We start from the raw sequence: 57671 nt of genomic DNA, 5'->3' as shown, positions 1-57671 counted from the left end.
TGTTTTAGAATAACACGTTGATCTGTAACAGCCCAAACTGTAGTTTCTACTACTTTTTTGGATTGGTTGTCTTCAAAATAAATTCTGATTTTAGAATGTTCCAGATTACCTAAAGCTAAAGCTCTGTGCAAATCTAAATGCCGTTGTTGAATTTCTTCTCGGGTTTCAAGTACGTCGGATTGAGGAAAGGAAAGAAGCTGGATAGTTTCCTTCTCGATGGATTCAAAATTGGGTTTCATACTACTAAGATTAAGTTTGTAAATAGATTAATGGGCAGAATAAAATTAATAAAATATATTTGTGAACCAAACATTTAGCAAAAAAACAGCAACTCCATTTTGATTACAAAGCTCTCAAATTCAATCCTATCGGCAACAATTAACCACAAAGGTGCTGAACTTATTTCATTACAATTACTCGATACAAAAAGAGAATACATTTGGGAAGGAAACCCTGAGTTTTGGGGCAAACACTCGCCTATCCTATTTCCTATTGTTGGCACATTAAAAAACAATTCTTATCAATATAAAAATGAAATTTATTCTTTATCTCGACACGGATTTGCCAGAGAATTTGATTTCCAATTAGTTGCAAAAGAAAAAAATAAAGTAGTTTTTTCTTTACAAGATAATGAATCTACTCTTAACATTTATCCGTTCCGTTTTGAGTTACAACTCATTTATATCTTAAGGAAAAGCGAGTTGACTATAACTTATAAAGTAATTAACAAGAGTCTTAATGCGATGCCTTTTTGTATTGGAGGTCATCCGGCTTTTGCTTTAAAAGAACAATTTGAAAACTATAGTTTAAAGTTTGAATCTGACGAAAAGCTACTTAGTTACCAATTAGAAAATGATTTACTTTCGGATAAAACAAAAAAAATTGAACTGAAGAACAATCAATTACCACTTACCTATTCTTTATTCGAAAACGATGCTTTAGTGCTTAAATCATTGCAATCGAATCAAATTCAGATACTTGAAAAAAATATACCTATCTTAAATTTCAAGTTCAATAACTTTCCTAATTTTGGAATCTGGACCAAAATGAATGCTCCTTTTATCTGTTTGGAACCTTGGTCAGGTTACGCTGATACTACAAAGGCAAACGGAAACCTTTTAGACAAAGAAGGAATACAATTATTGAAAAGTAATACTTCTAAAGAATATAGTTTTAATATAGAAATTATATAAATTTACAAAAATGATTTTATGCTTACCATTAATTTCCATCCCTTTCAAAATATTGAAACTGAACGTTTGCTCTTGCGCCGAATTGACGAAAATGACGCTGATGAAGTCTTAGCGCTTCGCGGTAATTCAGAAATCATGAAATATATTCCAAGACCTTTGGCTAAAACCAAAGAAGATGCTTTGGGACACATTGCCATGATTGAAGAAAAAATTGAAAATAATACCGGTATCAATTGGGGAATCACCATCAAAGGCAGTAACAAAATAATTGGCATTATTGGTCACTACAGAATCCAACCTGAAAACCATCGTGCTGAAATCGGTTATATGTCATTACCTGAATATAATGGCAAAGGTTATATCAGTGAGGCTATTAAAGCAGTTGTTGCATATGGTTTTGAGCAAATGAATTTACACTCCATTGAAGCAGTAATTGATCCTGATAACACAGCATCAGAAAGGGTTCTACAAAAAAACGGCTTTGTGAAAGAAGCTCATATTCTAGAAAATGAATTGTGGGAAGGTAAATTTTGGGACACCGTTATCTATTCCTTATTGAAAAGAAATTTCAAAAAATAACCCTATTTATCTAACTTTGGAAGTGTTCTTACGTACAACTCCTCAACTTGTTTTCTGGCCCAATCTGTTTTTCGTAAAAAGGTCAAACTCGATTTTATACTCGGATTGTTATTAAAACATTTGATTTTAATTAATTCGCCCAAAGTATCAAAACCGTAATAGTCAACCAATTGTTCTACTATTTTTTGAAGTGTAACACCGTGAAGCGGATCTTTGGAAGTTGAGTTTTGCATGGGATAAAAATAATAAAAAAACCGCTATTCTCTATTGAATAACGGTTTTTCAAACCCAAATCATTCAGGGCAAACTTAAAATCATTAACTTATAAATTAAAAAACAAATTTAAATCCGAAAGACAAAGGTGTAGTTAAACTTGGCATGCTACCTCCTAATGCATTGACATAAACCGGATCAACAGAAGCCACATGAGCTACAGAAAAATTATTAATAGTTGTTTTATCACCACTATCCGGTTTGATTGTTGTTGAAGTAAAACTAGCTAAGTTATATGAGAACTCAACGGAGAAGTTTTTAGTAACAAAAAAGTCAAAACCACCTGACATGGCTACTCCGTACTGAGAAATTTTAGTATCACTCTCTTTTTCTTTTCCTGATATAATTGGAGTGGCTAGCTGACCAAAGAAGTAAAAATTCCCAGCTACATTCCAATATTTTCTCACTAATGGTTCTACAACAACTAAACTAGTATTGGCATTGGTCACAGATCCGGTTTCTGATTTAATGTTTATCATCCCAACACCGGCACCAACAGTTACTGATGGCGAAACAAAATAACCTACCAATGGTAAAACGGTTAAATTAGTTCCTTTTGTATCACCTTCTTTTGTTTGTTGGTAACCAAATTGTGAAGTAGCCCACCAAGCGCCTTCTAATCCTTTATTTTGTTCTTGTGCTTGAGCAGTTAAACCAAAAAATGCTAAACCTGCTGCTAATAATAATTTTTTCATTTTGATTGTTAGTTTAAAATTATACCCCAAAATTAACGGGAAGATTTAGCCGAAAAACTGATATAAATCATTGTTTAAACATTTTTTTTATTGATAATTTCCTGAAAATTTTACCTATTTGTTATTACATTTGCCATCCCATGTTGAAAACGATAAACATACTTAACAAACGTGCTAGGTTCGATTACGAGATAATTGAAACCTACACGGCCGGTATTGTCCTAACCGGAACTGAAATCAAATCAATTCGACTAGGAAAAGCCAATATTACAGAAGGATTTTGTGAGTTTCACAACCACGAATTATTCGCCATCAATACCCAAATTGATGAATACTTATATGGCAATCAATTCAACCACAAAGCCAAAAGCGAACGCAAGTTGTTGTTGAATAAGCGTGAGTTGAAAAAACTCGAAAGGGCTATGGATACTAAAGGTTTGACGATTATTCCGTTAAAGTTGTTTACCAATGAAAAAGGAATAGCCAAACTAGACATTGGGCTTTGTAGAGGAAAGAAAACGTATGACAAACGTGAAAGTTTGAAAGAACAAGATACTAAGCGTGATTTGGATAGAATCAAAAAATCGTTTTAATTTTTATTCTCTAATAAAGGTACAAACTTAAAATCTCCGAATTCGTGTTTCTCAAACTGTGTTTCATTTTTACGGATTAACATCGTCATGACTTGTTCGCCTTCGCCTAGCGGAATTACTAATCTTCCTCCTATTTTTAATTGTGCCATCAAAGGTTTAGGAATAATCGGTGCGCCGGCTGTTACGATGATGCTGTCAAACGGAGCATAATTCGGTAATCCTTTATAACCATCGCCAAACGATAAATGCTTTGGGCGAATGCCTAACTTTGGCAACAAAACTGAAGTAATTTTAAACAATTCATTTTGTCTTTCTACCGAATATACTTTGGCACCCAAAGCCACTAAAACAGCTGTTTGATATCCTGAACCGGTTCCGATTTCAAGAATTTTATCATCTTTTTTTACCTTTAGCAATTGGGTTTGGAAAGCTACAGTATAAGGTTGGGAAATGGTTTGTCCGGCCGCAATAGGGAACGCTTTGTCTTGGTAAGCAAAGTCTTCGAAACTTGAATTCAAAAACAAATGTCTCGGAATTTTACGAATAGCCTCTAAAACGTGTTTATCCGTAATTCCTTTTTCTTCCAACAGTTTAGCCAGTTGATTTCGAAGTCCTTGATGTTTGTTGGTATCTTTCAATGTAGGTAGAGATTTATTTTGGTAAAAATAGAAAACAAATTATCAATTATCAATTACCAATTATCAATTAATTTCTATTTTTGTTTAAAATACATTTCTATGCTCAAAGTTGGCGTTTTAGGTGCCGGTCACCTCGGAAAAATACACTTACGATTACTACAACAATCTGAAAAATATGAACTCGTTGGATTCTACGATGAAAACCACGAAAACGGTGCGAAAATCGAAGCCGAATTTGGATACAAACAATTCGACACGATAGCCAAGCTAATACACGCTGTAGATGTGATTGACATTGTTACGCCTACACTTTCACATTACAAATGTGCCAAAGTTTCGATTAAATCGGGCAAACATGTTTTTATCGAAAAACCAATTGCTACCACAGTTGCTGAAGCCGAAGAAATCATCGCTTTAGCCAAAGAATACAATGTCAAAGGTCAAGTTGGTCATGTGGAAAGATTCAATCCGGCTTTTATAGCAGTCAAAGATCAAATCGAAAACCCAATGTTTATTGAAACACATCGTTTGGCCGAATTCAATCCGCGCGGGACTGATGTTCCGGTGGTTTTAGACTTAATGATTCACGATATCGATGCCATTTTGAGTGTTGTCAAGTCAAAAGTAAAAGCCGTTCACGCGAGTGGTGTTTCAGTTTTAAGTCAATCACCGGATATTGCGAATGCTCGTATCGAATTTGAAAATGGTTGTGTGGCCAATATTACTTCCAGCCGTATTTCGATGAAAAATATGCGCAAGTCGAGATTCTTCCAGAAAGATGCTTACATCTCGGTAGATTATTTAGACAAAGTTTGTGAGGTCGTAAGAATGAAAGAAGCTCCGGAAGTCCCGGGTGATTTCGATATGATTTTACAAAATGCTGAAGGTGAAAAAAAACAAATCTATTTCAACAATCCGGAAGTCGCACCAAACAATGCTATTTTAGATGAACTAGAAACCTTTGCCGATGCCATCAATAGCAACGGAACTCCTGTAGTAACTTTAGAAGACGGAACCGAAGCGTTGCGAGTTGCTTACATGATTATTGATTCGATGAATGAAAAATAAAGTTCTACCGCAAATTCAAAAATCATATATTTTTTAATTTGCGAATCTGCGGTTTTATATTAAAACAAACACTAAACTAACATAATGAATACAATTGCTGTAATAGGCGCAGGAACCATGGGCAACGGAATTGCTCACACTTTTGCACAAAGCGGTTTTACCGTAAAACTAATTGATGTTTCCGAAAAGTCTTTGGAAAAAGGAATGGCAACGATTGCTTCAAACCTTGACCGAATGGTAACAAAAGGTACCATCACCGAAGAAGACAAACACAAAACTATTGGTAATATCATCACTTACACTGATATTACAGATGGTGTGGTTGGCTGTGATTTAGTGATTGAAGCTGCGACTGAAAACGTAACATTGAAACTTAACATCTTCAAACAACTGAGTGACATCTGTGACCATAACGTAATTTTAGCAACCAATACTTCCTCGATTTCAATTACCCAAATCGCCGCGCAAGTCGTTCATCCGGAAAGAGTCATCGGAATGCACTTCATGAATCCGGTGCCGATTATGAAATTGGTGGAAATCATTCGAGGTTACAATACTTCTGATGAAGTGACCAAAATCATCATGGATTTATCAGTAAAACTAGGTAAAACACCAACAGAAGTCAACGATTATCCTGGCTTTGTGGCCAATAGAATTTTGATGCCGATGATTAACGAATCGATTGAAACCTTATACAATGGTGTTGCCGGCGTAAACGAAATTGATACCGTAATGAAACTCGGAATGGCGCATCCAATGGGACCATTACAATTAGCCGATTTTATCGGATTAGACGTTTGTCTTTCGATTTTAAACGTAATGTACGATGGATTCAAAAACCCAAAATACGCACCATGTCCGTTATTAGTGAATATGGTTATGGCCGGAAAACTCGGTGTAAAATCTGGCGAAGGTTTTTATGACTATTCGGAATCGAAAAAAGCGGAGAAAGTTTCGAAACAATTTAAATAAAATCTAACCGCAAAGTTCGCAATGGAAGCACAAAGCACGCTAAACCTTTCCGACCTTTGCGAAAACTTAGCGACCTTTGCGGTTAAACTATGAGCAAAATAATCCCTTTCAAAGCTGTTCGCCCAACGCCCGACAAAGTAGCGTTGGTTACCTGCAGAAACTACGATGATTACAGTTCGGCTGAATTGGCTGCTTGGTTGAGCTTTAATCCATATTCGTTTTTGCATGTGATTCATCCTGCTTATATGTATTCGCAGAAAATTACATTAGACAAACGTTTTAAAGGTGTCTCACACAAATACCAAGATTTCAAAGACGACGGTATTTTTCTGGAAGAGGACAAAGCTGCTTTTTTTCTGTATGAAATTAAAACTAAAGCACAGTCTTTTACCGGAATAGTGGCCGGAACTTCTATTGAAGATTACAAGAATAATGTCATCAAAAAACATGAAGACACTTTGCAATATCGCGTAGAATATTTTAAGGATTATCTTCACCAAACAGGTTTCAACACTGAACCGGTTTTAATTACTTATCCCGATAATGAAATCTTAAATACTTGGATAACCGAAAAGAAAAAAAGCACACCAATTTACAATTATTCCACCACCAATAAAGAGCAGCACCAACTTTGGAAAATTGAGTCTGAAGAAGAAATCAGTTGGCTTACCAAACAATTTGAAAACATTCCGGAACTATATATTGCTGATGGACATCACCGTTCGGCTTCGGCGGAATTGTTACATGATGAGGACAAACATTTAGGCAACGTAAACCTAAATTTTTTCATGAGCTTTCTGATTGCCGAAAGCAATGTTAAAATCTATGAATTTAACCGAATCATTCGCGATTTGAATGGTTATTCAAAAGAAGATTTTATCGAAAAGCTAGCGGAAAATTTCATCATCAAAGACAAAGAACAAGAACTCTGGAAACCGCAAAGTAAGTTTGAATTTGGGATGTATCTCGATGGTAATTTCTATGCTCTATTTTACAAACAAGGAAACAATGACAAAAATTCAATTTTGGATAATTTGGATGCTCAGATTTTATATGATAAAGTCTTGCAACCGTTATTAGGTATAGAAGATTTGCGTAACGACGAACGCATCGAATATATTCCCGGTAAGCAATCTATTTTAACCATAAAAGAATTGGTAGACGAAGGCGAATTTGAAGTCGGCTTTATGCTCTACCCTTCGGATATTTCTGAAATCAAAGCTTTGGCGGATAACAATTTAATCATGCCTCCAAAAAGTACGTATATTGAACCTAAATTCAGAAGTGGATTGATGGTTTATGAACTTTAATTTTAATGAAGAATCACTTTGCCTTAATCTTATTCATTTCAATCAGCTTTGCTTTTTCACAAAACAAAGTTTTGACTATAAAAGAAATTGACAGTATTTGTGAATCTAATGGAAGGTACGGAGTTGCTAATGGTGTAATTAAAATTGAAAACAAAAAGAAAGAAAAAAATGGATCAGGTAGTTCTTCCTTGACGACGTATTTAAATTATTACAATCAGGAACAGTACAATAGCTTAAGTCGAGAGGAAAAGAGAAGATACAATCGTGAAAAAGATTCCGAATTAATAAAGGGAATTTATTTTCAATCCATAGCCTATAGTTCCTATACTGAAAATGTTTTCAGTGAATTTTATTATTTCAATAATGAATTCTTTTTTGTAAAAATAAAAGTGGAACAAATTGAAAAAAACGGAAAAACACAAGTTGAAATTTTCCATTTAACCTATAAAGAATACATAGAATCAAAATCTATAAAAAATATACTTTCATTTGAGGTTCAATCCTGGATAAGAGAGAAGAACCTTGAAATATTAAAATTTCACAATAAAAAATAAAATGTCAATAGCACAAAATCTTCTCGAAATAAAATCTTCTCTTCCTGAAAATGTAACGCTTGTTGCCGTTTCAAAAACCAAACCTGTCGCAGATTTGATGGAAGCGTACAATGCCGGCCAACGTATTTTCGGCGAAAACAAAATCCAGGAAATGACCGAAAAATGGCAACAAATGCCCAAGGACATTGAATGGCACATGATTGGTCACGTTCAATCCAACAAAGTGAAATATATGGTTCCGTATGTGAAACTAATTCACGGAGTTGATAGCTTGAAACTTTTAAAAGAAATCAATCGTCACGCTGTTCGTTGGAGAAAAAATATCAATTGCTTACTCCAAATACACATTGCAGAAGAAGAAACCAAGTTCGGTTTAGACGAAAAAGAATTGAAAGAATTATTAAATTCAGATGAATTCAAAAGCTTTACAAACATTAAAGTTATAGGTTTAATGGGAATGGCAACATTTACTGATAATCAAGAACAAATCAAACGCGAATTTGACCATCTGAAAGCGATTTTTGATGAAACCAAAAAACTTGAAACTTCAAACCTGAAACTTGAAACGCTTTCCATGGGCATGAGCGGCGACTATCAATTAGCCATCGACTGCGGTAGTACAATGGTTCGGATTGGAAGTAGTATCTTTGGAAATCGATAAAAAACTAATTACCATTCACTAATTACTAATCACTGACTTGTACGCCATACTTGACATAGAAACCACCGGAGGCCAATTCAACGAAGAAGGCATTACTGAAATCGCCATCTACAAATTTGACGGACACGAAATCGTAGACCAATTCATCAGTTTGGTCAATCCCGAAAAACCGATTCAACCCTTTGTGGTGAAATTGACTGGGATTAACAACGCTATGTTGCGTTCTGCACCTAAGTTTCATGAAGTCGCCAAACGCATTGTTGAGATTACCGAAGATTGTATTGTGGTTGCTCACAACGCTTCGTTTGATTACAGAATTTTACGAACAGAATTCAGTCGATTAGGCTATGATTACATCAAACCAACGCTTTGCACAGTTGAATTAGCTCAGAAACTCATTCCCGGACAAGCTTCTTATAGTTTGGGGAAATTGGTTCGTTCGTTAGGGATTCCGGTCACAGACAGACATCGTGCTAGCGGAGATGCGTTAGCAACGGTAAAACTGTTCAAAATGATTTTAGACAAAGATGTCGAAAAAGAAATCCTAATCAGTTTAATCAAAGCCGAAATCAAAAAAGGATTATCGCCTAAATTACTTGACATTGCTGAAAGTATGCCAACACGAACCGGTATTTACTACGTTCATAATGAGAAAGGTGATTTGATTTACATTGGCAAAAGCAAAAATATTAAGAAGCGAATCAATCAGCATTTTACCGGAACTTCCAGCAAAAGCAAGAAGATTCAGCGCGAAGTTTTTGCAGTAACTTACGAAGAAACCGGTAACGAATTGATTGCCTTGTTGAAAGAAAGTGAAGAAATCAAAATCAACAAACCGATTTATAATCGTGCGCAACGCAAGACCATTTTTCAATATGCGTTGTATGTTGAAAAAGATGAAAACGGTTATTTGGCCTTAAAAGTGCAAAAAGCGGATGGTCGTAAAAAAGAAATTACTTCGTTTACATCGATTCAAGAAGGTAAAAATATTTTACATAAAATCACGGCCGAACATCAGTTATGCCAAAAAATTAACGGTCTGTACGAAACTAAAAACGGCTGTTTTCAACTAAAGATAAAAGAATGCAAAGGTGCATGTTTGAATCAAGAACCAACGGAGGAATATAACGAACGCGTTGAAGAATTCATCCGTGAAATGAAATTTGATAACAACAATATGGTCATTATCGATCGTGGTAGAAACATTAACGAGCGTAGTGCGGTGCTAATCGAAAACGGCGTTTACAAAGGCTATTGTTTTTTCGATTTAAACTACCAAGTCAACAATATAGAGATTTTGAAAAACATCATTATCCCAATGCAAAATAACCGTGACACGAGAACTATTATTCAAGGTTATTTGCGACGTCATAAAGTGATTCGAATTGTAAAATTCTAACCAATGAAACAAATTAAGAGCAAAAACGACATTTTCAGACAAAAGATTTATATCATCATTTATGGTTCAAATACTTTTGCCGGTCGTTTATTTGATTTGATTTTATTGGGCGTAATTCTTTTGAGCGTACTTTTAGTAATGCTCGAATCTGTTGAAAAACTCGATTCCAAATACCATGATTTTATCCTTATATCAGAATGGATAATTACCATTTTCTTTACCATAGAGTATTTTCTGCGCATCTTTTGCAATCGAAAACCGCTTTCCTATATCTTTAGTTTTTATGGCATCGTCGATTTGATTTCTATCATGCCAATGTACTTGTCCTTTATATTTCCGGGCTCGAGAATGTTGTCGGTCATCAGGGCTTTAAGGTTGTTGCGCTTATTTGGTATTTTAAATTTGGTTCACTTCACCGGACAAGAATCTCAATTGAAGTTGGCCATCAAAGCGAGCCGAACCAAAATCATTGTATTTGTATATTTTGTGTTGATAGTTTCGATATTATTAGGCGCGGTTATGTATGTTGTTGAAGGAAAAGAAAGTGGTTTTACCAGTATTCCTACCAGTATTTATTGGTGTATTGTAACACTAACCACCGTTGGTTATGGCGATATCGCACCGATCACCACATTAGGTCAAATCATTGCTTCTTTCATTATGATTATGGGTTATGGAATCATTGCGGTTCCAACCGGAATTGTAACCGCTGAATTTACAGGTCTGAAAAACAAAAAGAAAGCAAATGAAGCAGGGAAATGTCTTTCTTGCACAACCATTTTAACTGAAGAAGCCAAATTTTGCCATCATTGTGGCGAAAAAATTAATAATGACTAATTACCTTATCACCATAATTGGCCCGACGGCTATTGGAAAAACTTCCTTGAGCATTACTTTGGCACAACATTTTGGTTGTGACATTCTTTCTTGTGACAGCCGACAATTTTTTAAGGAAATGACAATTGGCACTGCAGTTCCAAACGAAGAAGAATTGAATTCGGCTACACATCATTTTATACAAAATAAATCCATTTTTGAGTCGTATTCTGTGGGAGATTTTGAACAAGAAGCAATTGCCAAATTGGAGGAATTATTCCAAAAGAGTAATGTCCAAATTATGGTTGGTGGTTCCGGATTGTATGTTGACGCTGTATTGAAAGGATTTGATGATTTTCCGGATATTGATGAATCAGTACGAATAAAAATTAATACTGATTTTGAAGAACTTGGAATTGATTATTTGCAGCAAAAGTTAAAAGAATTAGATTTAGATTATTACCAGAAACTAACGACTGAAAATCCTCAAACACTTCAAAATCCACAACGGATGAAACGCTTTGTAGAGGTTTGTTTAGGAACCGGAAAGCCTTATTCGAGTTTTATTGGTCAAAAGAAAAATTCACGTCACTTCACTCCTATTGTCATCGGTTTGGAAGCTGATAGAGAAATCATGTACGACCGAATCAACCAACGTGTTGATATGATGATTAGCGAAGGTCTTTTGGCGGAAGCCAAAGAATTATATCCAAACAAACAGCTTAATGCATTGCAAACCGTTGGCTATCGTGAACTATTCGATTATTTTGACGGAAAGATTAATTTGGAAATCGCCATAGAAGAAATCAAGAAAAATACGCGTCGTTTTGCCAAACGCCAATTGACTTGGTTTAAACGGACTGAAAATACAACTTGGTTTGATTATCAAATTGACAAGAAGAAGATTATTGAACATATAGAAAATCGACTCCTAACTTCAAACTCTTAACTATAAACGACATGCCTGTAGCAACAAACTTTACGTCAATACTAGAGCAAGATTGGGAAATCAGTTTTCTGCAATGTTATCCGAATGGCTATTTGAAATATACCGATTTGTGTAATATATTGCAGTTAACCGCTGGTTTACATGCGGAACTAGGCGGTATTAGTTTTAGCGATATGCAAGTACATCATCAGGCTTGGGTTTTAAGTAGAATGCGGGTTGAAATTAGTCGTTTACCTAAATGGAAAGAAATCATTACGGTCAAAACCTGGATTAATTCGTTGGAGAATTCACGTTCTATTCGTTGTTTGGAAATGTATATTGGTGAGGAAAAGATTATAGGTTGCGAGACTTTTTGGGCCGTTTTCAATACCAAAACTCGCAGACCGGAAAATTTGGCTTTGCCACACGAACATTTTGAAAAATTCACTGATAGAGCAACAATACAAGCTTTCAGCAAAATTGATTTTCAACACGAAATGCAAAATGTCGGAATGCATAAAGTCAAGCTTTCTGACTTGGATATAGTCAATCATGCTAACAGTGTAAAGTATTTAGAATGGTGTTTGGATTGTGTTGATTTGGCTATCATTCAAAATCAAAAAATAGCTAGTTTTGAGATGAATTATTTGAAAGAAGTTGCTTTAAACGATTCGGTTGAAATTATGCAAAAAGCTTCGGAAGACAATCTTATTTTAGCGGTTAATCGTGAAGAAAAAACATGTTTCGCTTTGCAGTTGCATTGTCATTAGTCTATTGCCCTAGCCCGGATTGCAGTGAAAATCCTTTTTAAATTGTGTCAGCAATTTAAAAAGATTGTAACGGAAAGCCGGATTAGCTCCTAAAAAAAATCCCCGTCAAAATGACGAGGATTAGTATTATTTTTTAACCACCAATCGGAAACCTTCTCCGTGAATGTTAAGGATTTCCACGTTTGGATCTTCTTTGAGATATTTACGCAATTTGGCGATGTAAACGTCCATACTTCTTGAGGTAAAGTAATTGTCTTCTCTCCAAATTTTGGTAAGTGCCAATTCTCTTGGCATCAAATCGTTTTCGTAAATGGCCATCATTTTTAATAAATCAGACTCTTTTGGAGACAATTTGATGGGTTCATCATTACCAAATTTCAAATAACGCAACTTCGAATTCAAAAGGAATTGACCTATTTGGAACTCAAATTTGGCTGGTTCATTTTTAGTTTCGGCTGATTTTCTTTGGATAATGGCTTTGATTTTCATTAGCAATACATCAGAGTCGAAAGGTTTGTTGAGGTAATCATCGGCGCCAACTTTGTAGCCTTTCATCACATCTTCTTTCATAGACTTAGCGGTTAAAAAGATTAACGGCACGTCTTTGTTCTTTTCTCTGATTTCTTTGGCCAAAGTATAACCATCTTTATAGGGCATCATGACATCCAAAATACACAAATCATAGTTGTCTTTTTTGAATTTTTCGAAACCTTCCATCCCGTTTTTGGCTAGGGTAACGTCGAAATCGTTTAATGACAAGTATTCTCGCAGTACGATTCCGAAGTTTTGGTCATCTTCGACTAAAAGTATTTTTTTATTAGCTTCCATAGTATTTTTTTTTTAATTTATGAGTGGGACTTTAATTATAAATGTACTTCCTTTTCCTTTTTCACTTTCTACGAATATCTGACAATTGTGGTCGTCAAGAATCCTTTTAACATAGGCTAATCCTAATCCATGGCCTTTAACATTATGCAAATCACCGGTGTGTTCACGGTAGAATTTTTCAAAAATTCTTTTTTGAGCGGCTTTAGTCATTCCGGCGCCTTGGTCTTTAATTTTTACAATAACATACTCCTTTACATTCTCCGTGTATATATCTATAACGGGATTTTCGGGAGAATATTTTATGGCATTGTCCAAAATATTTACAAATACATTGGTAAAATGGACATCATTCAGCAAAACAGTTGTTCTGGTGGCATCAAAATGCGTTGTTATTGTTCCGCCTCGATCATCGATAATTAGATTGACATGGTCAATGGCATCTTCTATTATGCCGTGAATATCATTAGATTCTTTATTGATTTCTAACTCTCTTTTCTCTAATTTAGAAATGCGTAACACGTTTTCGACTTGGGCATGCATTCGTTTGTTTTCGTCTCTTATCATTTGAAGATAGCGGTATATCTTTTCTTTATCTTCAATCACTTTCGGGTTTTTAATTGCATCTAAAGCCAAATTAATAGTGGCGATTGGCGTTTTGAATTCGTGTGTCATGTTGTTAATGAAATCGGTTTTGATTTCAGAAATCTGACGTTGTTTGATCAATTGATTCAGCGCACTTGAATAAGCTATAATGATTATCAGAGTAAACACAATTGACAAAATGGAAATTCCAATCAACTCAGAGAACAAGAATTTCTTCTTTTGAGGGAAAGTGATCAACAATTGGTATTTATTATTACCATCATTATCAATAAAAATCGGAATAGAATAGGTTGAAGTCTTGTCATACCTGAATCGTTCAGACTTTATTTTTGTGGCTAACCCATTACTGTAAACATTGTATTCAAATGGTGTTTTAACGCCATATTGATTAAGTTCTTCAGATAATAATTTTTGCATCATTTCATTAGAAACCCTTTCTTGAATTGGTCTCAATGCTGCAATATCCTTATAAAACAATTCAAATTGTGCATTGTCAAGTAAATCGGTTCTACCCTCTTTTCGAATTTTAATATCTGGGGATTGCGATTGTTTCATTGATGGATTATCAATATCATCGCTGTAAATCTCAGTTGTTCTTTTGGATGTAAAGTTTTTGATTTCTCTTAAGCTATCCATTTTTTTATCAAAGAACGATGATGTGATTCCGTAATCTTCAGATATGATACTATTGGAATAAACGATAGTTTCATTGGTTCTGGAATCTCTTTGGTAATAACCAAACTCTAAAAAGTCACTTTTATCAGGAGCTTTACCAGTACTATCAATTACGTTATTGTATTTTTCAAAATAGGTGTATTGCTCTTTCTTTTGCAATTTATCGGCAACATTTCCAAGAACTTGTTTGACATGAAACTTAAATTGCTCTTCATTATTTTCGAATGACTTATCAAACCAGTACACTTGGACAAGAATTATACCGATTAACGATAAACTCATCAGAATGACTAGTAAGCGAAAAAACAATTTATTCATTGAACAAATTTAACATTTTAACATTTATACAATAAATACATTAACCAAACATTAACATCTCGAAATAATTTTATTGATTTTTTAATATTTTAAGAATATTATCCACTTGATTTTTAGTGTGTTCCATTGAAATATTATGAATAACATAATCGCTATTTGCGATTTTTTCATCTTCTGGCCATTGATTTTTCATCCTGTCTAAAACACTTTGTCTACTGGTTTTATCTCTATCCATAACACGTTGTAATCTAGTCTCTAATGGAGCTGTAACTGTAATAATACTATCACAGTATTTATAACTGCCACTTTCAAATAAAATGGCTGCTTCTTTAACTACAAAAGGGTGATTAATTTGTTTTTTTACCCAATTTTCAAAATTTTGTTTAACAATTGGGTGGACAATATCATTTAACTTTTGAAGTTGCTCAGGATGGTTAAAAACCAATTGGGCTAATTTTTCTCTATCGATTTGGCTATTTTTTATAACGGTTTCACCAAAAGTATTTTGAACAGACTCGATAACAGTTTTAGTTTTCATTATTTTTTTTGCTTCTTCGTCAGCTATGTAGACAGGAATTCCTAACGACTTTATATAATTGGCTACTGTTGTTTTACCACTACCTATTCCTCCTGTTAATCCGATTATTTTTGTCATGACTTTACTTTAAAAAATAATTCAGGAAATGCTTTTTCTGGATTTTGTTTTAGGATTTTAACTTTGATAAAAGATTCTAAGAAACCTTTACCATAGCCAAAAAACTGCTTTGAAACGGCAATTAATGCTAAAAAACCAATTTCTAAACTTTTACTTTGTATGCCTGCAGAAATGAAAATCAATAAATAATAAAATAGATAACATAGTATGGGAAATGTTATTCCGAAAAAAAAGAGAACAACAGACATTGCTAAACCAAAGATAAATAAGGTTGGAAAGAAAAAAGTAAGCTTACTATATTTAGGATACCAACTGTCTAATATTGGTCTGGCTTTACCGAATTTATTGACTTGAACATAAAATTTATTCCAATCGATTCTTCTTTTATGATAAACAAATGCATTTGGAAATAATCTTGTATTATAACCCAATTTCCACAATCTGATTGACAAATCTGGGTCTTCTCCTGGATGGATATTTCCGAATCCTTTGGAGGTTTGAAATGCTTTTTTAGAAATTCCCATATTAAAACTTCTGGGTTGGAACTTGCTCAATTTTTCTGAACCACCGCGAATGCCTCCGGTTGTTAAAAAAGAAGTCATGGCAAAGTTAATGGCTTTTTGAATCGAAGAAAATGAATCCAATGCCGCATCGGATCCTCCAAAACAATCAACGTATTTATTGGCCAATTCCTTTTCAACTTCCGATAAGTAATGCTTTGGTATTATACAATCAGAATCAAAAATGATGAAATAGTCACCTTTAGCTATTTTCATCCCGAAGTTTCTTGAATCGCCAGGACCGCTGTTTTCTTTAAAGTAATAGGAAATATTCAAGTTCTTTTTAAAGATTTCAATTTCCTCATTACAAGGAACTGAAGAGCCATCTTCAACAATTACAATTTCATAAGGTTTATCAAAATCAGAAATTAGTAAACTCTCCAATAACTCTTTGATTTCGTCTGGTCTATTATAAACTGGAATTATAATTGAAAAATACATGTTCTAAATTTTAACAAAGATAAGTTTTATACAAAAGAAAAACCACCTAAAAATTTAGGTGGTTTTAATTATAAATTTAAAAAACTAAAAAGCTACTCTTTAATTACTCTGATAGTTTTTGATTGGTTGTCAGCAGTAGAAATTTTAACTAAGTAAGCTCCACTTGCAAAATTTGACATGTCTACTTGTCCTAAATTAGCACCGATTGTATTAGCACTCATTTTTTGACCCAATAAATTATAAACTTCTACAGTAGAAATTTCTTGGCTGTATGATAAATTTAAAATGTTTTTAACCGGGTTAGGATAGTAAGTAAAATTATTAGAATCAAAAGATGCAGACGCTAACGAAGCATCATAAACTGAAATTCCGAATCCACCAACGTTATCATTATTATATTCATAAACTCTTATATATAATGTTGACCCCGGTGTAAGACCTGTTAAACTTTTAAACGAATAAGCACCTGTTGCAGCACCGTCATCGTCACAATCAACTTGCACTAATGCACTACAATCACCTGAATAAATAGTCACTACAGTGTCTAACCCAGTAGCACCCGTTGATGAATTTCCTGTTTCGATAGTTAAATTTCCACTAGCTGGCACTACTACTGAATACCAAATATCTCCACCAGCATAGCCAAAACATGTTACTGGAGCAGTTTGTGCTGATGTAGTAGCACCAAGATTGGTGCCATCAGTAAGATACTCACCATAAACACCACCTGCGGTCAAAGCAATAGCGGCTATACACTCGTCATTAGCAGGCGCAGGCGGAGGCGTTACTGTCAACACACCACTTCCAAATGTTGCTCCATCCCAGAAGTTACCATTGTTTGGAGCATCAGCATTGATTCCTCCATAAACATAAGCACCATTATCTAAATTAAATCTTGTAGCATAGTAATAAGTTCCTGGTGCTAAAGTTGCACCAATAGTAGCCTGATATTCATCATTGTTTCCAATACTACCGGCATTGTGAGTAGCAACAACCCAATTTGTCCAAGTATTTGGATTTGTATTTGTCGTACTGTATCCAACCCAAGCATTGATTCCAGGAGCTTGGCCGTTAATATTTGGGGCAACATCGGTTAAACCACCTTCATATACTTGTCCATAAACAGTTACACTACCACCTTGAGGAATTGTCGCAGTTGGAGGCCATTGTAAACTCACGTAATCAGGTAAAGCAGGCGATGGAATTCCACAAATTACTGAACGAGTTCTGTTTTCTGCATTGGATACGCAGTTATTATCAACATGTGAATAAAATCTAATTTGACCAGTAACAGTTGAAACCCAAGTTAACGGTGAAGTACCATAAGCAGCAGCAGTTGCACCGGCATCAGTACTAATTGTAATCAAATCATTCGCACTGGTAGCATTCAACACACTTTTGAAAGTATAGGTTTGACCTGAAGTTACGGAAACTACTGAATACTCACCAGCATAACCATTAGCTGTAACTAAATTTTCTGTAAGTCCATCACAGGTAAAAGTACCACCAACTGTACCACCTGGCCATTGACCATTTGGTGAATTCAAACAATATCCAGGTGCAGGGATTGTAGTAAAACTCCACTCAGTACATCCTATGGCTGAACCTCCAACATTTTTTGGAACAATTTTCCAATAGAACGTAGCATTAAATCCGGTAATGTTAATTGGTGTAGTTAGTGTTGTATAATTACCTACAAAAATAGTAGCATTTCCGGCAGTTAAACCATAAAACAAATCATAAGAGGCTGGTGCGTCTCCAGTGGTTGGAGCTGTCCAAGTAAAAGTTACTGTTCCCGGAACAACATCTGTGGCACCATCAACAGGAGCAACATTACCGGAACAACTAGGAGCTAGAGTTGTATTAAAAGTAAATGGTCCGGCCCAAGTACTGAAACTTGAACCAAGAACACACTCATCTCTTACATAAAATTCATAAGCTGTTTGCGGTGTTAATGAAGTAGCTGAGTAAGTATTTCCGGTTACATTTATTCCAGTATCGTCTGCAGAACCCGGAACTCCTGTTCCTGGAGCTTGGATAACAACTTCAGCATTTGCTGCGCCGCCAGAAGTCCACGTTAAATCGACTGTTGAAGAAGAAGTAACAGTGGCAATACCAGCTGTTGGACTTAAACAAGCAGGAAGTGCTACTGCTAAAGTATAGTCTTCTGCTTGACCGTAACCGGTGTTAACAGTGTTACAAGAGTCTGAATAGGCATTCCATTTTTTTACCACTCTCATCCTCGTATTTCCGGCTAAAGCATCACCAGGTACCGTTATACTTCCAACTAATTCAATGGCATCTACACCTGTTGAACCGGTTATAGTTCCTATGTCATAAGATTCACCGGCATCTGTAAAGTCACCATCTTGATTCCAATCGGCATAAACTCTTAAGTAGGTTACAAAAAACGCACCATCTGTATTACCTTTTAAAGTAATTGGGTAAGTGCTTCCTGAAAACACATTTCCAGTGATAGCTGTGTAATCTTCATGTGCAATGACAGTCGTGCCATTATTCAGACCAACTAAAGCAGAACTTGTATTGTTGATGCCTGCGAAATTCACCAATGTTATTGGTTCGACATTGGTTGTAAAAGCTATTGGTCCGCAATAAGGTGCGGGAAATTGGGCAAATCCCGTGTAGCTTACCAATAAAATTAGTAGAAATGTAATTTTCTTCATAATTAATTTGAGTTTTATTTGTTAAAGTTATAAAAATAAGCAAAAAAACAAAAACCACCTATATTTTAGGTGGTTTTAATAAAATTTTGTTAAAAAGTTAAAAATTCTAACTTCTTATACTAGAAATAAGTGTCATTTCATTGGCTTCTGCAGCATAATCAACGCCTTCAAAACCAAAACCAAATAAGTTCAAAAAGTCTTGCTTATAACCTGCTAAGTCTCCTATCTCACTTAGATTTTCTGTAGTAGCCGTTTCCCATAACGTTTTAATTTTTGCTTGAATATCCTCTCGCATTTCCCAATCATCAATTCTGATTCGGCCTTGCTCGTCAGTTGGAACAGTTGAACCGGCATAAAGCCTTTCTGAAAACAAACGTTGAATCTGTTCGATACAACCTTCGTGAACACCTTCTGCTTTCATTATCTTATATAACAAAGAAATGTACAATGGAATTACTGGAATAGCAGAACTAGCTTGGGTTACTAATGCTTTGTTAACTGAAACATAAGCCTTTCCTTCTAAAGACTTCAAACTATCAGTGATTTCAAAAGCGGTAGCTTCTAAATGATCTTTGGCTCTTCCAATGGTTCCTTTTCTATAAACCGCTTCAGTTACCTCAGGTCCGATATAAGAATAAGCAATCGTAGTTACCCCTTTGGCTAAAACTCCGGCATTGTTTAATGCTTCTATCCACATTGACCAATCTTCTCCGCCCATTACTACAACAGTATTATCAATATCATCTTGATTAGCAGGTTCTATTGATACTTGTGTCACATTTCCGGTGTGAAAATCTACCGTTTTATTGCTAAATGTATTTCCTATTGGCTTCAAAGTGGAACGGTGTAGAACTCCGGTTACCGGATGCAAACGAACCGGTGAAGCCAAACTATAAATAATCATGTCAACCTGACCTAAATCAGCTTTAATTAAATCGATTGTTTGTTGTTTTATTTCGTTTGAAAAAGCATCACCATTAATACTTTTTGCATACAAACCAGCTTTTTGTGCTTCTTGTTCAAAAGCAGCAGTATTGTACCAACCCGGTGTTGCTGTTTTGCCTTCTGAAGGTTCTTTTTCAAAGAAAACACCAATGGTAGCAGCATTGGAACCAAAAGCACTGGTAATTCTCGAAGCCAATCCGAAACCGGTGGAAGCACCAATTACTAAAACTTTTTTAGCGCCATCAATGGTTCCTTTAGATTTTACATAATTGATTTGGTTTTTAACACTTTGTGCACATCCATCAGGGTGAGCTGTTAAACAAATAAACCCACGCATTCTTGGTTCTATAATCATAATCTTTGAAATTAAGTTGTCTGTATATTAAAATTAAAGTGGTACAAAAATAATAAATTAAAACGGTTAGTTCAGTAATGCCTTGGCATGATTGAGTGCCGAATCTGAAATATCTTTCCCCGAGAGCATTTCGGCAATTTCAATAATCCGCTCTTCATTGGTTAACAATTTCAATTCAGACACGGTATTTTCACCCGAAACCGTTTTGAAAACTTTATAATGTGTGTTGCCTTTGGCGGCAATTTGTGGTAAATGTGTAATGGCAAAAACTTGCATGGTTTGGCTCATCTCGCGCATGATTTCTCCCATTTTATTAGCAATTTCTCCAGAAACACCGGTATCTATTTCATCAAAAATAATCGTTGGCAATTTAGAATATTGAGACAAAATCGATTTAACAGCCAGCATAATTCGGGACATTTCACCACCGGAAGCAACCTTCTTCAGCAAACCAAAATCTGTTCCTTTATTGGCAGAAAACAAAAATTGCAAACTGTCTTTTCCGTTGTTATAATAGGTATCAGAAACAATTATTTCAATTTTAAATCGAACATTCGGCATACCCAACAAGTTTAAAATCTCAATTAATTTGTTACTGAGATTTGGTATGGCTTCACTCCTACTGTTACTTATTTTAGCCGCAATGGAATCCAACTTTAACTCAAAATCCGAAAGACTTTGTTCAAGTTTCGTAATTTCTTCTTCTAATGTAACGACAGAAACTACTTTGCCTTCCAACTCATTTTGAATGTCTAATAATTCTTCCACAGTTAAAACCTGATGCTTCTTTTGTAAACTGTAAATTAGTTGTAGTTTTTGATTGATGAGTTCCAATTTTTCCGGATCGTTAAAGACCAATTCTGATTCACGATTTAACTCTTTGACAATATCATCAAATTCTATTAAAATCGAGTTAGTGCGTTCGAAAAGCGATTCGTATTCGGTAGAAAAATTAGTGTTTTTTTGAAGAATCGACTTGAATTCCTTTAGGTTTTTCAACAAACCAAATTGGTCTTCATTGGCCAAAGCCAAAAGAGTTGAAAGGTTTTCCTTGATGAATTCAACGTTATTCAGCGCTTCATAAGTCTTTTCCAATTCTTCCAGTTCTCCGATTTTTAAATTGGCAGCCTGCAATTCGTTAAAAAGAAATTCGTTGTAATCTTTCTCTTTTAGTATAGCTGACAAACTTGCTTTTTTGGTTTCCAAAGTGGTTTTAGCCAAACGGTATTGCTTCAAAACTGTCGAATATTCACTTCTGAATTCCTGATTATTCGCAATCGCGTCAATAATTTTAAACTGGTATTCTTCTTCGGATAGCTCTAAAGTTTGGTGTTGCGAATGCACATCGATTAAGTAAAAACTCAAATCTTGTAATTGTTGTAAATTAACCGGACTGTCATTGACAAAAGCTCTCGATTTTCCGGAAGGTAAAATTTCTCTGCGGATGATGGTTTCTTCTTCATAATCTAAATCATTGGCTTCGAAGAAAGATTGTAAATCATATTTTCCGATGGCAAAATTGGCTTCAACGATACATTTTTCTTCTTTATTTTTAAGCGAAGTTAAATCGGCTCTTTTACCCAAAACCAATCCTAAAGCACCGAGAAGTATTGATTTTCCGGCACCGGTTTCTCCTGTTATAATTGAAAAACCCTTAGAAAAATCAATGTTTAATTTTTCAATTAGGGCAAAGTTTTCAATCGAAAGCGAAGTAATCATGTGCAGAAAATGTGGTAAAGTTTAAGTAGTAAATATACTAATTATAACTTGATGTTTGCCCATTTACTTGAATTGAGTGGAGAAATTCTATTTAATGTTTCTATAGTTTCTGACAGGGGAACTTTTGGACCGCCGGAAAGAATAGAAACAATCTCGTCAACTTTAGCATCAAAAAATACTCTAGTCAAAAAAGCGTTAGAACGGACTCTATAAATAGCACTTAAAGCCGTAATCGACTCTAGTATTTTCTCTTTAGACGATTTTAAATCCTTAGTCATATTGTCCAAACCTTCGCGGTGGTATTGGTACATTGCATCTCTAAAAGCATCAAAAGTTCCGGAAAGCATATCATTGGCTAAGAAAAACCGATTTTGATTTCCATCAGATTGGCTCCAACCTCTGTAACCACTTTGTTGGGCAACCGTTACAATTTGCTGAGCAACATCAAACCATTGTTTTCCACCATAAAGTGTATAAGTATCAGCATCAAAACCAAGAATCATATAGCTGTAAAAAGCCAAAACAGACACCAAATTAGAATCAAAAGTAGCCGGATTGAAAAGCAAATTCTCAAATTCTACATAACGAAATCCAAAGTCTTTGTCATTATAATTAAAAACCGGTGAAGAATAGGAAGAATTAAATATTGGTCTGGAAGACTCAACCTGAATAGTGGCTGAAAAAGCGTTTGAATCATAACTATTCAAGGTGATTACCATTGAACAATTAATCTTTTCATTTTGCTTATAGCTTTCTCCAGTCCAATCTGTTTTGTTGACAAACTCATTAATCGATTTTTCTAAATTCTTAAAAATCTGATTATTGGTACTGGCTATTTTATCAGAATTGACTTGAACCGAACAATTCAATTGTTGCGCATTGGTCAATCCAACCCAAAACAAAAAAAGAATACTTACTATTTTTTTCATGTGTAAATGTATATTGTTTATTTAACTGTACAGTTAAAATCATTTGAAACGTTTAATTTCCGGTTACTTATTGATAACGAGAAATTACTTTGTTTATTATATCATCTGCAACCGCTTCTTTCAATTTTAACGGCATTGGTTCAATCACAAAATCTTTATCTATAAAAGTAACTTTATTAGTCGCCGATCCAAAACCTGCGCCTTTATCTTGCAGCGAATTTAAAACAATCAAATCTAAGTTTTTTTTCTGAATTTTCAGCTTAGCATTCTCAATTTCATTTTCGGTTTCCAACGCAAAGCCGATTAGGTATTGATTTTGTTTGATTTGTCCCAATGACGCTAAGATATCTTTGGTTTTTTCCAATTCAATGGTAAAAGCTGCTTCCGATTTTTTAATCTTTTGTTCAGCAATAACTTTCGGTTTATAATCAGCAACCGCAGCAGCGCAAATTGCAACATCAATGTCATTGAAATATTGGTGACAAGCTTCGTACATTTCTTGAGCCGAAGTCACTCGGATTAAATTGATATTGGAATTGCTTACACTTAAATCTGTTGGTCCGGAAATTAAAATTACTTCAGCACCAAGATTGGCGGCACTTTTAGCAATATCAAAACCCATTTTTCCAGAAGAATGATTTCCGATAAATCGAACCGGATCAATGGCTTCGTATGTTGGACCAGCCGTAACCATAATCTTTTTCCCTTTTAAGGGCAATTTACTTTCCAAATCCTTTTCTAAAAAAGCAATAATGTTTTCAGGTTCAGCCATTCTTCCTTCTCCGGATAAACCACTAGCTAATTCACCACTTTCAGCAGGAATCATAAGGTTACCAAATTGCTTCAGTAAATTAAAACTCGAAACCGTTGACGGATGTTTGTACATATCCAAATCCATTGCCGGAGCAAAGTAAACGGGACATTTAGCCGATAAATAAGTAGCAATTAAAAGATTGTCGCAATTGCCATTCGCCATTTTAGAAAGCGTATTGGCTGTTGCCGGAGCAATCAGCATCAAATCGGCCCAAAGTCCTAATTCAACATGATTATTCCATTGGGCATTCTCGTCTTCTTCGTTGTAAAAAGTGGAATGAACCGGATTTTTAGAAAGTGTAGATAATGTTAACGGAGTTACAAAATCCTTAGAAGCCGGTGTCATGACCACTTGGACATTAGCACCGGCTTTTATAAGTAATCTAACTAAAGTGGCTGTCTTATAGGCGGCAATTCCTCCGGAAACGCCGAGTAAAATCTTTTTACCGCTTAAAACAGACATCTGAATTAGTCTTTAGTAGTATCTCTGTAGTAAATTTTGTCATCAAGCCATTCTTGAACAGCCAATGCGTGAGGTTTTGGTAATTTTTCGTAGTATTTAGAAACTTCGATTTGTTCTTTGTTTTCAAAGATTTCTTCAAGACTATCATTGTAAGTAGCAAACTCTTCTAATTTTTCAGTCAATTCTTTTTTAATTTCAGAATTGATTTGGTTTGCTCTTTTAGCCATTATTGTTATTGCCTCGTAAACATTGCCAGTACGCTCTTCAATTACCGTTTTGTTGTAAGTGATTGTGTTTACCGGTGCATTCGTCTTTTTTAAATCCATGACTTTTTTATTTAGAAAATTGTTTTAAATCTGTTTCAATTCGGGCCAACATCTCGTCAGCTTCTGATTTGTATTTGGTGTCTGCTTTGTGTTTGATTAAGCCATTGTAAGCCGCTTTAGCATTATTTAAACGCTCTTCCATTTTAGAAGGAACACTATTGATAGCTAGTTTGTAAGCTGAATCCAACTTGTAAAATAAAGCCTGTTCTTTATAAGGCGTACCCGGAAAATCGATAATAAAATTATCAAAAGCAACCATTGAAGCCTTATAATCTGAGATAGTATTGTAAATCTTAGCATTTTCATAAGCTTTCTTTTCCAATTTTTCTCTTAAAGCTTTCGCTACAATATTGGCTTCAGCTAAATACTGTGATTCTGGATAAACATCTATGAAATTTTGTAATTTATCAACAGCCTTATAAGTATCTATTTGGTCTAAACTGTAAACCGGTGATAGTTTCGAAAAACATTTTGCACCAAGGAAAGAAGCTTCTTCAATCTTTTCACTTCTTGGATAACTGGAAGCAAAGCTTTCAAATTGATAACCCGCTAAATAAAATTGATTGGTTTTGTATAGCGACTGTGAATACATATAAAACATCTTTTCAGCAGACGGTTTTCCTTTGTATGCCGGAGCAATTTGCTCAAAAAGTCTAATGGCTTTACCATATTTTTTGGCTTCGTACATTTTTGTGGCCATATCAAACTTTACGGCTACATCTTCTGATTTTAATGCTTTTTGATATTCGCTACAAGACGAAAACAATACCACAAAGGCAAACAAGGCTAGAAATTTCTTCATTATTTATTTATACGGTTGATTTTAAACACTTTTTCGTGCTTTAAAAAGTCCCGAATTCTCGGGACAAATTTAGTTATTAATTGTTTACAACAAAATATTTTTTTTCTTTCGAAAAATATTACATTTTTGAAATTTTATTGGTAAAATCATGAAGTCGTTTGGCTAGATTTTCATCGGTATTAACCAATGGCAAACGAACCGTATTCTCAGACAAACCTAATGATTTAAACACTTCTTTAATTCCGGCCGGATTGCCTTGTTCAAAAATCATGTCGATGGCATCGGCTAAAAGGTAATGCAATTGGTAAGCTTCTGCTACTCTTTTGTTTAAGCCTAAATGCACCATTTCAGAAAATTGTTTTGGAAAACCTTCAGCAATTACCGAAATAACACCAGCGCCACCGGCTAAAACCATTGGCAACGTAATCATGTCATCACCTGAAATCACTAAGAAATCTTTTGGCTTGCCTTGAATCAATTTCATCGCTTGAACAATATCACCGGCAGCTTCTTTTACAGCTACTACATTTTTAAATTCGTTGGCCAAACGAATAATGGTTGACGGCAACATATTGCTGGCCGTTCTTCCCGGAACATTGTATAAAATAATCGGAAGTGGTGAAGCTTCAGCAATTGCTTTAAAATGTTGATAAATGCCTTCTTGGGTTGGTTTGTTATAATAAGGAGAAACCGATAGTATTGCTACAAAGTCAGAGAAATCTCTTGATTTTAATTCGGCTACAACCTCACTGGTATTATTGCTTCCAACCCCTAAAACCAAAGGCAATCTTCCTTTATTGGCCTCAACAATTGTCTTGATTACCAATTCCTTTTCATCCTTAGTCAATGTCGCTGTTTCTGCAGTTGTACCAAGTACAACCAAATAGTCAATTCCGTTGTCAACTTGGAAGTTAACAATGGCTTTTAAGGCGTCAACGTCTACTGAAAAATCTGATTTGAAAGGTGTAACAAGAGCAACTCCGGTACCAATTAATGATTGCATTTTAAATTTTGTTTAGAATTTTTAAATATTTGAATAGTTCGTCCATAAAGACTTTGTAATTTTCGGCATTGGTGTTAATCATAAAATGGTTTAACCTTTTGTCTATAGAAGCAAAACCAACTTTAAAACTGGCCTTTGACAAATGAGAAACCAACAATAAAGCTACTTTTTCAGTATCATAATAATTGATTAGCAAATCAAATGGTTCAGCGATAAAATCATTGACTTCTTTTTTATCTACTGTTCCGTGCCAACTCAAATCTTTGTGGCTGAAAGTTGGATAATCAAAGACTTCATTTTTTTTAATTTTGTTTTTGAAAACCAAGACTTTAATATCGTTTTCAGAAATTCCGTTTTGGATTAGCTCACGAACCATAGCTTCTCGCTCATAAAAGTAAGTTTCATCAAAAATAATCCCAACCGTTCTGATAACACTATCCGAAGCCAAATGTTTAACATTTGATAAACTATTTTTAACTATTTTTTTTGTTGAAAAATCCTTTAAGTAATTTAAAAACATACTACTTTTACTTGAATTACAAAATTACTAAAATTAGCGCCAAAAGCGATGGTAAAACTAAAAAACTATAACGTTGTATTGAAACATTTTGTTTTATTATTAACATTTACAAGTCTTATTTCCTGTGCGGAAAAAAAATATACTGTTACCCGAATTGAAGGCAAAGAAATTGAAATCAATTCAACCAGTACAGAAGATACTGAATTTGAAAACTTTATCAAGCCTTATCGCGATAATATTGACAAAGATTTGAGTTTGGTTTTAGCCAATGCACCGGAAACGATGGATAAATCAGGTGAATGGCAAACGGCTATGGGTAATTTTTTATCCGATATTACTTTTGATAAATCAAATGCTATTTTTCAACTAAGAGAAAAGAAATCAATCGATATTTGTTTACTCAATCATGGCGGCATCAGAACTATAATCTCAAAAGGCAATATTACAGCCAGAAATGCTTACGAAATCATGCCTTTCGAAAATAGCGCATTTGTCATCGGTTTAAAAAGAGAACAAATTCTCGAGATGGTCAATTATATCATTTCCGAAAAGAAACCGCATCCTTTAAAAGGTTTGACTTTTACTATTGGTAAGGATAATCAGCCTAAAAACATTCTAGTAAACGGAAAAGCATTGGAAAATGATAGAATCTATTATGTAGTGACTTCAGATTACCTTGTTAATGGTGGTGACAATATGCTTTTCTTTAAAAAAGGTGTTGAAAAATTTGATTTAGATTATAAACTTCGAAATATCATCATTGATTATTTCAAGGAAAATAAAATCATTACAGCCAATAAAGACATCCGAATCAGCAAAGAACTTTAAGATGAAAAGAAGAGATTTTATACAGAAAACAGCAGTGAGTTCGGCTATGTTAGGACTTGGCGGACTTTCATTAAGCAGTTTCAAAACTTTGAATACTAAGCATCTTACAATTTTACATACTAATGATGTTCACAGTTATATTGATCCTTTTCCAGCGAATCATCCCAAAAACCCTAATATGGGCGGTGTCGCCAGAAGAGCGGCTTTAATTGAAAACATTCGAAGAGAAAATCCGAATGTATTGTTGTTAGATGCCGGCGATATTTTTCAAGGAACACCTTATTTTAATTATTACGGAGGCGAATTAGAATTCAAACTGATGAGCATGATGAAGTATGACTTGGCAACCATTGGCAACCATGATTTTGACAACGGCATTGACGGTTTATATGCGCAATTGCCGAATGCCGGTTTTGAGTTTGTTTCAGCTAATTATGATTTCAAAAACACAGTGATGAACGGTCATATGAAACCTTTTAAGATTTTTGACAAAGACGGAATCAAAGTTGGCGTGTTTGGACTCGGAATCAGTTTAGAGGGTTTAGTAGATAAAAAGAATTATAAAGAAACCGTTTATAATGATCCGCTTACCGTTGCTCAAGACATGTCGCGTATTTTAAAACAGGAAAAAAAATGTGATTTGGTGATTTGTCTTTCTCACATTGGTTACCAATACAAAAACGAGCCAGATAAAATTTGTGATACCAAACTAGCGACTTTAACAAAAGATATCGACTTAATTATCGGTGGACATACTCACACTTTTTTAGACAAACCAACTGTTTTAAAAAATGTAGTAGGCAAAGATGTATTGGTCAATCAAGTAGGCTGTTATGGCATAAATTTAGGCCGAATAGATTTCTATTTCGAAGAATCTAAATCGGTTACAACCCACGGAAAATCAATTATTGTTTGATTTCTCTGCAATTATTACATATTTATAAAAGGAGAAAAAAGCCAATGCATTAAAAGTCATGGCCAAAGGTCGAAGTAACTTTTGAAATTCATTGACTAAAAAATATTTTTCAATAAAAACCGAAAACTGCAACATCACAAAAAGCAAAACCGCTATCAATAAAACCGAGTTTTGTTTATTGTCATTCATGACATAACTAGAAAGAGCAATTCCCGCAAATACCGAAATTAGAATGTTTTGCAGCATAAGTAAATAAAAACTATTTTCCGGAATATCATTGGTTTCTATAAATAAGTAAAAGAAAATAAGTAAAAACGGAAGTGTCGCTATCAGCATCGGAATATAATCTTTTACTTTTTGTTGTGAAAAAACAAGGTAAATAATTACAAGCCGATGAATTGTAAAGATTATCAATGCATAATAAAGACAAATTGATGTATTAGGTATAAACAATATGTTTACCACCATTGAAAGCAATAACACAATAACAAAAATGGGATTCTTTTTGGTAGAATTTACAAGATATATTACGACCAAAAATAATGGAATCAGCGGTTTAAGCGAACAAATAAAAGGTGTATAGGCGAAGTATTCTGAAACAACTTCAAAGAAGGCTATGATGAAATAGCCAAAGGTCAATGACTTTAGTATATTGTCTTTTTTAACCATAGAAAATTGCTTACGGATATTAAAGTTAACACAAATTATAATACAAAATGATTCTTGGTCTTTAAAGTTTTAAGTCAGCATGGCTAAAAAATCATCTTCAGAAATAATCGGCACTTTTAATTGATTGGCTTTTTCTAATTTGGCCGGACCCATATTATCTCCAGCCACTACGAAATCAGTCTTTGCCGAAATCGAGCTGCCTACTTTACCTCCATTATCTTCTATGGCTTTTTTCAAATCATCCCGAGAAAATTTTTCGAACACACCGGAAACTACAAAGGTTTTGCCGGCGAGTTTATCTGTTGCATTCGGATTGTGTTTTTCAATCAACTCTAATTGTACACCAAACGCTTTTAAACGTGTAATGATTTTGACATTCTCTTCATTTTCAAAGAATTCGATTACACTTTGGGCAATCTTCTCACCTATTTCATCCACCAAAATCAAGTCCATTAAAGAAGCGTTTTGAATTGCCTCAATCGATTTATAATGTTTGGCTAACTTCTTGGCAACCGTTTCGCCAACATACCGAATTCCAATCGCATACAAAACCCTTTCAAATGGTACTTCTTTAGATTTTTGTACACCATTAACTAAATTCTCAGCCGATTTTTGGGCCATTCGTTCTAATGGTAAAATTTGGTCGACGGTCAATTCGTATAAATCAGCGTAGTCTTTTACTAAACCATTATTGAAAAGCAATGCTACTGTTTCTCCGCCAAGACCTTCAATATCCATTGCTTTGCGCGAAATATAATGCTGAATTCTTCCTATAATTTGCGGTGGACAACCATAAAAATTAGGACAATAATGATTGGCTTCGCCTTCTTTTCTTTCTAATTTAGTCTCACATTCCGGACAGTGCGAAATATATAGCGTTCTTTCTGAATCCGGATTTCTTTTGGCCAAATCAACCGCAATGATCTTCGGAATGATTTCACCGCCTTTCTCTACAAAAACGGTATCGCCAATTCTGATGTCGAGCTTTTCAATTTGGTCAGCATTGTGTAAAGATGCCCGTTTTACAATGGTTCCGGCCAATTGTACCGGTTCTAAATTGGCCACCGGAGTTATTGAACCTGTTCGTCCCACTTGATAAGAAATTGAATTTAATTGGGTAGAAACTTGTTCGGCTTTGAATTTGTAAGCCATTGCCCAACGCGGTGATTTGGCGGTGTAACCCAATTCATCTTGATGTTGAAAACTATTGACTTTAATTACAACGCCATCGGTTTCATAAGGTAAATTATGCCTGTGTTCGTCCCAATAATTGATGTATTCGAAAACCTCTTCTAAACTGTTTGCTAGTTTGGCTTCTTTTGGCACTTTGAAACCCCAATTTCTAGCCGCTTCTAATCCTTCGTATTGGGTTTTGATATTGAGGTTGTTGCCAACAATAAAGTACAACAAACATTCGAGCGGGCGTTTGGCTACTTCGCTACTGTCCTGTAACTTCAAACTTCCGGAAGCGGTGTTTCTTGGATTGGAATAGGGTGTTTCGCCGATTTCGATTAGTTCTTGGTTCATTTTTTCGAAACCTTCATACGGCAAAATGATTTCGCCACGAATGTCAAATCGGTCGGGAAAACTGCCTTTTAATTTAAGTGGAATCGACTTAATTGTTTTGATATTATTGGTAACATCATCGCCTTGAAATCCGTCGCCTCGTGTAATGGCTCGTTTTAGTTTTCCGTTTTCGTATGTTATAGAAATCGAAGCGCCATCATATTTCAATTCGCAAGTATATTGTAATGGCACATTTCCTAAAACTTTTTGGATTCGGGTTTCCCAATCGGTTAAATCATCTGTAGAATAAGAATTATCCAAAGAGTACATGCGGTAATCGTGTACGACTGTTTGGAAATTTTTGGTAATTGTTCCGCCAACGCGTTGTGTCGGGGAATTTTCGTCAAAAAATTCAGGATGCTGATTCTCTAAGTCTTGAAGTTGTTTTAGTTTTTGGTCAAATTCAAAATCAGAAATCGTAGGGCTATCTAACACATAATAGTTATGGTTGTGTTGGTTGAGTTCATCTCTTAAATCCTGAATAGTGGTTTGAATGTCCATAAATTGATTTGGTGATTTGCTTGCGCTAAAAATAACAATTCTATTCCAAAATTAGGATTAAAAACAAAAAAACCACTCCTTTCGAAGTGGTTTTTTACCATGAATTTTTGGTAGTTATTTTTGGATAATAATAAAATCGGAACGACGGTTTTTAAAATGTTGCTCTTCAGTACATTTCACACCATTACTGCATTTGTTGGTCAAGCGACTTTCACCGTAACCAATGGCGCTTTCAATTCTCGATGCATCAATTCCTTTCGAAATGATATACATTTGAGTCGATTTGGCTCTGTTGTCAGACAAGGTCATGTTATAAGCATCTTTTCCGCGAGAATCGGTATGCGATTCAATTTTTATTTTCACATTCGGGAAATTTTTCATTACAAAAACCACTTTATCTAATTCAACTGCTGCTTCAGGTGTTACATCATATTTATCATAATTAAAGAATATCGGGTTTACATCTACTTTTTCTTGTCCTTTTTCTACCACAATTAAATCTTCAAACTTGCTCAACTCAAAGTTGATGTCTTTCACTTTTTCCAAATTAGTTTTGGTGGTTTCAACAGTTCGTTCTTCGCTACTGTGATTTGGCTTAGAAGCGACCAATTTGAATTTCTTACCACAAGGCAATTTGATAATATAATTGCCATTAGCGTCAGTCTTTGTTTGATTTGTAGCATCACCAAAAGCGTCATAAGCGATAATAATTGCATTATCTATGGCCAATTTAGATTTTGAGTTGATGACTTTACCTGAGACGAATTGGTCACATTCCGGTTTTACCTTGGTAAAATAATAAATGTCATCATCGCCTTTTCCTAAAGCTCTATTAGAAGAAACGTAACCAAAAGTATCTGTTGCATCAACGATATAAGCAAAGTCATCTTTGTTACTATTTATTGGTGCACCGAGGTTTCTTGGCACCGAGAAATTTAAACCGCCTGAAAATTTACTTTCATAGACATCTAAATCTCCCCAACCGTAATGACCGTCAGAAGAAAAATACAAAGTTCCGTTTCGAAAATAAGGAAATAATTCGTTACCGATAGTGTTTACTGTTGGCCCTAAATTTTGTGGCGTGCTCATGGTTCCGTCTTCGGCAATTTGAACAACATACAAATCGGTTTCACCATACCCGCCGGGCATATCGGATGCGAAAAACAAGCATTTTCCGTCTTCGCTTAATGATGGATGTCCAACCGAATACTTATCGCTATTGAAGAACAGTTTTTCGGTTTTGACCAGTTTGTCTTCTTCAATTTTACCTCTGATGATTTGGAAATTATTAGTTCTGGATTGGTCGATAATCAGTTTCTTATCTTTCACGATATTAGTGGTATAATAAACTGTTTTCCAATCCGGACTGAATGTTGCTGTAGCCTCATGGTATTTGGTCATCACATTAGGCAAAAAAAGTGATTCATTGAACAAACTTCCGTCAGCTACATTTCTTTCAGCCAAATAGAGATTCAAGAAAGGTTGTTTGTTCCAACTGTATAACTTTTCGCCATGCTTTGTGGTGTCTTTACTTGACGCATAGACAATCTTATCACCATAAAAAGCCGTTCCAAAATCAGACTTATTGGTATTAATATCCAGATTTTTTACTGTATAAAGCGGTTTGGTCTTAGCCAAACTATCCATTTGACGTTTTTGATTTACGAAGCGTGCTATTTCTTTTTCGTCACCCTTTTTATTCAAAAACTCTCTGGTTAGTCTATCGGCTTTTTCATAATCCATTACCCCTTTCAAAGATTGAATATAGCGCAGAAAATAACCATCAGAAATGGTTTGACCTTGAATATCATAAAGTTTCTGATACCACTTAAGTGCATTTCTGTTGTCATCGGTATAATAATAGGAATCGGCAACATTCTTTATGGTTTGTGCTCCTGGTTTATCAACGTTTTTCAGATACTCTTCATAAGCTTTTGCGGCGTCAACATAAGCCATTGTCTTAAAAAGATGGTCTGCTTTTTTCAATTTCGTTTGTGCAAAACCTGATGACAAACAAAAGAACATAATTAGGATATATATTTTTTTCATGATTTCAGGGTTTTAGAAAAATCTCGGAGATTTTATTTGTTGGGATTTCTTTTGCAATTGATAACGAAGAATAATCTCGTGAGAGCCATCGTTGTATTTATTCAAATCGGTTACAGTGTAATCATAGGCATAACCAATATACAAGCTATTGGAAATTTGAAAACCTGCCAAGGCACTAACCGAATCATCCAAGCGATGAGAAACACCAAGTGTAAATTTCTCTTGAATTAAAAAATTCGCCGAAATATCCATTGACATAGGCGCACCGCTAACAGCCTTTAGCATGTAAGCAGGTTTGAATTTTAAATTATCTGAGAAATTGAAAACATAGCCTCCGATAAAATAATAGTGAAGTCTGTCGTAATCAATAGCTTCTTCTACATCATCGTAATAATTACCTCTGATAAAACTTGGTACTGAAGCTCCGATATACCATTTATCACTGTAGAAATACAAACCGGCACCTAAGGAAGGTTTCATTTTGTTATCGATATTTTGATTCAACAAAACATCAATCGGATCATTGTACCTTCCTCTTGTCCAGTCGACATTCAATACTCGCATTCCTGCTTTAAGTCCAAATGCCAATTTTCTTTCGTTAGGAAATGCAATGCTATAAGAGAAATTTCCATCGATGTACAACTCGTTTGAAGGTCCGAGTTTGTCATTAACAATGCTAAACCCTAAACCCACTTTGTCATTTCGCATAGGAGAATGAATGGCGAAGGCTTGAGTTTGAGGTGCGCCATCGATACCAATCCATTGAGAACGATGTAAAAGAACGGCTTCCAATGAACCGGTTGAACCAGCATAGGCAGAGTTGACAGTCATAGTGTTATACATATACTGAGTATATTCCGGGTCTTGTTGCGCCTTTATGATAAAAGGACAAAAGATGTACAGCAATAAAAAGTGTACTTTATTGATATTTATATATGGTTTCATACTTTTTCTATTTAGTTTAATAATTAAGAAAATGATTGTAATGCTATCTTGTGATGGCTAACCAACCCGTTTTCGGAGTTGAATTATCACCAATATCGAGGATATAATAATAAGTCCCGGTTGGTAACTTTTCCTCTCTATTGAGAACTCCTGAAACGTTGGCAGTTCCGTCCCAATCATTGCTATAGGCCTTTTTATCATAAACTAAAGAACCATATCTATTGTACACACTTAGTTTGTTATTTGGATAATTTTCTATACAATCAATGGTGAAAGTATCATTAGCACCATCGTTATTTGGGCTAAATTCATTATAAACGACTAAACAAATAGGGCTAACTTCACTATCATCACTATTATTAGAACCATCAGAATCAGTAGGGTCTGAAATATCTATTGTGGCTACATTCAAGTAATTTCCGGTTGACAAGACTTTAACTGTGACTGTTAAAACCGCACTTGTATTGGCCGGAAGTACCGGAATATTCCATATTCCTGTTAGGTTGTTATAAGTTCCTACTGTGGTTGTAGCACTTATAAAACTGTATCCTGATGGCAGATTTTCATTAACGATTACGTTTAAAAATTGACCGCTTCCAATATTATTGACAGTAATAGTAAAAGTTACATTATCATCAATACTTGGCGTAGGATTATCAACATCTTTACTGATGGTTAAATCAGAGCAAGTTCGAACAATTAAGTTGAAAGAAGCATTGCTATTTCCACTACAACTATTAGAATATGAAACACTAACATTTCCTTGACCAATAGCCAACCACGAAATAGTAATAGTGTTATCGGTTGATTGTCCGCCGGAGATAATTGAACCATTGGTTACGGTCCAAACATAATTATCCATTCCTGGATTTGTAGTGTAAGTAACTTGTTCAAAAGCACATGCTTCGTTTCCTCCGCCTAAAATCTCAGCTTGACCACTTCCATTGAAAGTCACCAATATGGCCAATCGAATACTGCTTTCACATCCTGTATTGGTGTCAACTATTGCAGCATAATAAGTAGTTCCGTTTACTAAAGGAGTTGATGTTGTCAATTGACTACCACCAATAGCATTTGCATACCAAACAATATTGCTTTCATTCACTTGAAGATTAGCAATTGTTGGTGCATCAACCAAACAAAAGGTTTGAGTAGTATCATTGGTTGTTGGTGTTCCCGGATTAGAAAGCGTTACGCTTACTGCTAATCTCGTAACACTCTCACATCCGGTGGATATATCTAATAATGAAGCATAATAAACACTGCCATTTGTTAGGACTGTTGTTGTTGCTAATGGACTACCGCCAGTAGCATTAGCGTACCAAACAATATTGCTTTCATTCACTTGAAGATTGACAATTGTTGGTGTCTCAGCCAAACAAAATGCTTGAATTGCATTAGTTGTTGTTGGCGTACCGGGATCCGTAATAGAAACGCTTATCGCTAATCTAATCGAACTTTCACAGCCTGTTGTAACATTTAATGATGATGCGTAATATACATTACCATTTACCAAAGGAATTGTTGCTGCTAATGGACTTCCTCCTATTGCACTAGCATACCAAATAACATTAGTCTCATTCACTTGAAGATTGGCAATTGTTGGCGCAGCAATCTGACAAAACGTTTGATTAGTATTCGAAGTAGTTGGTGTTGCCGGATCAGTAATTGTAACACTTACGGCTAATCTTTCGATACTCTCACATCCAGTTACTGTATCTGTTAAAGCGGCAAAATAAGTATTTCCATTTACTAATAAATCGGTTGTAGCCAATTGACTTCCATTGGTACTGTTTGAATACCAAACTATATTGCTTTCATTGACTTGCAAATCAGCCACACTTGGAGCATCAATCAAACAAAATACCTGATTTGTATTCGAAGTAGTTGGCGTTCCAGGATCATTTATGACTATCATCACCGATTTAAATGTTCCGGCTAAGTTCAAACAAGTGATATCACTTTGCATGGCTACATAATAAGTATACGGACTATTGTTGTATGACAAGCCTGTAACGGTTAGCGTGCCATTAGCCGCTACTGAAAATGTAGCTCCGTCAATTATAGAACCATCAATAATGGGCTGCGTAGTATCATTAGTTAAATACCAAGAAAATTGAGGATTAGAGTTAGAGGTTGTTGGAACTATAACAGCCGGTTGATTGTTGCAAATTGAAGCGTCAGTTGCATTGATGTCTAATGCTGTAGAAAAAGGTAAAATAGTAAATGTAATTTCTTTTCTGTCAGGTTCAGCTGTTTCACAATATTCGTCAGAACTTACGCCTAAATAATAGGTGTAGGTTCCCGGTGTTAATCCTGACACAGTTAGCAAAGAACTTGTTTCACCTGCAATAGATTGAACTGTTGTTCCGTTTAAATAGTACCAATGAAAAATTGGATTAGTTATGGTAATGGCCGAATTTAACTCAGCTTGTAAAAGAATCGTTCCTGTGGTGCTACAAAGAGTAGTATCTATAGCTCCATTTATCAAAACTTGCGTAATGGCAGTTTCGGGAGCTGTTTCTCCAACATTTAAAGTTACTCTACCTCTATCATAAACGGCACAACCGAAACGGAACGACTGAATGTAAAAATCATGTAATCCTGGACTTAAATTCGCCGGAACCGTAAAACTCATTCCTGTCGAAACTATGTTTCCTCCTATTTCGGCATCATACCAAATAAATGTTGTACAATCAACCGGCGCTATACTTAACTGTACTACTTGACCCGGACAAACATTTATGGTGTTTGTTGCATCGCCACCAATAACTGAAGTATCAGCACGTCGATTTACATCGTGTATTCTTAAAAAATCTAGCACGTCAACAGTGCCGCCAAAACGAATAGCTATTCTGTCATAAGGCATTGTTTGCGGTTGCACAACCAAAGCATATAAATTACTGCTTATAAGTGATAAACTTAACAAACTGGAATTATGATCAATTGGAGGTCCAACAGGAGAATTACCAAGGTACATCTGAATTGAAAAGCCACTCAATAAAGACAAACTCAAAAGTGTTGATGGTTTAGACATCATAATTTCAAGAGTATCTCCCGCTAAAGTTGGTGTATTGAAAGAAATAGTCAAATCGGCTGCTGCCAAAATACCAGCACCACTATACATCGTCGCATAAGTAATCAAACTAGTATCAACTGCTTCATAGGGATTATCGACACCAACTGTTGCAGTAGTTATTCCAACACCTAAATCATAAGCGCCATAGAAAACATCTTCTATATCTGATACACTACAAGTGATTTGAGCAACTTGTTTGTCATAATAAGCTTCATACACATTTACATTTTGTGCAACACTGGCCACAGAACCTACAATGATTCTAATTCCATCATAATCTTGTGGTCCGCTGAGGTTAGACGGCACAAAAGTGTATTCGAACACGTTTTCGCCTGATAACAAATCAACTATTGATCCTGAAATAGGCTGGATAAATCCAATATCAATTGGGACTCCCGAAGTATTTCTCTTGGTTCCTACAACAGAGTAAGCACCTAAAGCCACTAAACCACTATAATTAGAACCTAATTTAACATTCACTGGTGTTCCGGCCGGAATTAAATCATCCCATTGTAAAGTTTGCCAAGTAGTTCCAATACCTAACAATCCGATACCGGTAACTATGGTGGAATGAGATTGGATATTTTCATCAATGGCATTACTTCCGTTAAAAACACCTCCGGTAATTATAGAACCCCAACTTTGGGAATCGGCATATTTTCTTTCAGTTAAAATCGGGCAATTGGCAGGATCAATAACTGATACAAAAGCATTTCCTGAAGCCGAACAACTTCCATTACTTGAAATCGCAGTAAAAGTATAAAAACCTGCAGTAGAAAATGGTCCGGCTACGTTTGAAGCTAGAGCGTTACCGTCAGAATCATACCAAACAATCGGTGCATTTGAAGTGGCATTGAAAGTAACAGAGCTCCCAATATTCACCACATTATTAACATTGGTTACGACCAAATTAATTTCCGGATTTACTGTAACGTTAACTGATTGAATTAAAGAAGAACAACTTCCGCTTAAACTTGTTGATTGAACATAATACAATCCCGAAGCTTGAATATTGGCAGCCGCTTCAACAGTAATTGGTGTATTAGTACTATCGAAAAAACTATAAACGATATCACTTGAGCTATCAAAGTTTAAAATAGCATCTCGCAGATTAACACTTCCGCAACCTTCAATAGTTGGTGAAAGAGTCAACGTTAAAGCTGTTGCATAATGAACCGTAACTTGTTTTAAGGTATTTGCCTCGTTTTCACAAATACCATTTACCGTTAGCGAAATATAATAATTATAAGGAGAATTTAAAGCAGTCAATCCTGAAATAGTTAGTTCTCCATTCGCATTATTTAAAACATAAGTAACTCCGGCATCACCCGAAAATCCGGTAGTAATTTCTATGGTCTTTAATTGATCTTTGTAGTATCTAAAAGTAGCGCCACCAATTGATGATGACGGAGAAAGAACAATCAAACCATTACAAGCTTGCAAGGTATCAGGAATTAAAATATCAGCTGCTACGGGTAAACTAATCACGGTGACAGCAACCCTAATTCTTAAAGATTCTTCCGGGCAACCGATTCTTTTGGCAGAAACATAATAATAAGTATTTTGTGTCAAAGCCGGTGTTATAAAAGGTTGACCTGAGCTCAAAGTCGCCAAAGCTGTTCCGCCAACTGCTTGGTCATACCAAATTAATTCGGTTCCGGCACTTGTTGTGGCTATTAAGGCAGCCGTGCTTCCGGAACAAATTGTTGGATTAAGGGTAAAAGTATCGGTAATTATAGGATTTGCCGGTGCACGAGTTATATCATACAAATCCAAACTCTGTGTCAATTGAACATTCAATAAGGAGTTGTATCTGATTGTAATTCTATCAACAGGAACATTTGGAGAAAAAGAAACTGTTGCAATCTGATTGCTTTGAAGCAGTGTCAATAAATCTAAGTTTAAAAGCGAATTTAAACTTGTTGTCATCATCGTATTAGGTCCATTCGAAGCAATAATTTGAATATTATTGGCAACGCCTAACGCCAATAAAGAGGAATCAACTTTCATTCGAATAAAAAACTGATCAGTTGGTTGAGACAATCCATCATAATAAACAGTTTGTTCGATTGAAGCTGCAACCGCTAAAATTCCCAAACTAAGTCTTGAATAATTAGTGGTATTGGCATCTAAAACGTTTTTCGGATTGCTAACACCGGCACCACCTAAACCTAATAGATCCAGATTTAAACCGGAGCCACTATAAGAAGTATAACTTGCCAGTCCACAAGCATCAGGTGTTCCAACATAAAATGCTTCATAAACATCCAATCGTTTGGTATTGCCTAATCCAATTAATGAACCGACTCTGTTAGTCAAACGAATTCTGTCATAAGGTTGCGAAGGCGTTAATGCAATAAAATACTCATTATTAGCATTAATGACAATTTTTAGTCTCTCTAAAGCAAAGTCGTTTAAGATTTGACTATTTCCAATTAGCACTGTTGTAGTACCATTTTTTGCTTCAACGGTGAATTCTTGATTTCCTACCAATAAAACACCTCCAACATCAGATAATAATCCGCCGAGACTTCCGCCAAGTAGGGATGGCAGTATGTTATCATCGGTTTGAATTTTCACATAAGATGTGGTGTTTGCCGGTAAAACTGAATCGAATTTAAGTTCTAAATGTCCTGAGTAAGCGCCAATTCCAATGGCAATTCCTGAGCTAGCTCTTACTCTAGCAGTTGTTGACAAATTACCGTCTGTAGCATTTGAAGCAAAATCAACATTGCTCTGACTGGTAATTGTGGTTGCATAAACCGGTATTGATTGTGCTTCCATTTTTTGTAGAAAGCCAAGTACCATAAAGTAGATTACAAAAAGACATATCCTAAGCTTTTTGTCAGGGGTAAAGTTTAATTCCATTAGCAGTAATTTAAGTGAATATTTAGGGTAATTATTTCCTTAATTAATAGTTTATTGCCTTTGTGGTATTTGTGGTGGCTTTTTGATTATTGTAGGTTGAAGCAGTATTTTTATAAATATTTTTTTTGTTTTATTTTACGGTTTTTGATTTATTTTTTTACGGTTATTTATTCTTCTGTAATCTTTAACTTATATATACAACAACAAACATCCTCTTTTATGTTATTTATCGATTTAATCTGTTAATTAAAGGTTAGAGCTAATATTTTTAACTAATTGTATACTACTTTAGAGGGTCAATTAATATATATTTGTTTTTAATTTTACTGATGCTTAATTTATTATTAACTAAAAAATCATTTGTTAATTTTTACCGACAAATCAGTTTTAAAAAATTTATTAGCTTACCCATTTCAGAGTCATAAAGTGAGATATTGACTTTTGTTATACGATAAAAAAAATACCACAATCGTGAATGTTTTTTTATTACTTATTGCCAACTCTATGAACACCAATAGAGTAATAAATTATTAAAAAAATATTAACTCATATTTTTATTCTCAGGATAAAAGTATAATACATTTTGCGAATATGCAAGAGAAAACATCTCAAAATGCGAATTTAATTTTGCAAAAATTAAAATTTGCCCTAAAAGTAAAGACCGATATAGAGCTTTCTGAAATATTGAATGTAAAGCCAAATACAATTTCCTCTTGGAAAAAAAGAGACACACTTGATTACAGTGGGATAATCGCTATTTGCGAATTATACGAAATTGATTTGAACGATATTTTTTTAAGTAAATCAAATTCTAAAAACTACGATAGCCTAGAAGACGGTACTTTCTTAGTGAGTAGAGAATCCCAATTTCAATATTGTGTAGACAATAAAAGCATCCTGGAAACACTACCGAAATTCACTTTTCCTTTTTTAAGAGGTGAATCGACCCGTGCATTTCAAGCGGTTAGCAACAATATGTTTCCGTTGATTGAAGAGCGATCTTATGTACTTTGTTCAGCAACTGATATTGACCAAGTAAAGAACAATGACTTAGTAGTGGTAATCAGTCAGAAGAAAGGGATTTTCATTAATCGTTTACAGATAACAGAAGACCCGAACACTATCCTATTAAAAAATGATTATGTAGTCAATCACGATATTACTTTTGATAAGAGTGATATCAATGAGTTATGGCTAATCAAAGGCGTTTTGTCATATGACGTCAGTAGAAATAGCAAATTAAAATATCTGACCGATAATTTAAAATTGATGGACAAAGTGCTATCTATAATTAAATAGCACTTGACCAATACAATTTTTATTTTACGACTGAATAATGCCGTTGATTTGAAGGTATAATTGTCCGTCGCTCAAGATAGCGCCTTGCATAATTAAATCGAATATGGAAGTATTTCGACTTTCTTCGTATTCTTTTTTGCCTAAATGGATTTCGACTGTATCGGTAAACAAATTATCGCTTAGCCATTGTAAACCTTTTTTTTCCATAAAATTCACTTCAGTATCTAAAGCTTTTAAAACGATAGACTGAATGAATTTTTCCTGACAATGAAAAAGGAAAATATGGTTTTTGGAAAAATGTTCTAAATATTGAGCGTTGCTCAAAACGCCTTCCCATATTAAATCAGAGAACACGTCTAATTCTTGTTCGGCCACTTCCGGTTTTTCGGCTTTGATTTTGTCCCATTCGCTTTTGTCAATAGATTGGGTAGCCAAGAAGTTGCTGAACTCTTGGTGTAAGGCTTCGAATTGTTCTTTGGTTAGTCTTTTGTATTTCACTCGTTAATATTTTTTGTCTTTTAATGGTCTCGTGTAACCCGTGAATGGGTTCCATTCTTTAAGTGGCTGAGTGCCTAAGTTTACTGAGTTTTTGTTTTGTTGTGTAAAGCCTAGCCCCGATAGCAGTGGAAATCCTTTTTATTTTTAAATAAAAATAAAAAGATTGCAACGTATAGCGGGAATAGCTCCTAAAAAAAAATCCCGACTTACATCGGGACTTTATATACTGTATATCGAAATATTATTTCTCAGCTACAATTTCGTATGGTAATTCGATAACTACTTCTCTGTGTAATCTTACAGTTGCAGCATATTTACCGGTACGTTTAACTACTCCACTAGTGATGAATTTTCTATCGATTGGTTGACCAGCAGTTTCTAAAGCCGAAGCGATATCAATATTAGTAATCGAACCGAATAATTTTTCTCCACCAGCTTTTGCAGTGATTTTAATCTCTAAAGCTTTTAAGGCTTCTGCTAATTTTTTAGCATCATCCACAATTTTAGCTTCTTTGAAAGCTCTTTGCTTTAAGTTTTCAGCTAAAACTTTTTTAGCAGATGGTGTTGCCAATTGAGCAAAACCTTGTGGGATTAAATAATTACGACCGTAACCGTTTTTTACTGTTACTACGTCATCTTTAAATCCTAAATTCTGAACGTCTTGTTTTAAGATCAATTCCATGTTGTTGTCCTTTATTAGAGAAGTTAGGTTCCGATTAACGGGAAACCAACAACTATTGTTTAATTATTATTTTAATAAATCGGCCACGTATGGCATTAAAGCTAAATGACGTGCTCTTTTCACAGCTACAGACACTTTTCTTTGGTATTTTAAAGAAGTTCCTGTTAAACGTCTTGGTAAAATTTTACCTTGCTCGTTAACGAATTTCAATAAGAAGTCAGGATCTTTATAATCAACATATTTGATACCTGATTTTTTGAAACGACAGTACTTTTTAGTTTTGTTGGTTTCAATATTCAATGGAGTAAGATATCTGATATCTCCGTCCTTTTTTCCTGAAGCGGATTGTTGTAAAGTTGCCATAATTACGCTTTTGTTGCTTTTAATTTAGTTCTTCTTCTTTCAGCCCAAGAGATTGCGTGTTTGTCTAAACTTACTGTTAGGAAACGCATCACTCTTTCGTCACGTCTAAACTCAGTTTCAAAAGCAATAAGAGCTTCTCCTGATACTTTAAATTCGAATAAATGGTAAAAACCACTTTTCTTGTTTTGGATTTCGTAAGCTAGTTTTTTCAAGCCCCAATCCTCTTTAGATACCATCTCTGCTCCTTTTGACGTAAGAAAATCTTCAAATTTGCTTACTGTTTCCTTTACCTGAACTTCAGATAAAACGGGATTTAAGATGAAAACAGTTTCGTAATGATTCATAATAAATTTTGTTAAATTTTAAATTGGGCGCGAAGATATAAAATGTTTTTTGAAATACAATCGCAATAGGCCTTAAATCGTCTAAAAGTAAAAAATATCGTTTAAAAGCAAAAAAAATCGATGAAATGTTAGGTGGATTAAAAAAAAGTATATATTTTTACATCACCAAATCTATAATAAATAATATTATGAAACTAAATTGTGTTGTTGTTGATGATAGTTCAATCCAAAGGATGATCATTGCAAAGTTAGTAAATAATCACCCGAATCTACATTTAGTAGGTGATTTTTCTAATGCAATTGAAGCAAAAAATTGCATGTCGGTTCATACTGTTGATTTAATCTTTCTCGATATAGAGATGCCGGTTATCAGCGGATTTGATTTTTTAGATGGATTAAAAGTAAAACCCCAAATTATTTTTATCACGTCGAAAGCAGAATACGCTATGAAAGCGTTCGATTATGATGCTACGGATTACCTACAAAAACCGATAGCTTTAGATCGTTTCAATGCTTCAGTTCGAAGAGCCATGGATTTCCACATGCTTAAGAAAGAAAATCAAGAAGAAGAAGGAGAACATATCTTTATTAAGAGTAACCTTAAGAAACTAAAAGTTTATACCAATAAAATTAAGTGGATTGAAGCTTACGGAGATTATGTAAAAGTAGTAACAGAAGAAGACAGTAATCTGGTACTTTCAACCATGAAATCGTTCGAACAAGATTTGTCGAAAGAAAAATTCATCAGAGTTCACAAATCTTACATCATTAATATTGATAAAGTAGAACGTTTCAACAGTAAGTTTGCGGAAATTGGTTTGACTAAAATTCCATTAAGCCGCAATAAAAAAGAAGATTTAATTAAAGCTTTAGCTATTGCTTAAAATTACTCAATAAAAATCGACATTTACAGTAACTTTAATCGTTCTGTATTGTAAAACCAAATCAAAACTATTCAGTACTTTCTGGATAGTTTTTTTTGTGCCTTGCAATGACGTTTCACCAGGAATTTTAATCATAATGGTTCGAATGTACTCATTTCGAATGCGACTAATCGCCGGTTCTTCGGGACCGAGCACAGGAATCGATAAGTTTTGTTGCAACACTTGATACAACCACATCGAACCTTCTTTGAGTTTGTCAAAATCACGATGCTTTAAGGTAAGCTTTATCAAGCGATAAAATGGCGGATAGTAATAAATCTTCCGTTCATACAATTGCTCCTTGTACATGCCTTCATAATCGTTGTTAGTGACTTGCTGAATCACATTGTGTAACGGATTATAAGTTTGAATAATCACTTTTCCTCTTTTCTCACTTCTACCCGATCGTCCGGAAACTTGTGTCATCATCTGGTAACTTCTTTCAAAAGCCCTGAAATCGGGATGATACAACATATTGTCGGCGTTCATAATGCCAACTAAAGAAACATTATCAAAGTCTAAACCTTTGGCTAACATTTGGGTTCCAACCAAAACATCAATTTCACGATTTTTAAATCCGTCAATGATTTTTTCAAAGCTGTATTTACCACGAGTTGTGTCTTGGTCCATACGTTTGATGTTTTTGTTTGGAAATAACTCGGCCAATTCCAACTCAATTTGCTCCGTACCAAAACCTTTGGTCTCTAAATCAACGCTCGAACAAACATGACAATTCGATGGTTTCGCCATATTGTAACCACAATAATGACAACGCAATTGGTTTTTATATTTATGGTAAGTTAAACTCACGTCACATTGCGGACATTGTGGCACATGACCACAAGTGAGGCATTCTAAAACAGGAGAAAAGCCACGGCGATTTTGGAATAAAATCACTTGCTCATTATTGGTAAAAGCTTCGGTGATTGCTTCGATTAATGTCAGGCTGAAATGACCTTTCATCTTTTTTCGGAAATAACTATCTTTTAAATCGACTAATTCAATTTCGGGCATTTGTACTTTACCAAAACGTTCTTTTAAACTTACGAAACCAAATTTTCCAGCAGTCGTCGCATTATAATAAGTCTCCATACTTGGTGTAGCCGAACCTAATAAAACTTTAGATTGATGGGCATTCGCCAAAACAATAGCCGAATCACGGGCATGATATCTTGGTGCCGGATCTTGTTGCTTGAACGTTGGTTCGTGTTCTTCATCCACAATGATTAAACCCAAATCAGAAAAAGGCAAAAACAAAGCCGACCGCGCTCCAATTACCACTTGTGCTTTTTCGGAACAATTTAAAACTTGGTGCCAAACTTCCACGCGTTCATTATTACTATATTTCGAATGGAAAACAGCGACTTTGTTGCCAAAATGTTGCGTTAAACGCGAAACCAATTGCGTGGTCAAAGCGATTTCAGGCAACAAATACAAGACTTGTTTTCCGACAGCAATGTAATTTTCTATGAGTTTGGTATAGATTTCCGTTTTTCCACTGGAAGTTACACCATGCAACAAACAAACGTCTTTTTCTGCAAACGATTTTTCAATTTCATTAAAGGCATTTTGTTGTGCTTCGCTTAAAGACAATTGATTATCGAGTTTATTTTTATCAAAATTGACTCTGTCTTCCTGAATGTAATATTCTTCAAAAACACCTTTCTCAACTAAAGCTTTTACAATAGCCGTTGAAGTTTTAGCGGTTTCTGTTAATTGTTTAACCGAAATAGGCTTTTTCTCTTGTGCTTGTAATTGGAAATACTGTAATACCAATTCCTTTTGCTTATTCGCATTCTTATTGAAATTATCCAATAAAGCGATGAGATTTTGTTCTGATTGGTATTGCTCGTGCAAACGAATATACCTAATAAGTTTGGGTTTGTATTCTTCCTGAATTTCTTCTTCGAGCGAAATGATATTTTTGTTGATTAACTTTTGAATAACCGGTAAAACCGTTTTCTTGTTGAGAATATCAATAATGTTTTGAACCTTTAAAGAACTTTGATATTGTAAGGCTTCATAAATCAAAAATTCATCGTCTGATAATTCGTTTTCATTAATAAAGGTTTCTTTTCGTTGGGAAATAATGGTTTCACTTTCGAGCAACAAAGCCGACGGCAAAGCGCCACGATAAACATCGCCTATATTACACATATAATAAGAGGCAATCCAAAACCAAAGGTTGATTTGAAATTCGTTTACTATGGGTTTTTCGTCAAGAATTTGGTGGATTTCTTTAGCTTCGTAAAGCGTTGGTGCGTTTTGATGCAAATCGATTACGAGCGCAGTGTAAATTTTGTTTTTACCAAATGGAACAGCGATTCGCATTCCTTTAGTAATAAAATTATATTCAGCTTCTGAAACCTTGTAAGTGAAAGTTTTAGACAAAGAAAGCGGAATGATAACTTCAATAAAATAATTCATTTAAAAGAGCTTATTTTTGTCTAATCCAAGTTTGAGATCTTCCAAAAAGAGAGATACCAATATAGCCGCGAACTATCAATTTGTTTTTCTCTTTTAAGGTAATTTTACAACTGTATGATTTTCCGTTTTTAGGATCAATTACACTTCCGCCATCATAAACATTTCCATTTTTGATTAAGCCTTTAATGATGACTAATCCTAATATTGGTTTGTTATTATCTGCACCTTCACATTTTACACATTTGTGAAACTTATGTTCAATATCTAGTATGTCGATTATTTTGCCATAAACTTTTCCGTCTAGTTCATAGATTTCAACAATGCCTTTTTCCATACCGGTTTCATCATCAATAGTTTTCCATTTCCCAAAAATAGTTTGACTAAAACTCATTTGGAAAATCAGTAAAAAAATTAATAACAACTTTATTTTCATAGTGTTTCCAGCTCTTTTTGCTTTGTTCTTTTGATATGATTTATCGATGAATTTAAATCAAAACCTAAAAGTAAAATCATGCAGTTAATCCAAATATAAAACATAACTACGAGCAATGTACCAATGGAACCGTAAAGTTCGTTGTATTTAGAAAACTTCACTACCCAAATACCAAAAAAATAAGAGGAAATTATAATCAGAATTGTGGTAAACACCGAACCAATTGAGATAAACGAACGTTTTGCGTCTCTTTTGATTCCGAATTTAAACAACAATGAAGTCGTAATCAAAATCATTAAAATCACAAAAATATACCTTCCCATTTCGATTAATGGGATTTTATCTGAAAGTACATCTTGTAATTTAGTCTTCTGAATAAAAACTTCAAAAACCACAATCGCTGCTACGGTTATTATCAATACTAATGACAATAAAATAGAAAGTCCAAGTGACACAAAATACTGTCTGAAAAACTTTCTTTTTGATAAAATATCGATGTGATGCGAACTTTCAAATCCGCCTAAAATGGCATTTACACCGTTGGTCATCAATAAAATCGCCATAAAAAAACCGGTAGAAATCAAACCACTGTTACTATTGTGCAAAATATCCTCAATAATTACTGCTATGGCGTCATAAGTCGTAGGCGGAACACTTTGTTGAACAAAATCTAAAAAATCCTGTTGAAATCCTTCAATAGGTATGTAAGGAATCAAGTTTAAAATAAACAGCATGAAAGGAAACAACGCCATAAAAAAACTCCAAGCAATCGCAGCAGCTCTATAAGAAATGGCGCCTTCAATGATTCCGATAAAGTATAAATCGAGCAATTCATAAAGTGACAAACCGTGAAGCCATGGCAGTTTTATACGATCTAATAAAGAAATCAATTGCTTAATTACCGGAATCTTTTTCAACTTAGATTCTACCTCTGAACTCATCTTAAATGGCTTTTAAACTTAAATCCATATTATAAACCGAATGCGTTAAAGCGCCGGAAGAAATATAATCAACACCGCATTCCGCATATTGGCGAATAGTAGTTTCATTAATGTTTCCTGAAGATTCGGTCAAACATTGGTCGCCAATTAGCACTACCGCTTTTTCGGTATCTTCAAAATTAAAATTGTCTATCAGAATTCTGTAAACACCATCATTTTGAAGTATTTCTTCAATTTCGGCTAAATTTCTGGCTTCGACTATAATCTTTAAATCGAGATTATTGTGTTTTAAAAAGGCTTTGGTTTTAGTGATTGCAGCTGTAATTCCACCTGCAAAATCGTTGTGATTGTCTTTCAACATAATCATATCATACAACGCAAAACGATGGTTCTCACCGCCACCGATTTTCACCGCCCATTTTTCACAAGCACGAAATCCAGGTGTCGTTTTTCGAGTATCTAAGATTTTAGTTTTGGTGCCTTCTAAAAGTTGGACGTATCTATTGGTCTTAGTCGCAATAGCCGACATTCTTTGCATAGAATTCAACACCAATCGCTCCGCTTTCAAAATAGATTGCGAACTTCCGGAGACATAAAAAACGATGTCTCCGTGTTTTACCGGAGTTCCGTCTTCTATAAAAACCTCGACTTCTAGCGTTGGGTCAACATTTTCGAAAATCATTTTGGCAAATTCTACACCGGCAATAATTCCGTTGTCTTTGACCAAAAGTTTGGCTTTTCCTTTGGCTGTATCCGGAATGCAAGCCAACGAACTGTAATCGCCCTGACCAATATCCTCACGAATGCCGTTTTGAATAATTGTATCAAGCTCTGTTTGAAATTGTTTCTCTGAAATCATTGGACAAGTATTGTTTGGCTAAAGTAATTTGAAAATTTGAAAATTTGAAGATTTGAAGACGAAAAATTACCTTTTTTAAAACATTTTCAAATTGACACATCTTCAAATTTTCAAATCATTTGTTACCTTTGCGTCACAACAACACAATCCATGTACAAACTACTCCTTCGCCCAATTCTTTTTTGGTTTGATCCGGAAGAAGTGCATTATTTCACTTTCTCCTTGGTTAAATTTATTTCCAAAATTCCTTTTGTTCCCCATCTTTTAAAATCGATTTATGAAGTCGAAGACCAACGTTTAGAACGTGAAGTTTTTGGGCTTAAATTTAAAAATCCGGTCGGACTAGCGGCTGGTTTTGACAAAGATGCCAAGCTTTACAATGAGTTATCGCATTTTGGTTTCGGGTTTATCGAAATTGGTACTTTGACACCCAAACCTCAAGATGGCAATCCTAAAAAGCGACTATTCCGTTTAAAAGAAGATAGCGCGATTATCAACCGAATGGGATTTAATAATGGCGGTGTTGAAGCGGCAGTTTTGCGATTAAAAGAAAACAAAGGTGTTTTGATTGGCGGCAATATTGGTAAAAACAAAGTGACTCCAAATGAAAATGCGACTTCAGATTATTTAATTTGTTTTGATGCGTTATTCCAATATGTTGATTATTTCGTGGTGAATGTAAGTTCGCCGAATACACCAAACCTCAGAGAATTACAAGAAAAAAAGCCGTTAACCGAGCTTTTAAACACTTTACAATCGCATAATTTATTGCACCGAAAACCAAAACCAATTCTGCTGAAAATCGCGCCCGATTTGTCTGACGAACAATTATTAGACATTATCGATATTGTAAACGATTCTAAAATTGCCGGCGTCATTGCTACGAATACAACCATTTCCCGTGAAGGTTTACAATCGGAAAATAAAATAGAAACTGGTGGTTTATCGGGCAAACCTTTGACTAATCGTTCTACAGAAGTAATTCGTTTTCTTTCTGAAAAAAGCAACAAAGCCTTCCCTATTATTGGTGTTGGCGGCATTCATTCGGCGGAAGATGCGATTGAAAAACTAGAAGCCGGCGCGAGTTTAGTACAACTTTATACCGGATTTATTTATGAAGGTCCGAATTTGATTAAAGAAATCAATCAAAAAATTCTAGAAAAAAAGTAGGCAGTAATTGGTTAACAACCCGACCAAAAAAGCAGTTCCGAAACTCAACAACGTTCCAATAAGAACATATTCGGTTAGTTTTCGGTCTTTGGCTTCTTTCAAATCTCCGAATCTGAATATCGATTTTGCGGCTAACAGAAAGCCAATCGCTTCGTAATGTCCGGTAATTACAAAGTAGAACACAAACAATCGTTCGAGTATTCCAATATAATTTCCGGCGTTTTGCAAAGAATCATCAGTCTTATCGCTTTTGCTTTCCGGTGTCCAAATCGAAATGACATTTTTGATGATGATAGAAGTCGGTTTAGTCAATAAAACCAAGGCCGTTACCATAATCCAGAATTGATTATCCATAAAAGAAAAATCAACTATTTGGTCATTATATAAAAGCGAAATCACTACCAAAACTACTAAGTGTAATAATTGATCCGCAATAAACCAATTGCGTTTGGTTTTCTTTTTCTGGAATTTGAGTTTAAGAAAATCAATGAATCCATGTAACAAAGCCAAGGCAAAAGCATAACCAAAAAAATCAATTTTTCCGATAATGACAAATGCTAAAAGGCCATGTAATAAAGTGTGCAAATACAAATACGGACTGCGATGAACTTTCTTTTCTTTGTCTAACACCCAAGAATTTGGTTGCAATATAAAATCGCCAATTAAATGCACTAAAAGCAACTTCACGAAAATAATCATACGCTTAAGTTTTTAATTTTTTGGCGAAAATAATTTTCAGTTTCCAATAACAAATCATATTGTGCACGCTTTCTTCTTCGACTTACTGCCGCTTGATTGATGCCTAGTTTCTGCCCGATTCCGTCTTGTGGCAGAGTTGGATTTTGCATCGCCACTTGAACCAATTCTGCCGATTGAGGCAACCAACTGTCCATAAATGTTGACGCTAAACGAAGTTTCAGATTTAAATCGGTGTCTAAGTCTGAATTACCGGTATTTACGGCTAAATTAACTTTCTGCTTTTTCAAGGTTTGAAAAACTTCGCCGGAACGCAAAAATGCCGTACCATTACTTTCGGATATTTTTTTGGCTTTATAGGTTTTGTCACCAATACCAATGCTCATTCGGGCATCAAGTTTTAGGGTTTTGAAATAGGCTTTGATTTGTAAAGCTACGAATAGCGCTTCTTCCGGGTTTTTAACTTCCAATTGAAATTCATCTCCGCGGTAGATTTCCCATTCGGTCGGACTTTTACCAAACGTATTCAACAAAGCCTTTAAACCATCCATCCAAACATTGGAAGACAACTTTCTGGAATTGACAATATCGCCTGTAATAATGCTTATCATGATTCAAATATAGGCAATAAATTTTATTACACAAACTTTATTACCAAAAAGTGTAATAATAACATTTATTACCAAAAAATGTAATACTACGATTTATTACTTAAAAATGTAATACTGAAACAAAATATAAATTTTAAAAAATGAGGAGTTTTAGTATCTTTGAAAACGATTATGAAACCAATCAAAATTATAGAATGTCCACGCGATGCTATGCAAGGCATCAAAATGTTTATACCTACTGAAAGAAAAGTAGCTTATATTCAGTCCTTACTTCGTGTAGGTTTTGACACGATTGATTTTGGCAGTTTTGTTTCGCCTAAAGCCATTCCGCAAATGCAAGACACTGCAGAAGTTTTAGCGCAATTGGATTTATCGCAAACACAAAGCAAACTCTTAGCTATTATTGCCAATACACAAGGCGCACAACTGGCTTCAATACACAAAGAAATTCAGTATTTGGGTTTTCCGTTTTCGATTTCAGAGAACTTTCAAATGCGTAACACGCACAAGACCATTGCTGAAAGTTTAATCACTTTACAAGAGATTTTAGACATTGCCAATGCTTCCAACAAAGAAGTCGTTGCCTATCTTTCTATGGGTTTTGGCAATCCTTACGGCGATCCTTGGAATGTTGAAATTGTAGGCGAATGGACAGAAAGATTGGCCAATATGGGTGTGAAAATCTTGTCGCTTTCTGATACGATTGGAAGTTCAACGCCTGATGTTATTGAGTATTTGTTTTCGAATTTGATTCCGAAATACCCAAACATCGAATTTGGTGCCCACTTACATACCACTCCGGACAAATGGCACGAAAAAGTTGACGCTGCTTTCAAAGCCGGTTGCTATCGATTTGACGGTGCAATTCAAGGTTTTGGCGGTTGTCCTATGGCTAAAGATGATTTGACAGGAAATATGCCAACTGAAAAGCTTCTCTCCTATTTTACGGCTCAAAAGCAAAACACTAATACAAGTCCGATGAGTTTTGAAAGTGCATATAATGAAGCTACAAAGTTATTTAGTGCCTATCATTAAGTATTTCTTCTTCTGAAAAATTTATAGATTTCAATCCACATCACCGAAATAAATCCAACCAAAACACTAATACCGATTTGTGTTGCATTGACTTTTTCAAACCAAAAGAATTTGGAGAAAACAGGAATAAACAATAGTAGAGATGTCATCACTATGGTAATCCCAATAATCAGCAGCACCAAATTGTTTTTATATCGGATAGTCGTAAAAACAGAATAATAAAAAGAACGATTTACCAAGGTTAAAAAGACATTGGAAGCAATTAAAGTAATAAAAATATTGGTTCTAGTCACGCTTTCTGTAAACCCTTGATAAAGGCAATATTGATAGATAAAAAGCAATCCTAACGTAATTACCAATCCTTGAACAATACTAATTGTTATTTCTTTTAAATTAAAGAAAGTTGACGTCAAAGGTCTTGGTTTTTGCAACATTAAATTGCGTTCCATGGGTTCATTTTCATAAATTATAGAGCAAGTTGGCCCCATAATTATTTCCAAAAAGATAATATGTACCGGGGTAAAAATATTAGGGTAAATCCATCCTAAGGCCAATGGTATAAAGACAATTAGGATAATTGGTATGTGTATCGAAATGATATATTGAATTGCTTTCTTCAAGTTGAGATAAATTTTTCTACCCATCGCAATCGCATCAGTCATTTTACTAAAATCATCATCTATCAAAATTAGATTTGCGGCTTGTTTGGCAATTTCTGTTCCTTTTTTACCCATCGCAATTCCGATGTGAGCCGATTTTAATGCCGGACCATCGTTTACGCCATCGCCCGTCATGGCTACAATTTGGCTATTGTCTTTTAGCGCTTGGATGATTTTGAGTTTGGCTTCGGGAAACATTCTCGTGAAAATGGTAGTTTCCATTACTTTTCCTTTTAAAGTAGCTTCATCCATCGCCATCAATTCATCGCCATTTAAAACTTTGTCAGCGTCTTTGAAACCGACTTGTTTGGCAATAGTAGAAGTTGTTGCGGCATTGTCACCGGTAACGATTTTAACTTGAATTCCCGCTTTATAAAAAGTCTCAAAAACTTCTTGAATATTGGCTTTTGGCGGATCATAAAAAGCAACTAATCCTTTAAAACTAAACTTAAATTCTTGCTGGGTTTTAGGAAACTCTTTTTCTGAAAACTCGGCTATTCCAACCCCTAAAACACGATAACCTTCATTAGCCATGATTTCCATTGCAGTTATAACTTGCTTCTTCTCTTTTTCAGATAAATGACTTACTTCGATTAAAGCTTCCGGCGCACCTTTGGCGGCTATAATTCTTTTACCACCATTGTCTTCAAAAACATGCGTCATCATCGGTGGTTTTCCGCCTAACGGGTATTCATGAACCAATTTAAAATTAGGTCGTTCATCAACAGACTCTAATTGGGCGTAAGCCTCATGAACAGCAATTTCCATAGCGTCAAACGGAATTGGTTCGCTAGACCACATCGCATAACTCAACAATTCTTCTGCTTTCGGATTTAGTGGCTCATTAGTATTGATAATGGCATTGGAATCGAAAAGATACAATTGAGCCAAACTCATTTTATTTTCTGTAATGGTTCCTGTTTTATCCGTACAAATAACGGTTGCGCTACCTAATGTTTCCACCGTTTTAGTTTGTTTGGTAATTATGCCCATCTTCATCAAACGCCAAGCGCCAAGTGCCATAAAGGTTGTAAAAGCAACCGGAATCTCTTCGGGAATTACGCTCATGGCAATCGTTAAGGCTTTAAGCAAACTGTCTAAAATACTTTGAGAATGATAAAAATTGATAGCCCAAACTATACCAAAAATCACCAACCCAATAATGGACATTTTCTTTACAAAATTGGTTATCTGAATTTGTAAGGGTGTTTTCTCTTCTACTATTGCGTCTAAACTTTTGCCGATTTTTCCCAGACTAGTCTGATTTCCAATAGCGGTTACTTCACAAATGGCCAATCCGCTGGCAACTGTTGTTCCTTGAAATACTTGATTAGTCTCTGAAGTTTCACTCTTAAAAACCGATAAAGATTCGCCAGTCAGAATGGCTTCGTTAACCGAAAAATCGTTCGATTGAATAATCATGGCATCGGCCGGAATAAAAGTCCCTTCTTCTACTTGAATAACATCGCCTAAAACAATTTCTTCACTTGTAATTTCAACTATTTCACCATTTCTTATGACTTTACTTTTGGGTTGTGATAACTTTCTTAAAGCATCAATAGCATCTCGACTTCGGGCTTCTTGAAACAACGAAATAGTCGCCACAAAAAGAATCGCTACCGACATAAAAATACCATCACCATAATCTCCCGAAATGTAATAAATACTTGCTGCAGCTGCTAAAAGCAGAAACATCGGTTCTTTAACCATTTCTATTAAGGAAATTAGAAAGTGATTCTTTTGTTGGTGTTCTAAAGAATTAGAACCGTTTTTTTTTCTGGAAGTTTCAACCTCTTGATCCGAAAGTCCATCACTATTTTTTTGCTTTTGTTTCATTTAAATGAGGATCAATTATACAAACTAAGGTAACCATTTATGCCGAGTTCAAGTACTTTTAGCAAACAAAATTAATCTACTTGAGAAAATTTAATAAAAACAATAGAATTGGTTTAGTATGAAACAAATTGTTCAAAAAATTGTCTTTGTCAACAAATCCGGTTTTAATTGATTTAACGTTACGATTAAAGATTTTGGAAGTTGTATGATGAACATAAATAACTTGACCAACAACATTAACAATACGAGGTTGATACTTTTTGAAAACACCAGTAATGACTCATTAAAACTATTTAGAAAATTTAACTAAGGGATAGTAACCATGAAATTGTTTTTTGTATTTTTATAATCCCAAATTAAAAAAAATACTTTGCCTAGAACAATAAACTTTGCGGTCATATTACTAGCATACTTGTTTACACTACAAAACAATGTATACGCAAGTGTTCATTCTAAAGATTCTGTTGATTATTACCTAAAAGAATCAAAAAAATATACTTATTCTGATTTCAATAAAGCTAAATTTTTTCTAATAAAAGCGGAAAAAGTGGCTAAAAAATTGAATGATAAAAATTTAATCGCCGAAGTGATCTTCAATTTTGGCGCCAACTATTACATCATTGGGTCTTATGATGTTGCTTTACAAAACTATATCAAAGCTGCAGAAATTTTTGAGTCAGAGAATAACAAAGTAGGTGTTGCAAAATGCTTGATGGGAAAAGGGCTTATTCAACAAGGCTTTGGCAGAGACAAAGAAGCTTTAAAAAATTTCGAAAAATCGATTACCATTTGCAGGACTTTAAACAACGAAAAATTTATAGTAAAAAACCTCTTGAACATAGGTATTTCACAAACAAACCTTAAGGAATACGATGAAGCGTATAAGAGTTTTAAAGAATCATTAAAGTTAAGCATTAAAAATAAATCCACCGATGATGCTCAAATGACAATGAATAAGTTGGCCAATATTCATTTCATAAAAAACAATCTTGACTCCACAATTTATTACTATCAAAAAGTTTTAAACAGTAGTGTAAAACCTAATTTATGGGAAGAAGCTTATGCATTGTCGGGGCTTTCGGAAGTTTACTTAAAAAAAGGCAATTACCAAAAGGCTATTGATTTTGGTTTAAAAGGTTACAATACTGCTAAAATTGTTCGGGCCAAATGGGATATTGCCAGATCATCAGAGATTATTTCTACAATATACAGCCAACAAAATAATTTTGAATCAGCTTATCATTTTTTAAGAATTAATAAAATTTACAACGACTCATTATACGCAGAGTCAAAAATAAAAGAAGTTAATATCCTGCAATTGGAAGCCAAAGAAGCAGAAAATGAAAGGTTATTTGCCAAAGCAGAAATTGCACAACAAAAGCTGAACAACATTCGTATTTTTGTGGGTTTTGTTTTCTTTTTACTCATCGCGCTTCTCATATTTATTTATCAATATTACAAATACACCAATCAAAAAGGAAAGTTTTTTAAAGAAATTGAAATTAAAAACCGAGATATTCAAAGCCAACAATCAATGATAACCGCTCAGAATATTGCTTTAGAAGAACTAAATCAGACTAAAAATAAAATTTTCTCGATACTTTCTCACGATTTAAAAACACCAATCAATTCACTTATTCAAGTTATTGAATTGAACAAACAAAATGATTTAACCAAAGAGGAACAAACTTTCATTTTTGATCAACTTCAAAAGCAAGTTGAAGGAACTTCTTTAATCCTAAACAATATTTTAAATTGGGCCAATTCACAAATTGACGGCACGTCGGTTCATCTTGAAAAGATTGCTTTAAATCAAATCATTGAAGAATCCATAAGCTCTTTTTATGCCGAAGTGGTAAAAAAGAAAGTTACATTCAATCACAACAAAGAAACAGCAGTTTTTATTAAAGCTGATATTGGTCAAACTCGAATAATTATTCAAAACATTATCGCTAACGCTTTAAAATTTGCACCGCTTAACAGTCAGATTGACATTCATTACACCTCAGACGATAAGTATCAAAAAATTCATATTAAAGATTATGGAAATGGCCTTAATGAAAGTAAAATAGAGGAGATTATGAATTTTAACAAACGCCTGATTTCTGAAAAAGGAACTTCTATGGAAGAAGGAACCGGTTTAGGATTACTACTGGTGAAACAATTTTTAATAAACAACAAAGGCCAACTGGACATCAAAAGTGTAGAAGGCGAATCGACCGAATTTATCATTTCATTTTTGAAACATTAACCCTTTATAACTTCAGGATTTTTTGTTATATTTGCACGCAATTTAACTACAACTACAAATTGCATGAAAGCACACACTTCTAAAATCGTTGGCGAAGGTTTAACCTATGACGATGTATTGCTGATTCCGAATTAT

Annotated in this window: 53 protein-coding genes (2 of these 53 cut by a window edge); 20 read left to right on the top strand and 33 right to left on the bottom strand. The window is 34.7% G+C overall.

Annotated elements, in window-relative coordinates; all coding sequences use genetic code 11:
* Positions 1–239, bottom strand: the 5' portion of a protein-coding gene (locus tag ACK4R1_RS13180; protein ID WP_409687891.1) for a hypothetical protein. It extends 43 nt beyond the left edge of the window; 239 of the gene's 282 nt are visible here — the first part of the coding sequence; its start codon is at positions 237–239; its stop codon lies beyond the left edge, outside the window.
* A gap of 99 nt (positions 240–338) precedes the next feature.
* Here ACK4R1_RS13180 and ACK4R1_RS13175 point away from each other — a divergent pair, with 99 nt between their 5' ends.
* Positions 339–1193, top strand: coding sequence for an aldose 1-epimerase family protein (locus tag ACK4R1_RS13175; protein WP_409687888.1), 855 nt, complete (start codon positions 339–341; stop codon positions 1191–1193).
* Positions 1194–1211: 18 nt separating this feature from the next.
* Complete coding sequence (locus ACK4R1_RS13170; RefSeq protein WP_409687886.1) at positions 1212–1772, top strand: GNAT family N-acetyltransferase; 561 nt, start codon at positions 1212–1214, stop codon at positions 1770–1772.
* Positions 1773–1774: 2 nt separating this feature from the next.
* On the opposite strand, the gene ACK4R1_RS13165 is transcribed toward ACK4R1_RS13170, so the two are convergent.
* Together ACK4R1_RS13165 and ACK4R1_RS13160 are read right to left on the bottom strand one after the other, a co-directional pair.
* The gene (locus tag ACK4R1_RS13165) at positions 1775–2005 is read right to left on the bottom strand and encodes a VF530 family DNA-binding protein (RefSeq protein ID WP_409687883.1); all 231 of its coding nucleotides are present in this window, start codon (positions 2003–2005) and stop codon (positions 1775–1777) included.
* A gap of 96 nt (positions 2006–2101) precedes the next feature.
* Entirely contained in the window at positions 2102–2740 is a 639-nt protein-coding gene (locus tag ACK4R1_RS13160) for a hypothetical protein (RefSeq protein ID WP_409687880.1), read from the bottom strand.
* Positions 2741–2880: 140 nt separating this feature from the next.
* On the opposite strand from ACK4R1_RS13160, the gene smpB reads away from it, so the two are divergent.
* Positions 2881–3333: an SsrA-binding protein SmpB gene (gene smpB / locus ACK4R1_RS13155; protein ID WP_409663196.1), complete on the top strand. Its 453-nt coding sequence runs from the start codon at positions 2881–2883 to the stop codon at positions 3331–3333.
* On the opposite strand, the gene ACK4R1_RS13150 is transcribed toward smpB, so the two are convergent.
* Positions 3330–3971: a protein-L-isoaspartate(D-aspartate) O-methyltransferase gene (locus tag ACK4R1_RS13150; RefSeq protein WP_409687877.1), complete on the bottom strand. Its 642-nt coding sequence runs from the start codon at positions 3969–3971 to the stop codon at positions 3330–3332. The two genes, smpB and ACK4R1_RS13150, sit on opposite strands and share 4 nt — an antisense overlap.
* Before the next feature lie 99 nt (positions 3972–4070).
* On the opposite strand from ACK4R1_RS13150, the gene ACK4R1_RS13145 reads away from it, so the two are divergent.
* The 9 genes from ACK4R1_RS13145 (at position 4071) to ACK4R1_RS13105 (ending at position 12449) form a co-directional block, all read left to right on the top strand.
* A complete protein-coding gene (locus ACK4R1_RS13145; RefSeq protein WP_409687874.1) occupies positions 4071–5039 on the top strand; it encodes a Gfo/Idh/MocA family protein in 969 nt (322 codons plus the stop codon).
* An 84-nt stretch (positions 5040–5123) separates the two neighbouring features.
* Positions 5124–6011 carry a 3-hydroxyacyl-CoA dehydrogenase family protein gene (locus tag ACK4R1_RS13140; RefSeq protein ID WP_409687871.1) on the top strand — a complete coding sequence of 296 codons (888 nt, stop codon included), beginning with the start codon at positions 5124–5126 and terminating at the stop codon, positions 6009–6011.
* A gap of 89 nt (positions 6012–6100) precedes the next feature.
* A complete protein-coding gene (locus ACK4R1_RS13135; RefSeq protein ID WP_409687868.1) occupies positions 6101–7321 on the top strand; it encodes a DUF1015 domain-containing protein in 1221 nt (406 codons plus the stop codon).
* Between the two features lie 71 nt (positions 7322–7392).
* Positions 7393–7875 (top strand): hypothetical protein, encoded by a 483-nt coding sequence (locus ACK4R1_RS13130; protein WP_409687865.1) that lies wholly within the window; start codon positions 7393–7395, stop codon positions 7873–7875.
* A gap of 1 nt (position 7876) precedes the next feature.
* On the top strand, positions 7877–8536 hold the full coding sequence (locus ACK4R1_RS13125; RefSeq protein ID WP_409687863.1) for a YggS family pyridoxal phosphate-dependent enzyme: 660 nt from the start codon (positions 7877–7879) through the stop codon (positions 8534–8536).
* A 37-nt stretch (positions 8537–8573) separates the two neighbouring features.
* On the top strand, positions 8574–9935 hold the full coding sequence (locus ACK4R1_RS13120; protein ID WP_409687860.1) for an exonuclease domain-containing protein: 1362 nt from the start codon (positions 8574–8576) through the stop codon (positions 9933–9935).
* Between the two features lie 3 nt (positions 9936–9938).
* On the top strand, positions 9939–10772 hold the full coding sequence (locus ACK4R1_RS13115) for an ion transporter (protein ID WP_409687858.1): 834 nt from the start codon (positions 9939–9941) through the stop codon (positions 10770–10772).
* Positions 10765–11700: a tRNA (adenosine(37)-N6)-dimethylallyltransferase MiaA gene (gene miaA, locus ACK4R1_RS13110; protein ID WP_409687855.1), complete on the top strand. Its 936-nt coding sequence runs from the start codon at positions 10765–10767 to the stop codon at positions 11698–11700. Before ACK4R1_RS13115 ends, miaA begins: the two co-directional genes overlap by 8 nt.
* A gap of 11 nt (positions 11701–11711) precedes the next feature.
* Positions 11712–12449: an acyl-[acyl-carrier-protein] thioesterase gene (locus ACK4R1_RS13105; protein ID WP_409687852.1), complete on the top strand. Its 738-nt coding sequence runs from the start codon at positions 11712–11714 to the stop codon at positions 12447–12449.
* Positions 12450–12575: 126 nt separating this feature from the next.
* Here the strand turns inward: ACK4R1_RS13105 and ACK4R1_RS13100 are convergent, their stop codons facing one another.
* The 13 genes from ACK4R1_RS13100 to ACK4R1_RS13040 form a co-directional block, all read right to left on the bottom strand.
* Complete coding sequence (locus tag ACK4R1_RS13100; protein ID WP_409687849.1) at positions 12576–13277, bottom strand: response regulator transcription factor; 702 nt, start codon at positions 13275–13277, stop codon at positions 12576–12578.
* A gap of 12 nt (positions 13278–13289) precedes the next feature.
* On the bottom strand, positions 13290–14873 hold the full coding sequence (locus ACK4R1_RS13095; RefSeq protein ID WP_409687846.1) for a sensor histidine kinase: 1584 nt from the start codon (positions 14871–14873) through the stop codon (positions 13290–13292).
* A 70-nt stretch (positions 14874–14943) separates the two neighbouring features.
* Positions 14944–15528 (bottom strand): dephospho-CoA kinase, encoded by a 585-nt coding sequence (gene coaE / locus ACK4R1_RS13090; RefSeq protein ID WP_409687844.1) that lies wholly within the window; start codon positions 15526–15528, stop codon positions 14944–14946.
* A complete protein-coding gene (locus ACK4R1_RS13085) occupies positions 15525–16529 on the bottom strand; it encodes a glycosyltransferase (RefSeq protein ID WP_409687841.1) in 1005 nt (334 codons plus the stop codon). Before ACK4R1_RS13085 ends, coaE begins: the two co-directional genes overlap by 4 nt.
* A gap of 92 nt (positions 16530–16621) precedes the next feature.
* Entirely contained in the window at positions 16622–19213 is a 2592-nt protein-coding gene (locus tag ACK4R1_RS13080; protein ID WP_409687838.1) for a GEVED domain-containing protein, read from the bottom strand.
* A 106-nt stretch (positions 19214–19319) separates the two neighbouring features.
* Positions 19320–20513 carry an enoyl-ACP reductase FabV gene (gene fabV / locus ACK4R1_RS13075; RefSeq protein ID WP_409687835.1) on the bottom strand — a complete coding sequence of 398 codons (1194 nt, stop codon included), beginning with the start codon at positions 20511–20513 and terminating at the stop codon, positions 19320–19322.
* Between the two features lie 66 nt (positions 20514–20579).
* Complete coding sequence (gene recN / locus ACK4R1_RS13070; protein ID WP_409687832.1) at positions 20580–22232, bottom strand: DNA repair protein RecN; 1653 nt, start codon at positions 22230–22232, stop codon at positions 20580–20582.
* A 41-nt stretch (positions 22233–22273) separates the two neighbouring features.
* Positions 22274–23161: a DUF4835 family protein gene (locus tag ACK4R1_RS13065; RefSeq protein ID WP_409687829.1), complete on the bottom strand. Its 888-nt coding sequence runs from the start codon at positions 23159–23161 to the stop codon at positions 22274–22276.
* Positions 23162–23228: 67 nt separating this feature from the next.
* Positions 23229–24437, bottom strand: coding sequence for a bifunctional phosphopantothenoylcysteine decarboxylase/phosphopantothenate--cysteine ligase CoaBC (gene coaBC, locus ACK4R1_RS13060; protein ID WP_409687826.1), 1209 nt, complete (start codon positions 24435–24437; stop codon positions 23229–23231).
* A gap of 5 nt (positions 24438–24442) precedes the next feature.
* A complete protein-coding gene (locus tag ACK4R1_RS13055; protein ID WP_121313610.1) occupies positions 24443–24763 on the bottom strand; it encodes a DNA-directed RNA polymerase subunit omega in 321 nt (106 codons plus the stop codon).
* 7 nt (positions 24764–24770) lie between these two features.
* Positions 24771–25565 carry an outer membrane protein assembly factor BamD gene (locus ACK4R1_RS13050; protein WP_409687823.1) on the bottom strand — a complete coding sequence of 265 codons (795 nt, stop codon included), beginning with the start codon at positions 25563–25565 and terminating at the stop codon, positions 24771–24773.
* A gap of 118 nt (positions 25566–25683) precedes the next feature.
* Positions 25684–26568 carry a 4-hydroxy-tetrahydrodipicolinate synthase gene (gene dapA, locus ACK4R1_RS13045; RefSeq protein WP_409687820.1) on the bottom strand — a complete coding sequence of 295 codons (885 nt, stop codon included), beginning with the start codon at positions 26566–26568 and terminating at the stop codon, positions 25684–25686.
* Between the two features lies 1 nt (position 26569).
* Positions 26570–27088: a DUF6913 domain-containing protein gene (locus ACK4R1_RS13040; RefSeq protein ID WP_409687817.1), complete on the bottom strand. Its 519-nt coding sequence runs from the start codon at positions 27086–27088 to the stop codon at positions 26570–26572.
* A 48-nt stretch (positions 27089–27136) separates the two neighbouring features.
* On the opposite strand from ACK4R1_RS13040, the gene ACK4R1_RS13035 reads away from it, so the two are divergent.
* Together ACK4R1_RS13035 and ACK4R1_RS13030 are read left to right on the top strand one after the other, a co-directional pair.
* The gene (locus ACK4R1_RS13035; RefSeq protein WP_409687814.1) at positions 27137–27916 is read left to right on the top strand and encodes a 5'-nucleotidase C-terminal domain-containing protein; all 780 of its coding nucleotides are present in this window, start codon (positions 27137–27139) and stop codon (positions 27914–27916) included.
* Between the two features lies 1 nt (position 27917).
* Positions 27918–28832, top strand: a complete 915-nt coding sequence (locus tag ACK4R1_RS13030) for a bifunctional metallophosphatase/5'-nucleotidase (RefSeq protein WP_409687811.1) — start codon at positions 27918–27920, stop codon at positions 28830–28832.
* Here the strand turns inward: ACK4R1_RS13030 and ACK4R1_RS13025 are convergent.
* From ACK4R1_RS13025 to ACK4R1_RS13005, 5 genes are all read right to left on the bottom strand, one after another.
* Positions 28818–29501 carry a hypothetical protein gene (locus tag ACK4R1_RS13025; RefSeq protein ID WP_409687809.1) on the bottom strand — a complete coding sequence of 228 codons (684 nt, stop codon included), beginning with the start codon at positions 29499–29501 and terminating at the stop codon, positions 28818–28820. The genes ACK4R1_RS13030 and ACK4R1_RS13025 overlap by 15 nt on opposite strands.
* Before the next feature lie 69 nt (positions 29502–29570).
* Positions 29571–31568 carry an NAD-dependent DNA ligase LigA gene (gene ligA / locus ACK4R1_RS13020; protein ID WP_409687807.1) on the bottom strand — a complete coding sequence of 666 codons (1998 nt, stop codon included), beginning with the start codon at positions 31566–31568 and terminating at the stop codon, positions 29571–29573.
* Positions 31569–31682: 114 nt separating this feature from the next.
* On the bottom strand, positions 31683–33617 hold the full coding sequence (locus tag ACK4R1_RS13015) for an OmpA family protein (protein ID WP_409687804.1): 1935 nt from the start codon (positions 33615–33617) through the stop codon (positions 31683–31685).
* A gap of 12 nt (positions 33618–33629) precedes the next feature.
* Positions 33630–34562, bottom strand: coding sequence for a type IX secretion system membrane protein PorP/SprF (locus ACK4R1_RS13010; protein WP_409687801.1), 933 nt, complete (start codon positions 34560–34562; stop codon positions 33630–33632).
* Positions 34563–34605: 43 nt separating this feature from the next.
* On the bottom strand, positions 34606–40425 hold the full coding sequence (locus ACK4R1_RS13005; RefSeq protein WP_409687798.1) for a gliding motility-associated C-terminal domain-containing protein: 5820 nt from the start codon (positions 40423–40425) through the stop codon (positions 34606–34608).
* 675 nt (positions 40426–41100) lie between these two features.
* Here ACK4R1_RS13005 and ACK4R1_RS13000 point away from each other — a divergent pair.
* Complete coding sequence (locus tag ACK4R1_RS13000) at positions 41101–41808, top strand: helix-turn-helix domain-containing protein (RefSeq protein ID WP_409687795.1); 708 nt, start codon at positions 41101–41103, stop codon at positions 41806–41808.
* 24 nt (positions 41809–41832) lie between these two features.
* Here the strand turns inward: ACK4R1_RS13000 and ACK4R1_RS12995 are convergent, their stop codons facing one another.
* From ACK4R1_RS12995 to rpsF, 4 genes are all read right to left on the bottom strand, one after another.
* Complete coding sequence (locus tag ACK4R1_RS12995; protein WP_409687792.1) at positions 41833–42306, bottom strand: DUF6495 family protein; 474 nt, start codon at positions 42304–42306, stop codon at positions 41833–41835.
* A gap of 241 nt (positions 42307–42547) precedes the next feature.
* A complete protein-coding gene (gene rplI / locus ACK4R1_RS12990) occupies positions 42548–42988 on the bottom strand; it encodes a 50S ribosomal protein L9 (RefSeq protein WP_187660527.1) in 441 nt (146 codons plus the stop codon).
* A gap of 66 nt (positions 42989–43054) precedes the next feature.
* A complete protein-coding gene (gene rpsR, locus ACK4R1_RS12985; RefSeq protein WP_121313597.1) occupies positions 43055–43351 on the bottom strand; it encodes a 30S ribosomal protein S18 in 297 nt (98 codons plus the stop codon).
* Between the two features lie 2 nt (positions 43352–43353).
* Positions 43354–43695, bottom strand: coding sequence for a 30S ribosomal protein S6 (gene rpsF, locus ACK4R1_RS12980; protein WP_409687789.1), 342 nt, complete (start codon positions 43693–43695; stop codon positions 43354–43356).
* A 188-nt stretch (positions 43696–43883) separates the two neighbouring features.
* On the opposite strand from rpsF, the gene ACK4R1_RS12975 reads away from it, so the two are divergent.
* Complete coding sequence (locus ACK4R1_RS12975; protein WP_121313595.1) at positions 43884–44579, top strand: LytR/AlgR family response regulator transcription factor; 696 nt, start codon at positions 43884–43886, stop codon at positions 44577–44579.
* A gap of 6 nt (positions 44580–44585) precedes the next feature.
* On the opposite strand, the gene priA is transcribed toward ACK4R1_RS12975, so the two are convergent.
* The 4 genes from priA to nadC are packed head-to-tail and all read right to left on the bottom strand — an operon-like array spanning position 44586 to position 49278.
* Positions 44586–47045 carry a primosomal protein N' gene (priA, locus tag ACK4R1_RS12970; RefSeq protein WP_409687785.1) on the bottom strand — a complete coding sequence of 820 codons (2460 nt, stop codon included), beginning with the start codon at positions 47043–47045 and terminating at the stop codon, positions 44586–44588.
* A gap of 10 nt (positions 47046–47055) precedes the next feature.
* On the bottom strand, positions 47056–47478 hold the full coding sequence (locus ACK4R1_RS12965; RefSeq protein WP_409687783.1) for a DUF2147 domain-containing protein: 423 nt from the start codon (positions 47476–47478) through the stop codon (positions 47056–47058).
* Positions 47475–48419 carry a YihY/virulence factor BrkB family protein gene (locus tag ACK4R1_RS12960; protein WP_409687780.1) on the bottom strand — a complete coding sequence of 315 codons (945 nt, stop codon included), beginning with the start codon at positions 48417–48419 and terminating at the stop codon, positions 47475–47477. Before ACK4R1_RS12960 ends, ACK4R1_RS12965 begins: the two co-directional genes overlap by 4 nt.
* Before the next feature lies 1 nt (position 48420).
* Positions 48421–49278 (bottom strand): carboxylating nicotinate-nucleotide diphosphorylase, encoded by an 858-nt coding sequence (gene nadC, locus ACK4R1_RS12955; protein WP_409687777.1) that lies wholly within the window; start codon positions 49276–49278, stop codon positions 48421–48423.
* Positions 49279–49428: 150 nt separating this feature from the next.
* Here nadC and ACK4R1_RS12950 point away from each other — a divergent pair, with 150 nt between their 5' ends.
* Positions 49429–50448, top strand: a complete 1020-nt coding sequence (locus ACK4R1_RS12950) for a quinone-dependent dihydroorotate dehydrogenase (RefSeq protein WP_409687774.1) — start codon at positions 49429–49431, stop codon at positions 50446–50448.
* Here the strand turns inward: ACK4R1_RS12950 and ACK4R1_RS12945 are convergent.
* Positions 50434–51147 carry a DUF3307 domain-containing protein gene (locus ACK4R1_RS12945; protein WP_409687771.1) on the bottom strand — a complete coding sequence of 238 codons (714 nt, stop codon included), beginning with the start codon at positions 51145–51147 and terminating at the stop codon, positions 50434–50436. The genes ACK4R1_RS12950 and ACK4R1_RS12945 overlap by 15 nt on opposite strands.
* Positions 51144–51755 (bottom strand): SatD family protein, encoded by a 612-nt coding sequence (locus tag ACK4R1_RS12940; RefSeq protein ID WP_409687768.1) that lies wholly within the window; start codon positions 51753–51755, stop codon positions 51144–51146. The genes ACK4R1_RS12945 and ACK4R1_RS12940 overlap by 4 nt, the downstream gene beginning before the upstream one ends.
* 171 nt (positions 51756–51926) lie before the next feature.
* On the opposite strand from ACK4R1_RS12940, the gene ACK4R1_RS12935 reads away from it, so the two are divergent.
* On the top strand, positions 51927–52790 hold the full coding sequence (locus tag ACK4R1_RS12935) for a hydroxymethylglutaryl-CoA lyase (protein ID WP_409687765.1): 864 nt from the start codon (positions 51927–51929) through the stop codon (positions 52788–52790).
* On the opposite strand, the gene ACK4R1_RS12930 is transcribed toward ACK4R1_RS12935, so the two are convergent.
* On the bottom strand, positions 52787–55285 hold the full coding sequence (locus tag ACK4R1_RS12930; RefSeq protein WP_409687762.1) for a cation-translocating P-type ATPase: 2499 nt from the start codon (positions 55283–55285) through the stop codon (positions 52787–52789). The two genes, ACK4R1_RS12935 and ACK4R1_RS12930, sit on opposite strands and share 4 nt — an antisense overlap.
* A gap of 412 nt (positions 55286–55697) precedes the next feature.
* Here ACK4R1_RS12930 and ACK4R1_RS12925 point away from each other — a divergent pair, with 412 nt between their 5' ends.
* Together ACK4R1_RS12925 and guaB are read left to right on the top strand one after the other, a co-directional pair.
* Positions 55698–57536, top strand: coding sequence for a tetratricopeptide repeat protein (locus tag ACK4R1_RS12925; protein WP_409687759.1), 1839 nt, complete (start codon positions 55698–55700; stop codon positions 57534–57536).
* Positions 57537–57599: 63 nt separating this feature from the next.
* Positions 57600–57671, top strand: the 5' end (the start) of a protein-coding gene (guaB, locus tag ACK4R1_RS12920; RefSeq protein ID WP_409687756.1) for an IMP dehydrogenase. The gene runs 1401 nt beyond the window's last position; the window shows 72 of its 1473 coding nt (coding positions 1–72); the start codon lies at positions 57600–57602; its stop codon lies off the right edge, out of view.

The sequence above is a fragment of the Flavobacterium sp. genome, assembly GCF_046293665.1.
Taxonomy (GTDB): Bacteria; Bacteroidota; Bacteroidia; order Flavobacteriales; family Flavobacteriaceae; genus Flavobacterium.
This window is presented reverse-complemented; position numbering and strand designations above follow the sequence as displayed.

Bases quoted from the DNA above. Each gene is read 5' to 3' on its own strand.
- ACK4R1_RS13170 (WP_409687886.1), top strand. From the start codon at position 1,212: ATGCTTACCATTAATTTCCATCCCTTTCAAAATATTGAAACTGAACGT.
- ACK4R1_RS13165 (WP_409687883.1), bottom strand. From the start codon at position 2,005: ATGCAAAACTCAACTTCCAAAGATCCGCTTCACGGTGTTACACTTCAA.
- ACK4R1_RS13160 (WP_409687880.1), bottom strand. From the start codon at position 2,740: ATGAAAAAATTATTATTAGCAGCAGGTTTAGCATTTTTTGGTTTAACT.
- smpB (WP_409663196.1), top strand. From the start codon at position 2,881: ATGTTGAAAACGATAAACATACTTAACAAACGTGCTAGGTTCGATTAC.
- ACK4R1_RS13145 (WP_409687874.1), top strand. From the start codon at position 4,071: ATGCTCAAAGTTGGCGTTTTAGGTGCCGGTCACCTCGGAAAAATACAC.
- ACK4R1_RS13140 (WP_409687871.1), top strand. From the start codon at position 5,124: ATGAATACAATTGCTGTAATAGGCGCAGGAACCATGGGCAACGGAATT.
- ACK4R1_RS13135 (WP_409687868.1), top strand. From the start codon at position 6,101: ATGAGCAAAATAATCCCTTTCAAAGCTGTTCGCCCAACGCCCGACAAA.
- ACK4R1_RS13125 (WP_409687863.1), top strand. From the start codon at position 7,877: ATGTCAATAGCACAAAATCTTCTCGAAATAAAATCTTCTCTTCCTGAA.
- ACK4R1_RS13115 (WP_409687858.1), top strand. From the start codon at position 9,939: ATGAAACAAATTAAGAGCAAAAACGACATTTTCAGACAAAAGATTTAT.
- miaA (WP_409687855.1), top strand. From the start codon at position 10,765: ATGACTAATTACCTTATCACCATAATTGGCCCGACGGCTATTGGAAAA.
- ACK4R1_RS13105 (WP_409687852.1), top strand. From the start codon at position 11,712: ATGCCTGTAGCAACAAACTTTACGTCAATACTAGAGCAAGATTGGGAA.
- ACK4R1_RS13100 (WP_409687849.1), bottom strand. From the start codon at position 13,277: ATGGAAGCTAATAAAAAAATACTTTTAGTCGAAGATGACCAAAACTTC.
- ACK4R1_RS13095 (WP_409687846.1), bottom strand. From the start codon at position 14,873: ATGAATAAATTGTTTTTTCGCTTACTAGTCATTCTGATGAGTTTATCG.
- coaE (WP_409687844.1), bottom strand. From the start codon at position 15,528: ATGACAAAAATAATCGGATTAACAGGAGGAATAGGTAGTGGTAAAACA.
- ACK4R1_RS13085 (WP_409687841.1), bottom strand. From the start codon at position 16,529: ATGTATTTTTCAATTATAATTCCAGTTTATAATAGACCAGACGAAATC.
- ACK4R1_RS13080 (WP_409687838.1), bottom strand. From the start codon at position 19,213: ATGAAGAAAATTACATTTCTACTAATTTTATTGGTAAGCTACACGGGA.
- fabV (WP_409687835.1), bottom strand. From the start codon at position 20,513: ATGATTATAGAACCAAGAATGCGTGGGTTTATTTGTTTAACAGCTCAC.
- recN (WP_409687832.1), bottom strand. From the start codon at position 22,232: ATGATTACTTCGCTTTCGATTGAAAACTTTGCCCTAATTGAAAAATTA.
- ACK4R1_RS13065 (WP_409687829.1), bottom strand. From the start codon at position 23,161: ATGAAAAAAATAGTAAGTATTCTTTTTTTGTTTTGGGTTGGATTGACC.
- coaBC (WP_409687826.1), bottom strand. From the start codon at position 24,437: ATGTCTGTTTTAAGCGGTAAAAAGATTTTACTCGGCGTTTCCGGAGGA.
- ACK4R1_RS13055 (WP_121313610.1), bottom strand. From the start codon at position 24,763: ATGGATTTAAAAAAGACGAATGCACCGGTAAACACAATCACTTACAAC.
- ACK4R1_RS13050 (WP_409687823.1), bottom strand. From the start codon at position 25,565: ATGAAGAAATTTCTAGCCTTGTTTGCCTTTGTGGTATTGTTTTCGTCT.
- dapA (WP_409687820.1), bottom strand. From the start codon at position 26,568: ATGCAATCATTAATTGGTACCGGAGTTGCTCTTGTTACACCTTTCAAA.
- ACK4R1_RS13040 (WP_409687817.1), bottom strand. From the start codon at position 27,088: ATGTTTTTAAATTACTTAAAGGATTTTTCAACAAAAAAAATAGTTAAA.
- ACK4R1_RS13035 (WP_409687814.1), top strand. From the start codon at position 27,137: ATGGTAAAACTAAAAAACTATAACGTTGTATTGAAACATTTTGTTTTA.
- ACK4R1_RS13030 (WP_409687811.1), top strand. From the start codon at position 27,918: ATGAAAAGAAGAGATTTTATACAGAAAACAGCAGTGAGTTCGGCTATG.
- ACK4R1_RS13025 (WP_409687809.1), bottom strand. From the start codon at position 29,501: ATGGTTAAAAAAGACAATATACTAAAGTCATTGACCTTTGGCTATTTC.
- ligA (WP_409687807.1), bottom strand. From the start codon at position 31,568: ATGGACATTCAAACCACTATTCAGGATTTAAGAGATGAACTCAACCAA.
- ACK4R1_RS13015 (WP_409687804.1), bottom strand. From the start codon at position 33,617: ATGAAAAAAATATATATCCTAATTATGTTCTTTTGTTTGTCATCAGGT.
- ACK4R1_RS13010 (WP_409687801.1), bottom strand. From the start codon at position 34,562: ATGAAACCATATATAAATATCAATAAAGTACACTTTTTATTGCTGTAC.
- ACK4R1_RS13005 (WP_409687798.1), bottom strand. From the start codon at position 40,425: ATGGAAGCACAATCAATACCGGTTTATGCAACCACAATTACCAGTCAG.
- ACK4R1_RS13000 (WP_409687795.1), top strand. From the start codon at position 41,101: ATGCAAGAGAAAACATCTCAAAATGCGAATTTAATTTTGCAAAAATTA.
- rplI (WP_187660527.1), bottom strand. From the start codon at position 42,988: ATGGAATTGATCTTAAAACAAGACGTTCAGAATTTAGGATTTAAAGAT.
- rpsR (WP_121313597.1), bottom strand. From the start codon at position 43,351: ATGGCAACTTTACAACAATCCGCTTCAGGAAAAAAGGACGGAGATATC.
- rpsF (WP_409687789.1), bottom strand. From the start codon at position 43,695: ATGAATCATTACGAAACTGTTTTCATCTTAAATCCCGTTTTATCTGAA.
- ACK4R1_RS12975 (WP_121313595.1), top strand. From the start codon at position 43,884: ATGAAACTAAATTGTGTTGTTGTTGATGATAGTTCAATCCAAAGGATG.
- priA (WP_409687785.1), bottom strand. From the start codon at position 47,045: ATGAATTATTTTATTGAAGTTATCATTCCGCTTTCTTTGTCTAAAACT.
- ACK4R1_RS12965 (WP_409687783.1), bottom strand. From the start codon at position 47,478: ATGAAAATAAAGTTGTTATTAATTTTTTTACTGATTTTCCAAATGAGT.
- ACK4R1_RS12960 (WP_409687780.1), bottom strand. From the start codon at position 48,419: ATGAGTTCAGAGGTAGAATCTAAGTTGAAAAAGATTCCGGTAATTAAG.
- nadC (WP_409687777.1), bottom strand. From the start codon at position 49,278: ATGATTTCAGAGAAACAATTTCAAACAGAGCTTGATACAATTATTCAA.
- ACK4R1_RS12950 (WP_409687774.1), top strand. From the start codon at position 49,429: ATGTACAAACTACTCCTTCGCCCAATTCTTTTTTGGTTTGATCCGGAA.
- ACK4R1_RS12945 (WP_409687771.1), bottom strand. From the start codon at position 51,147: ATGATTATTTTCGTGAAGTTGCTTTTAGTGCATTTAATTGGCGATTTT.
- ACK4R1_RS12940 (WP_409687768.1), bottom strand. From the start codon at position 51,755: ATGATAAGCATTATTACAGGCGATATTGTCAATTCCAGAAAGTTGTCT.
- ACK4R1_RS12935 (WP_409687765.1), top strand. From the start codon at position 51,927: ATGAAACCAATCAAAATTATAGAATGTCCACGCGATGCTATGCAAGGC.
- ACK4R1_RS12930 (WP_409687762.1), bottom strand. From the start codon at position 55,285: ATGAAACAAAAGCAAAAAAATAGTGATGGACTTTCGGATCAAGAGGTT.